This is a genomic window from Bacillus sp. JAS24-2 (genome assembly GCF_008274905.1).
GTDB classification, from domain to species: domain Bacteria; phylum Bacillota; class Bacilli; order Bacillales; family Bacillaceae_G; genus Bacillus_A; species Bacillus_A cereus.
The window spans coordinates 576,713-626,394 of record NZ_CP031069.1 but is presented as its reverse complement, the minus strand read 5'-3'; the positions used below and the strand labels follow the sequence as shown (position 1 = coordinate 626,394).

Here is a 49,682-nt window from a genome sequence, read left to right as displayed (position 1 = left end):
CTTTTTCACCTCCGTTCTACAAATTCAGAAATATATGCCAAAATACTATAAAATATACCAATTTTGATTATAGCAAATCGAAAAATGATGAAAGGTGCTCCTTTAAGAAGAAAAATAGCAACTTGCAACACCTTATAAAGCTAGTTGTATCAAGGGATAAGAGAATTTCATGAATTTTTTTTGTGTTAAGGATACCGCAAACGTGTTGCAAGTTGTGTGGTATGTATAAAAGTAAGTGAAAAGGCACCTAAACCCTTGGTATATAAAGGATTAGAGTGAAAATGGCAGGGAAGTTAGGGAAAGGATACCGCAAACATGTTGCAAGTTAGTGAATGCAATCATTAAAAATAAATTGTAATAATTAACATTGATATAAAAGGAATTGTTGGCATTTATAGAATGAACGTAGGGAAAGGATACCGCAAACAGTGTTGCATCTTGTGAGAAAAATAAGGGCATGCATACCGCAAACGTGTTGCAAGTTGGTTAATATGTATAAAAGTAAATAGAAAAGTACCTAAACCCTTGGTATATAAGGGATTACAGTGAAAATGGTAGAGAAGTTAGGGAAAGGATACCGCAAACATGTTGCATATTATGTATGTAACTTATTAAAAATATGAGATAAATAGCTTAAAAACTTTAAAATGATATGATTTTTTTTAAAATTACTTGGTTGAGAAATAAATTATACTGTTGCAAGTTGAAAGAAATAGGGAAAGGATACCGCAAACATGTTGCAAGTTGATTAAAAATAGGTAAGAGAAAGGGCAACTGTTGCAAGTTGAGAAATATAAGGAAAGCAAAGCGCAAAAAGTGTGCAAGTTGAAAGAAATAGGTAAGAGAAAGAGCAACTGTTGCAAGTAGAAGAGTTAAGGAAAGAAAGGCGCAAAAGAAATGCAAGTAAGTAGAAATAGGGAAAAGAAAGAGCAGCATGTTGCAAGTTAAAGAGTTAAGGCAAATAAAGCGCAAAGGAATGTAAGTAAGGGGAGATAGGTAAGAGAAAGAGCAACATGTTGCAAGTTGAAGAATTAAGGCAAGCAAGACGCAAAAGAAATGTAGGAAGTAGAAATAGGGAAAAGAAAGAGCAACATGTTGCAAGTTAAAGAGTTAAGGCAAATAAAGCGCAAAGGAATGTAAGTAAGGGGAGATAGGTAAGAGAAAGAGCAACCTGTTGCAAGTTGAAGAATTAAGGCAAGCAAGGCGCAAAAGAAATGTAGGAAGTAGAAATAGGGAAAAGAAAGAGCAGCATGTTGCAAGTTAAAGAGTTAAGGCAAATAAAGCGCAAAGGAATGTAAGTAAGGGGAGATAGGTAAGAGAAAGAGCAACATGTTGCAAGTTGAAGAATTAAGGCAAGCAAGGCGCAAAAGAAATGTAGGAAGTAGAAATAGGGAAAAGAAAGAGCAGCATGTTGCAAGTTGAGAAATATAAGGCAAGCAAGGCGCAAAAGAAATGTAGGAAGTAGAAATAGGGAAAAGAAAGAGCAGCATGTTGCAAGTTGAGAAATATAAGGCAAACAAAGCGCAAAAGGAATGTAAGCAAGGAGAAATAGGTAAGAGGAAGAGCAAACTGTTGCAAGTTGAGGAGTTAAGGAAAGAAAGGCGCAAAAGAAATGCAGTAAGTAGAAATAGGGAAAGAAAGAAACAAAAATTTGTAAATATCTGTTACAATAAATTAAATATAATAGTGGTTAAGATTTTTATACTGAGAATTATTTTATTGTGATCCATGGTTTAGGGAGGAAAAGAAAGTGGATAACCTATTACAAATGTTTCGAGATGCGTTGTTAATCTCTGAGCCAATTTATAAAACTAACGAGCAAGTATGGAATAAGTGGAATGCATACTTTAAAGATGTTGAAAACAATAATAATAAAGTACTCACATCACCCCATGCTTCTCCATCATTTACTGCATTAGTATCTTGGTTAGAGAAAAAGCAAGAGTCCGGAATTACATTAGTACAAATTTATGCCAAAATTGATTCCTATAAGGAAGAAATATATAAAGAAATTGAAGGATTTATAGACAAAGAATTTCAAAATGTAGCATCTTCAAGTTCCATAATAGTAGAAAATGATCAAAATATAGAAGAGACAAGCATAGTAAACCATGAGGATTATTATGAGGTAAATAACTCTGCTGTTTATTATAAGCTAAGAGATGGGATTGCAAAAAATCAATTTGAAGAGGACGAATTGAGTAAAGTTTTACAATATCCTATTGAAACAAAATCTTCTACTGGTGTAGCTCAGCTTTCTTCACACAAAGATGAAGATTTAAGACTTACTAATATAGAAGAAGCAGCCCGATGGAATACCCTTGTAGATGACGTAATGAGTAATATGGATGATTTAACGGCAGATTGCTTAGATGCAATCACAATACAGTGGATCAATGAAGCAAAATCTCCAGATGATTTTATTGACTTTTCTTATGAACAAGTTTTAGAAATGTGCAACATTCCAAAAACAGTTGTTAAAAATAAAGAATACTATAGAGCGGAAGATAAAATTAAGATAGCAAAGAGAATTGCAGCTTTAGCAAGCATTTTTATCTATTTAAATGATGAGAATGAAGTCGTTGTATTAAATGACCGTGATGATGATGGGGAACGTTTAGAATTAAAGCGTGAAGTTATCAAAAGATTATTTGTATTAGATTCAGTTGTTTTATGGAGACATAGTGTTACTAATGAATACATGGGTATTGAATCTTGTCGTATTAAGCCGGGTAGCTTTTTAACTAATTATTTGTATGGATCAAATAATACAACAGCCCTATTATCTAAAAAAGCACTTGAATACAATAGTTATAGACACAAATATCATAAAAGGTTAATTCGATACTTAACATGGCAATGGAGAATTAGACAAATGTATTCATCATTGAAAAAGCCATATTCTATAGGTGGGGACAAAGGACTGCTAGCAGTAATGGATATCCCAAAAGATTGGAAGCCTAATCGTATTAGAGAACAGTTAGAAAATGTTCTAATGGATTTAGAAAATGAAAAAGTAATCTCTCATTGGGAGTATAGTGATCCACTGGATGAACAACAAATTGGGAAACGTAATTGGTTTAAAAATTATTACACCAACTTAGGAATAACGATTTTACCACCTGAAGAAATGCTACAGTCAATGGATAGGGCAATAGGAAAGAAGAGTATAGAGGAACCACAAGAGCAATTACCGGAAGTAAAAGTTGTTAAAGAAATAAAGAAGACTGTAGAATCAGTCGAACAAATAGAGAAAAAGATCCGTGACCAAATACTGAAAGTACACAATGAAAAGAAGGTAAGCATTCGTGAAATAGCAGATGAAATTAGTATTTCTCCGTCTACATTATCTAGGTTTTGTAATTATAAAACAAAACGTTTATCTAAAAAAGCATTAGAAAAGCTAACAAAATGGTGTGAAAGACAAGAAATATTAGAAAAGATGTAACATAGACTAAATATTTCTTTTAATAATAGTCAAAGTAAAAATACACATACATTATGTATGTGTATTTTACTTATTATCACCAATAATAGTCTGAATTTTCTTTATTGATGGTGGTTTTGGCGGGCGAAGATCCTACTGGAAAGTCATTATAGTTATGCTATTTAATCCACTGCAATTAAATTTCTTGTCTTATCGATATGGCTCAGTAACATACGATACTCTTCTTCATACATAGTTATACGTTGTAGAAGAGATTGATTCTCTGTTTCTAAATCTTCAATTTGATTTTTTAACTTTGTCAATTCATTCACATCTTTATAATTTTGTAGAAAGAGAATAATATCATCTAATGTAATAGACAAAGAGTTTTTTTCTTTTTCTGATGGGGAGAAGGGAATGTTGTTTCCCATGTTTCGGTCTTGTTTTGCTTGTTGTATTTCTTCTTGGTATTGTTTTCTCACATATGAATTCCAACGAAATCCACAAGCTGCGGGTGTTCTAGCTAGTAGTTTTGCTACTTCTTTGAATGCAGCTAACTGTGTTCCACCGTTACGAATATTCTGAAGTACTGTTGATGCGAGAAGTAAATCGTTATCATCAGTCCAGGAATCTTGTCTTGAGATTACCACGTTTTAACCCCCCCTTATATGTTTTATATTATATATATGCAATTACTCAAAATGATAGAAGTTCAACTTCTCTTGAAATAATTGGGAGTAAGTTGATAGAAGTATGTATGATTTTACATGCAAAATTGCATTTATGGTTGACTATTTCGCAAAGATGTAACTATAATGGTTACAGTTATGCGACTGAATTAATAAAGTTGTTGGTATGAATTGGTTGTATTAATGATGTATAAACAAATATTAAAGAATGAATGGAGTTGAAAATATAGTCCTACATATAAAACGTTTGTATAAAAAGAAATTAGGTAATATAAATTTTTTTATAAGTATATATTAATAAAAAGAGGTGCATGTTTTGAAAATTTTTAAGAGAATTCTAGTTTCTTCAATTGCATTAACAGCATTTAATGGGGTAGGCGGACTACTTCCAAGTGAAAAATCAGAAGTTGCCTATGCAGCTACTTACAATTATTCAAATAAGCAATTGAATTCTACTGTACATAAGCAAGTTACGAAACAATTAATTTTGAAATTCAAAAATGAAGCGAATTTACCATATCAGGATGGAATAGAAAAATTCATTAAAGAAGAAAAACAAGATCCTGAGTTAATCGGAATTTTAGCTGAATATCCAAATGTAACTATAAATCGACTTTTTAATTCTTTAAATCCTAAAGAAATTAAAAATCTAGGTAAAGAAATAAAAGATTCCGATCATATTTCTTCTAATTTGCTAAACTATTATATTGTAGAAACTCAAGATGATATTGATGTACAAGCATTACTTACAAAAATTGAAAAATCATCTCTTGTTGAAACGGCGTATTTACAGGAAGAAGAGGCGCCACCAGCAGAGCGTTTGCCAAATTTATCTGTTAATCCATATGATGAGCCTAGACTTACAAGACAAGGTTACCTTGAACCAGCACCATTAGGAATTAATGCACCTTATGCCTGGAGCATAAAAGGTGGAGATGGAAAAGGAACTACTTTCGTAGATATGGAGTATGGGTGGTTATTTAGTCATGAGGATTTAGTGAATCAAAAGATTGAATTGATATCTGGACAGAATAAAAGTGAGCACCATGATCATGGTACCTCAGTCTTAGGAATTGTTTCGGCAGAGGATAATAACATAGGTGGAATTGGGATCGCACCGAAAGCTAAGGTAAAGGTTGTATCCCAGATTAGGGATAACGGAAATTATAATACAGCTGATGCTATTTTAAGTGCGGTTAACAATATGCAAGCTGGAGATATTCTTTTACTAGAGGCACAAGCAACTTACGATGGATATGGAGATAAGAACTATTTTCCTGTGGAAGTAAAACCAGACATATTTGATGCAATTCGTATGGGAACAAATAAGGGGATTATTGTTATTGAAGCAGGTGCAAACGGCGGAAATGACTTGGATCAATTTAGAGACCGTAATGGTAAACAAGTTTTGAATCGTAATAGTCCTGATTTTAAAGATTCAGGGGCAATTATGGTTGGGGCAGCTTCTGCAAGGGTTCCTCATAAGCGTTCATATTTCTCTAATTATGGTAGTAGAGTGGATGTGTATGGATGGGGGAATGCAGTAGATACTACAGATGCTAAACCAAGTGAATTTATAACAAATCTATATACATCTAGTTTTGCAGGAACATCTAGCGCATCACCTATTATTGCTGGTGCTGCAGCATCAATTCAAGGAATTGTAAAAAATAATCAGGGGAGAGTATATACACCAAGACAGCTTAGGGATATTTTAAGTGATTCTAGCACCGGAACGAAATCTAATGATCCAACTTCTGATAAAATTGGTGTTTTACCTGACTTAAAAGCTATTTTATCTAAACTTGGTTTTTCACCAAACTTAAGTAATGATTCTTCCATTGTATTTCCTGAGGAACAAGAAATAAATAAAGGGAATAAGGGAAATGAAGGATCTACTATTACGTTCCCAAAAGAAGATTCCGCTAATAGTGAAGGGGACTCTAGCTTTATTTTCCCAGAATAATTGTAGGGATATCTTCTATTTAATATAAAAGAATTTTATATAACTAGTTGAGTATAATAATGGTGAGATAGGCTCTTATGTGTAATAGCATAAGAGCTTATCTGTTGTACTTTTAACTATATAAGAGGGAAAGTACTTCTTTAGATATTTACCTTGCTTAACAAACCAGGCGTTACAATGGACATAGTGAATTCGTACTTGTGGGTATTTTTATTTGTTAAGTTAATGACGGATTGATGCGGTAGAATCCCTTATTGTGAACTACCCGCCACTTAACGTCCTAATGGACTGTTTGAAGTGGGGGCTTCTCGGTTAGTCGTTACTTTTGATAGCTAACGAATTCGTCCTAAGACAACCGAGCTAACTCCCTCATTCCAAGGGTTATTTTATTGCTATCTATGCTAACGCTAATAGGCGTATTGCTTCATTTTTGATATTGATAGCTGCGTTATAATCTCTATCGAGATTTACACCACATGTACAAGAATATACTCGCTCAGACAATGACATATTTTTCACATTTCCACAACTGCTACATGTTTTTGTGGAAAGAAACCATTTGTCTATTTTCACAAGTTGTTTGCCTTGTTTGTGTAGTTTATAAGCTAAAAAAGAAGTGAACATACCCCAACCATTGTCAGCGACACTTTTTCCAAAATGAAGTGCTTGCGACATTCCTCTCATATTTAGATTTCCAATAGCTACAACATCAAAATGAGTAGCTAACTCTTTAGATTTATGATGAAGGAAGTTCTTACGTTGGTTCGCTACTTTTTCATGTAACTTAGCTACACGGATACGTTGTTTATTCCAACGAATAATGCTTATTTTTAGTGTTTTTGTGATATTTACTGTGTTTTTATCGGGGTGTAACTTAAACCGACTTGGTACAGATAAATATTATGTTCAAATTACTAAGGATGGCGAACAATTAAAAGAGAAAAATGTTAATGGTGATACGACTTACCAATATAAATTATCTGGATTTGATAAGGACGGTAAGGAAAAGGAAATGGAGTTTACAGCATTAAAAAATCTTCGTAAAGAAGCATTTTTATTTATATATTACACTGAGGAAAAAGGTGTGAAATCTTGGGAAGAAGTTAAAAAAGACGAACTCCCTACAAAAGTAAAAGAAAAATTAAAGGTGAATTAACATATAAAAGACGCCGTTATTAGAGAAATATAGCCCCTATTTTTTTAGAGGGATAATCACGCAATTTTGAGGTGCTTTAAGTACTAAGAAGCTTTAATTTTGTTTATATGTATTTGTTGTAGCTTAATGGATTTCGAAATGGTTATGATATAATAAAATTCAAGTATAATAAGGGGGATTAATTAGATGATTTTTCAAAGCATGATAACAGCTATTATAGAAAAATTACAAGAGACGGTGAATCCCTATTGGATAATTGTGTTTGGATCAACGGCTGAGAACAGAGAACGAGAAGATAGTGATATTGATATAGCTTATGTAAGTGACACAACATTAGGGAACTATGAACGTTTTTTATTAGCACAGGAGTTAGCTAACATTGTTCATAGAGATGTTGATTTAGTTGATTTATCCGAAGCTTCTACAGTTTTTCAAGCTCAGATTATACATACAGGAAAGACAATATTTTGTTCGGATGAAAAACGTAAGGTTATTTTTGAAATGAAAACCTTAAAAATGTATTCAAAATTGAATGAAGAACGACAGATAGTATTTGATGATATAAAGAAAAGAGGTTCTATATATGAAGAATGAGGTTATTTTAAATAAAATTTCTACAATAGAGCGTTGTATAAAAAGAATCCAAGATGTGTATGGAAATGACCCTGAAAATTTAGAGGACTTTACAAAACAAGATTCAATAATATTGAATATACAAAGAGCTTGTGAAGCGAGTATTGATTTAGCAATGCATATTGTTGCAGGGAAAAAATTAGGACTACCTCAATCTAGTCGTGAAGCTTTTGATTTATTGGTTACAGCAGGATTACTTAGCGCTGATCTAGCAAATAAGTTAAAGGCAATGGTTGGATTTCGAAATATCGCTGTACATGATTATCAAAGTGTAAATTTAGATATTGTTCGGCAAATTATTGAAAAACATTTAACTGATTTTAAAATATTTACAAAAGAAGTAATGGAGATATTGGAATTTTAGGCAAAAGAACAGAATAATAAAGCTGAGAGAGAAAGTAATTCTATGACTAAAAAACCAGCTATTGAAACAATTACTTAATTTCGTAAGAAGAAACGCGGTCATAAGATGAGTTTGTTCATGTTGTAGTGAGGTTTTGCATGGGATGTGTGTAGATTATATTAGGAACAATACCCATATACAATGTTATCAACAAATAAATAAATGTTTTCAAAACTAATTTTTATACATATAATTTACTTCAAAAACAACATAAAATAATAGAGTTTCAAAAAAATAGCCCTCCACCAGACCTTTTTTGGTCAGATGGAGGGCTATTTTTTTCATGTTTTGACAAGTTGCGGTGAGATAAGCCTGCATTTGGACAGACTTCAGCCCCCGAAATCGAGCATATCGATAGCCATGTAGTTCTTTGGCGTCCGCAAAGCTTCGCTCTATAGTTGAACAGCGTACTTTGTAAAACTTTTTCCCTGTAACTGTTAGTTTGTTTTTTCTAGCGATATTCTTATATTTCTCCCATATATGATGAGTGAAAACTTTTTGTTTCTTTGAAAAACATACCTCACGTAGCGGACAAACAGCGTAGTCTTCTGGGTTGGATTTATATTGATGATATCCTTTACGATCCGTTGTCGCATACTCTAAAATACACCCCATCGGACAAGCAAATGCATTCATTTCTTCTACATATTTAAATTGGCTTTTTGACCCTTTACGCTCCTTGAGGAAGGAGTCTTCTTGGCTAAAATGATAAATTTGAAGCTATAAAAGCAACAGAATTATGTAATAAGTGAATCAAAAAAACAACCCCAAAAGCAGACATGGTAACCTGATATTTTTCATTCTTTTTTTTATATACCCAATAAGCATAGTTATATAAAAGACCAATTATCGTTGTACCAACTATATAAGTGATTCCATATTGATGATTTAATCCAAATATAATTGAAGCTATTAAAATGATAAGGTAATCGCGATTTTTAATGTAAGGAATCCAACTTAATAGCCAAATTGAACTACTCACCACTTAACGTCCTAACGGACTGTTTGAAGTGGGAGATTCCTGCGAACACCGATGTATCCACCAGTTATCTTAGCAGGCTCTACCCGCAGTCCCTACGGTGAGAACATAAGTATCTTGTACGCTGACTCACCACACTACCTACTTTAGCTTGGTTTTCGCAATTTTGAGAAGCGTGGGGCGATAGAACGTTGAAGATTTTACTGTTGCAACGTTTTTCTGCAACCAACCTCAAATCTTCAGTTTTCGAAGAGCAATCTGTACAAGTAAATGATAGCAAATATGTTGGCTTATGCCAACTGACATTCATCTCCTACCTAAAATTGGTGTTTCACACCTTCACATTTTTGAGGAAGGAGTCTTCTGTCGGAAAACGATAAAATAAGAAAAATAAAAGAAATTGTAGGCAAAGCAAACATAAATCTATTTATTTTTTTGAGCATATATATTTCTCCTATAATCTTTTATTACATCTATACGAAAAGTAATAAATAATTGATTCTCTTTTTGTTTGGCATGTTTTTGTCTACCATTGATGAAAACTGTTCTGTAATTGAATTCTTGGCTTATATGTAGGTGTAGCGATAAAGTAGGGATATATTAACACTATATTGTTAATATTAAAATATTAAAGAGCTAAGTGAGATATTAAGGTCACACCAATTTTATGATGAATATAATATCAAGCCCATTAAGGAAATATGCTGTATAGGACACGCTTGTACTGTTTATTTTACTATATGAATATTTAAGTGAATATAGTTTTGAAGGAGTATGTATTTTTGCATTTTTTAATACAAAAGTTTTTTATTAAAAATTTACTTTCTGCGCTACCTCATATGAATTTAAGACAATTGAAGGGTAAAGGCCAAAAGAGTCCAAGTTCAGATTGTACAGGTAAATATTATAATGTTATAGAAAAATAAGGAAAAAAGTTATAAAATAGGAGATTGAATTAAACTTTCAGATTTTATTGTTCTGCAAGATAAAAATAACTAAAGATGAGGCTCTTAAAAATTCTTATCTTTATTTAAAACTAACGATATTATAAAAAATCCTCGCTGAAGGTACTGCAACAAATCTAATTTGAAAATCTTTAGGAGATAAATATGGAATTTTAAATATTCTTAGTCGTCTATTAAACATTATAGCAATTATTATAGGAAAATCCTTTAATAGCATCGATTTAGAAGAAATCAGTACAAATAGAAAAGATGAAGTGGTAGAAGTATTACGTCTTCCTTTTAATAGATTTCCAGGAGCAGCTGAACATATAAAAGATGCAATTGTAAATGAAAAAAATTGGAACGTTTGGTTGAACGATTAGTATGCTATTTTAAAGTTTAAATTAATAACAGAAAGAGAACCTTTTAATATGTTACTACTTTATCTTTGTATTATTGAAAATAAGAAAGGTGAAATCAATGAAAAAATATTGGCATAAGCTATCGTTGCTTCAAAAAAATGTATTACTAACGGTATTAGTAATTCTGACCCTTGTTGGAAGTATGGGAGCGTTAAGTTTTAATATGTTTCAAAATAGTATGATGTCTATATTTGAGAGGCAGTCTTTTGAAACAGGTGATGCGGTATTAAATCAATTAGATCTAGAAATAGTAAGAGATGTAGCAAAAGACCCCACAGCTCAAAGAGTGAAGAAAGAAAAATTGACAGAGCAATTAGATAAATCAATAAAAGATATGAAAAGTGTTGGGCAAACATATGTTACAGGAGCTAAGCTAAATGATAAAGCTGAATTACAAATAGTAGCTTTGGATACACAATTAGCAAATACTGTTTCTGTAAAACCAGGTGAATACCATGAGCAGCCTACTTATTGGATGAAAACATATGATAAAGTAATGAAAACGAAACAGGCACAAATGACAGAAGTATATGAAGATGAATTAGGGTTCTGGGTAACAATTTTAGAGCCAGTTACAGATGAAAATAAAAATATAATTGCAATTGTTGCAGCGGATTTGGAAGCTTCTGTTATTCCTCTTACAAAGAAAGACTTTATGATACAAGGTTTACTATTTATTATAATTTCATTAACTATCGCAATTACAATTCAAATATTTATCTCACGAAACTCTCTATCGCCTTTAAAGGATTTACAAGAAGGGTTACGTAAAGTTGGTGAAGGGGATTTAAGTATTAAATTGAATGAAAGATCTGATGATATAGGGATAACTAATATCTATTTTAATAACACTATTAAAAAGTTTAATAGGATTATAGATAAAGTAAGGCAGACTGCTGAACAGGTTTTGACATCTTCACAGGAATTGTCGGTAAGTACAAAAGAGAATAGCATAGCCTTTAAAGAAATTGCAAGTGCTATTACAGGATTAAATTTAGGAGCACATTCTCATGAATATGTAGTGCAAAAATGTTTAGGGATTGTTCAAAAAACGGAAAGTAAGATGCAAGAAATTAAAGGAGCTGCAAAACAAGTTGGCAATGATTTGGAAGACATGGAACAGCATTCTGTAGAGGGAAAAGATTTGATTAAGCAAATCGTGAATCAAATGAAAAGAATCAAAGATACAGTTCAGGATGTATCTTCTAGTATTTATGCATTAGAAGCACGATCTAAGGAAATTCATGAAATTCTTACTGTAATTACAACCATTTCAAATCAAACAAATTCATTAGCTTTAAATGCTTCTACTGAACCCTCATGTGCTGGAGAGATGGGGGAAGAATTTTCATGTGTTGCGGAAGAGGTACGTATATTAGCGGAAAGAACCGAGGCATCTGCAAGGGATATAGCTAAATTAATTGGTGAAACCCAGGCTGAAGCAGAGAAAGCTGTAAGATCCATACAGAAGAGTTCAAAGGAAGTAGAATCAGGAATAACACTCGTTCAAAGTAGTGGTGCTTTCTTTGAAAAGATTTCAGAATCTGCACAATCTGTTACAAATCAAATTAAAGTGACTTCGAATCATTCAAGTGACATTCTAAAAGATAATCAAACTATTGTTCAGTTTGTAAATGAATTATCACACATTGCAAATACATATGTGAATAGCAGTAGTAATGTAGAGACAAGTATGAAAGAGCAAGAACTATATGTACGAGATATTGCAGAGTTAGCAAATTCTTTAAATTGGCTCTCGCAAGAGTTACAGGGGTTAATAGGGGAATTTAAAAGTAAGTAGGATAGAAGAAGGTAAAGGTAAAGGGTATGACCTATACCTTTATTTATTCCCACATAAGGGATGAAAGCTTAGGTATATATGTAAAATAGCTAAACGAATAATTTTTTTGCATATTTTGTTGGAAATAGAGCATGATATTACCAAATTCAACGGAGGTGTTTAAAAAATGCAAATTCGCGAAAATAATAATTCAAACGAAATCTTAATAGCAGCTGCAGCAAGTGCAATTGAACAAATGAAATATGAAATTGCTCAGGAGTTTGGTGTTACACTTGGACCGGATTCAACTGCACGAGCAAATGGTTCAGTAGGTGGAGAAATTACAAAACGTTTAGTTCGTATGGCGCAAGAGCAGTTATCTGGTCAATATAAAATTCACTAAAACTAAAGGTATATCCCATTGAAGGGATATACCTTTTTAATTTGTTTTTAAAGAGGATCGTTACATTTTTTATTATTGGTTAAGTTTAGAAACAGCAAATTTAGCTGTAAAATTCATCTTCTTCATGTACGTAGAATTTACACCTGCTTGAAATTGTACAGAAATATTACCGTCTTTTTGCGCTTTAAATACGCGACCATATGGGGAATTAGCATTGAATGTGCCAATTACTTGATTATCCGCATCAAAGACCGTATAAGAAATTGGGAACCCTGAATTTTGTACAAAGACTGTAAGTTCTTCCCCTTTTTTAAGATTAAATGATTCTTTTTGAGACACTTCATAGGAACTCATAGAGTAGTATTTTGTGATTTCTTGAATTTCTAAATTCGTAGTAGCTGCACTCGCTTTTGATGCCTCAGCCCCTGGTAAGTTTATACCTGACAATACTGCAATTCCTAGTGCCCCTGCTAAAATCAATTTTTTCATAATAGTATTTCCTCCTTTAATATATTGTGAGATTTGAAAGGGAAGTGAAAGTCTCAATCCCTGAAACCATTATAGTTACAATGAGAATTATTTTCAATAGGGATTAGTATGTAATTCTGCATACATAAAGTACTAATCTAAGGTAATCATTCAAGTTTTTAAGTATTCTTAACAGAAGGGAAGGAAAAATTTAAAAAATCATGAATGAGATTGTAAATGAACTTTATATCTTTTGTAGAAAGACTAGAAAGTGGGGACTTCATAATTTGAAAACAACAAGGTGGAGTTTTTCTGAATGGAAATGAACAATCCTCTATTAAAAAGATTTTTTAACACCAAATATATTAAATTAATCCTCATATAACATATTATTTTTCAGTAAATATTAAAAACTTTACGTGTATGTAAATTTTTAATATTATTATTTTTCTCAATTGTATAATTTTATTTTCGGATTATACTTAATCCGTAATACCAAATTTAGGAAAGGGTCTTTGAGACAGGACATTTATCTTAAATTCTTATTTAGAGGAGTGATTTAAAAAATCAATGAAGGAAATGTATCTCTAGATTAATTAGGAAAAGAATTTGAAGTGTTATTATACTCATCCAAAAATATAATCAGCATTGTTTAAAATACGTGTACATTTAATAAATTCACTTTTGAAATTAGTGAGAAAACTGATATTTCGTATGTAAGTAATAATGAATTTGAACGAAAGGACTGATTTATATGAACAAAAGAAAGAGTGATAGATTACAAAAAAAAATAAAGGTGTTTGCGACATCCGCTATTTTAGCAACTACTTTATTTGCACCTATTATGTCAAACAATTTAGAGGTACATGCTGAAACTGCACAAACTGTAACTCAATATGAACAAAGAGAGTTCGATCTTCCAGGTACAGGAAGTTTTTGGGATGAAGCAAAAAGAGAAAAAAGAAGTGAGCAAAAAAATTATATGCCAACAGGCATATATGTGAAACCTAATGAACAGGTTACAATTACAGTATCAGGAACGCAAAAAATTAGAGCCATTATTGGGACACATCAATATGATAAAGAATGGGGAAAAGAAATTGATCTTTCTCCGGGCTCTAATACTATCTCTTCACCAAACGGCGGCGTATTAGGGTTAGATAATTTTCAAAGCACAGGAACAGTTAAGGTGCAGGTAACACAAGGTGGTAGTCCTATTCCTTTCTTTGTATTAGGGAAACACACAAAAGCAGACTGGATTGCCATGATGAACAACTATCCAAATGCACATGCGGTACAATTAAAATCAGAGCGAGCAGTATTAACTGTAACTCGTGATAGTGCGAATAAATATATTGTAAATCAAGATCCTGTGCCTCTATTAAATAAATATGATGAAATGATTAAAGCGCAAGACAAGCTAGCAGGGCTATCTGAAACAGATCCAAATCCTTTACATCGTTCAACTCGTCGGATTTGGGCCTTTGTAGAAAATCCTAACGCACAAGATTGGGGCATGTATGCAAGTTGGGATGGAGCCGTCTTTACGACTGCTGGTGAAGCTATCAAAAGTACTTTAAATGTCAATGAGTTTGGATGGGGACAAATGCATGAAGCGGGACATGCACGACAACAATATCCATGGACGTGGAATGATTTAAGAGGTATGGGTGAAGTAACTAATAATCTATATTCTTTAGTTGCAGATAAGAAAATATACCCAAATAAACCAACACGTTTAGAATCAGAGGGCGATTATAATAGAGCCTTTGCGTATTTAAAACAAACGAATAAAGAATATAAAAATATTGATGACCTGTTTGTCAAACTTGTTATGCTTTGGCAGCTTCATTTAGCATATGGGGATGATTTTTATCCGAATCTTCACAAATTATATCGAGAGACACCAGAGGATCAACTTCCCAAAACAGATGAAGATAAAATACAAACATTTATTTACAATACATCGAAAATAGCAAAACAAAATGTACTACCATTTTTTGATCAATGGGGATTGAAAGCGACACAAGAAACGAGACAAAAAGTAGAAGCTTTAAATAACCCGACATTAATTGCACCTATATGGGAAGCAACGGATGCTAAACCTGTTAAACCACTTGCTGTATTATCTAAAAAAATAATGAAGGCAAGTGCAAATAGTGAGGAATCAACGGGTTCAGCTAGTAAGGCGATAGATGGAAAAACAGATACATTTTGGCATAGTAGTTGGACACCAAATCAATATCCATACAATTTAACACTAGAACTTGGCGATACACGTACCATTTCACAATTGGCATATCTTCCAAGGCAAGATGGGTCAGAAAATGGCCGTATTTTAACTTACAATATTTATACGAGTGTAGATGGTGTTAAGTATGACAAAATATCATCAGGAACGTGGGAAAATAATAGTAATAAGAAAAATGCAACATTTGATCCTGTTACTGCAAAATATGTAAAATTAGAAGTAACAAATGGACAGAATGGATTTGCTTCAGCAGCTGAAGTAGATATTCTAACTGATTCTCCATCTGTTAAACCATACGTATTGCCTAAAAATACAATGAAAGCAAGTGCAAATAGTGAGGAAGCAAGTGGTTCAGCTAGTAAAGCAATTGATGGGAAAACAGATACATTTTGGCATAGCAGTTGGACACCAAATCAATATCCATACAATTTAACATTGGAACTTGACAAAAATCAAACAATTTCAAAAGTGGATTATCTTCCAAGACAAGATGGATCGGAGAACGGCCGTATTTTAGGGTACAGTATTTATACAAGTGTAGATGGTATTAAATATGAAAAAGCATCATCAGGAACATGGGGAAATAATATTGATAAGAAAACGGCAACATTTAACCCAGTTACTGCAAAGTATGTAAAAATAGAAGTAACGAATGGACAGAATGGATTTGCTTCAGCAGCTGAAGTAGACATTTGGGGATATTAATCGTTTACACAAATGGTTGGGGATTATAGCACGTCGCTATTAACCTAAAAAGTTTATCCATAAAACAAAAAACGCTATTCTTTTTGTAGAAATATACAGAAAGGATGGCGTTTTGTATGAATTCATCAATTCAGGATGAGTTTCATTTGTTCACTAAAGAACTACAGCCATACCCATCTTCAAAAACTTGAATAAGAGATAGATTTGGTAAACCGTAAAAGTTAGTATGGCGCACGAGATTTGACGTTTTTATGTATCTGGACTCGTCGAGAAGGAACAAGCGATTCTGTTACTTGATTATTTAGTCAGCTTTATGCAAATACAGCTACACATATGAGTTCAGAAGAAGTTAATCAATGTTTGAACCGATATTCGAATTTATTTCTACAGTTTGTATTACATATAAATATTGTAATTAAAAAATTCAATTATGAAAAAGTAAAACATGTTCTTGTCTTTTTACATCTTTTGATCGTATTCCATGTGCATCAAGTGAATATATTGTTAATTTTATCTGTATTCATTTTTTATTATGAAACATTTTAAGGTTGATAAAGTTTCATTATATGGTATTATTAAACAAAAATGATAAATTATGTGTTATTATAAAAAGGCAATAAAGTACATCATCCTGACTTTATTGTGTATGTTTATCCTATGTATGTCGTTTGTATTAGAAATAAGAAGTCTCCTTAAAAAGAGACTTCTTATTTTTTGTATGGAGGGGTTATTACAGATGATGGATTATTATCAATTTTTTTTAATTATCATGGCAGGCATTGCCTTATTTTTTTATATACAACATGTTGGTAAACCAACGAAAAGAAACAAATGGAAGTTTTTAATTATAGTATTTTTATTTTATCTTTTGAATTATTTATTTCTTAAATTTTTATAAATAAATGTAGGAGGGGATACGTATTGAATTCTAAAATATAAGAAAAAGGAAGGTATAAGCCTTCCTTTCATCATCCAGTATGTCCATGTGAATATTTAATAACATTTATGGTACTTTGAGAGCCTGTTGAAGAATTTGATCCAAAAGTTACTGTTACAACAATTAAGATACCCAGTAAGCTAACCGCTAATTTTTTCATTTTAATGCTCCTTTTTTAAAGTTTTTTTCACTGGCTTTACTAGCTTCATAAAAGTAATAGCTGGCTTTTTTATGATTATTTTCTTTGTAAAATTGGGTTGCTAACTTTTCAGTATATTCATTTATATACTCATATAGTTCTTCGCGTTCAAAATAGGAAATTCCTTCTAAAACAGCTTTTTCTATATCAGTAGCATAACTATTTTGATTCATTTTTTCTAAAATCTTAAAGTGATGTATATAGCCTTCAATTCCCAATTGAGTAGAAAGTTGCAGGCCTTTTTTTATTAATTCTTGAGCAATTTGATGTTCTCCTAATTTATAATGTTCCCTAGCTTCAATAAAAACAGCTTTATAATCGCTAGGTAGCTTCTGATTAACTTCAGATAAATAACGTAATGCTACCTCGGATAAATTCTGTGTAGCATACATAAATCCTAGATTGTGACGAACAATCAAAATATTGTATTCTAAATTTTCTTTTTGGAATGTATCCATAGCCGAGATAAAGTGTTCCTCAGCTAATTCCCACTCCTTTAAATGAGTACATGCTAATCCATATAGGTTATTACAGAAGGCAACTTTCAATTCATACCCAGGATGTTTTGAAAATATATCTTTCGCCTTCATTACATGATTAATACATAAAATCGATTTATGTGTATGACAATAGAAAATGGCCAACTCATAATGGAATTCAGCATGTTCAATCTCATCAGGAATTGTTTCTAATAGGTATTCAGCTTTATCGTAATGTATTTTTGCAAGGCTATGATTGCCAGTAACATTAGAATGAATGGCTTTAAAGAAGTGATAATAGTATGAAAGGAAATCGTCTGTAGGAGTTTTATAAGCATCACTTTGTTTAAAGCTATCTTTAGAAATACTTAAGCTATCAATTAAATATTGATGTCTAAAATCTAGTAGTGAGTAGTATAATAATATAGTTTGATTTTCCTCTATGTTATGAATTTTGTTTTCAATTTCTTGTTTAAGTAATTGAGCGGCGTCTACATGCCTAGCTCTAATTTCTTGATACCATTCATTTAATAAATGAGTTATTTGCTCGTTCCCCTGTATATGAACATTCATTGTTCGATTTCATCCTCTCCAAAGATATTATTCAGCAATTAGTATCATATCAGAAATTTCCTCTATCAAAATCTATTTAATAGCATTTATCAATACAAGACGGAATTTTCTATCAATTTAAAGGTTGGATCAAAATATATTTTCTCAACAGCAGAAAGAGAATTATAACTAATTAGTTATATATATATATATATAATAGGGAAAAGAAATCTTGAAAGAAGATGTAGATGTTTTAAAGGCGATGGCATATCTAGTACGGTTACAAATTGTTAATGAGTTAATGTACCATAAGACATGTAATGTTACACAGTTAATAGAGATTTTAGAACTTCTACAATCTACGGTTTCATAAAATTTATTAAAATTGAGAGGAAGCGTACTTCGTGCAGAAAGAAAAGGGTTAGAAATGCATTATTATATTGAGAATTCTAAAGCTCGTCAGATAGTAGGAGTTTTGAATATATAGTTTAGGGATGAAAATTTAAAATCCCCGTAGTAAAGTAAGGATTATTCATACCTTTATTAAACAGTTGGGTGTATATTAAAGCAAAAAAACTTGTGAATTTATATAAAAAGTTTTTTTGTTGTTTCTATTCATCTTTCAACCAGTAGTCCACCATAATGAAAATGTTCACCAAAATCTTTGTAGATAGATAAAAATTTCTTTATTTCTAGACTAATGTCTTCTAGATTTCCATATATATTATCTGCAGCTAAGGTTATCTTCTCTTTAAAATTATACAGTTGTTCGTCTATCTGATCGAATCCTTTAAAGCAATTACTATGTACTATACTAAAAATAAATGGTTGAATTTTTAATGCATTTTCTTTATTTAAAATAAATTTCTCCCATAGAAGTCCCAATATAATTTTCACGGGTAATTTTTCATCATAGATTCCTTTTATGTTTTTTAATTTAGAAACAATATCAACCGATTTATCATTGCTGGATAAAGACACCTCTATGATTTCATTAGAAGGATTATCTAATAGTTCAATTGTTTGATCAGCCCAATTAATAACATCAGTTTTTGAAAATAAGCCAATTTGTAATCCTATTCTAAAAACCTCAGCTGTTTCTTTTATATTAATCATATATATACCCCCGGAATTTTTAGATAAGTATATAATACAATGAATCAAGGCTTGAAAAAATACATTATTGTTAAGTAGTCACAAGCAAATTAATATATATAATTAATCTTTTTTTATATCTTTCTTGGAGTATATTAGTCGTCTATTAAGCTAAAAGTTGAAAATGGAAAGGGGAATCATATCTCTATGCTTGAAATGAAAGTGGGGGTAGTTCAATAATACTCTTGATAATAAAAACCTTATTATGTAATATATAGTTATATTGTTAGTTTATTTGATTTCGTTTATTCCCACACCTTATGTGTTGTGGTAGAGTTGTAGAAACAAGTTTTGTTCTTGTTTTGATTATGAAAGGGCTTCTTTGAGCCGATTAGTGTATAAAGCTTATTTTGCTATGCACAATTAATCGACTTAAAGAAGCCTTTTTTTGTTTAAGTGGATATATGTAGTAGGTGCTGAGTTCCAGAGCAGGACGATTGTTTAGAAGGAATGAGTGATAAAGAAATAAAGGATAGAGAACTTAGATAAAAGAGTTATATGAAATCATAGTAAGGGAAATCTCGTATAGAAATTTCAAAAACCTGAAGTAATAAGTGCAGTTAAAGGATAAGGTCACTAATTTTTAAAGGGACATAATAATGTATCTATAGAAGAGGAGAATGAAAATTGAAAACAACTAGAGAAAAGTACGTAATTAATGGAGAGTACACAATAGAACGTAAGCTTTTACATAATGAGATTATTGAATCATTTCTAAAAGGGCAATTACAGCAAGAGCAGGAACCTGAAGCTATATTACTTGGTGGTGGTTCTGCTGCTGGAAAAAGTTCAATTGGAGAGTTGGTAAGTAAGGGGTATAAACTTCAGAAACAAAATATGATTTGGATAGACCCTGATAAGATTAAAGAAAAAATACCAGAGTATCAAGGTTCAATGGAATCTGAAGATATTGAGTCAATGAAACAAGCAGCTTTTTTAGTTCATGATGAAAGTAGTGATATTACCATGAAACTATTAAAGATCTGCATGAAAAGAAAACTAAATTTTATGTATGATGGTACAATGAAAAATGAAGTGAAATACAAAAAGTTAATTCAACAATTAAGACAAGCGGGTTTCAGTATTAAAGCAATCATCGTGGATGTCCCAATAAAAGTTGCCTTAGAACGATCTAATATGCGTTTTAAAGTAACCGGAAGATTGGTTCCTGAACATATTATTGAAGAAAGTCATATGAAAGTAGCTACTACATTTTCTAAAATTAAAGATTTAATAGATTGCTATACTTTATATGATAATACAGGAAAGGAACCAGAAGTTTTTGCTTTTAAAGAATCAAAACGAGTAGAAGAAATTATTGTGGATGAATCTCGAAATGATCAGTTTTACGAGAAGTCAGTCCTTGTTTTTTAGTTAATTTATATCGTATAAATTAACTAAAATAATTAATAGATTTAATCCTGACATTTTATTATATTATTGATATAATAAATACAGGAGGCGATATAAATGGAACTTAAAGACCTTATGAATTATATTGAAGAAAATAAAGAAGAACATTTTCATGATTTAATCGCTAAAAATGAACGGGAACTTGCAAAAAAAGAAGAAGAAGAGAAATAAAGAGTTTTAAATAGAAGAGTTGGCCTTTCGGGTCAACTCTTTTGTTTTTATAAATAGTCATAAAGTTGAATTGCTCTATTGTTAAGTAAAAGGGATACAAGTACTTTTCTTTAGAGAAGGTTGTCTTTTATTTAAAATAAAACAGACAATTTGCTAATCATATGAGGGTTATTTAGTATTGTATTAAACAGAAAACAGCGTAATGAGTTAACGCTTTAGGAGAGAGTATATGAATCATTTTATCGTTATGCAGGGGCATACATATCAAGAGGAAAAAAAACTAGGAATTATTTGGTCACCCAAAAAAGATAAAGGCGGTAATGTACCCCATTCATGGAAAAGAATGATGGAAGTAAAAAAGGGAGATCAAATCTTTCATTATGTAAAAGGAAACATTGTAGCAGTAAGTATTGCTGTAGAAGATTGTAAAGAATCAAGTAAACCATCGATTATGAAAAGCCATGATCAATGGAATAACGAAGGTTATTTGGTGTCTTTACAATATCATGAATTAGACAAATTAATAAATATTCGTGAGAATTTTGAAGTAATATCACAACTTTTGCCGATAAAATACTCACCTTTCCAATCAGATGCAAATGGAAATCAAGGTTATTTATACCCTTGTAATGAAGAATTAGCCCTTAAATTAATGGAACTAATTAGTGACTTAAATGTTTATAAAATAAATGATGAGCAATTAGAGTTAGCAGTGGATCCGGTAAGAAGGACAGAAAACAACACACTAATCCCGTTGATAGCAGAGACGGAATCCGAAACAAAGGCAAAAATCCGAATTGGACAACAAAAGTTTAGAGCAGAATTAATGGAGCTTTGGAACGGGAAATGTGCATTATGCGGAATAGATTTACCAGAATTGTTAAGAGCGAGTCATTCAAAGCCATGGAAAGATAGTACAAGTATGGAACGTTTAGATCCGTATAACGGTGTACTACTGTGCTGTAATCATGATGCTCTTTACGATAAAGGATTTATCACATTTGATGGACAGGGGCAAGTGCATATTTCTCCATTAATTGTAGAAGCTGATTATTTGATGTTTGGATTAATACCAAAAGTTAAGATAGCAATTTATCCAGAGAATAAAACATACTATAAGTGGCATAAGAGAAATATTTTTAAAGTAAAATAGTATAATTTACAATTTCAAGGACAGGAAGAACATAAGAGAGAAAAATTAGGTTAACCAGTAAAGGGGAATGCTACATGTATAACTGCAAACAATGTGGGACAGAGATGATTATGCAATTACAAAATAGATACAGAGAATATTGTCCCAAATGTGAAGAGCTTAAACCAAATAACTTGGTATACTATAATCTACACGAATTATTAGATTATATGGAAGCTAATTGCTACATGAGTAAGGAAAACATACTACATAATTTTATAAAATGGGAGTTTGATTTAACGAAAGGAAATATATTTAAGTTATATTTGGACGTAGATAGATATGATCAGGCCGATGATAAGGATTTTACAAAACAATTAGAGGGCTATATGAAAGGGATTCGATTAAAATTAAATGTTAAATATGAAGATGATTATATCTGGGTTAAGGTTAATTAGATGGAATTCTAGATGTCATGAGTTTTGTTTTAAAGAGATCGTAAGTAATTGAGAGAAGATCAATAGTGATGGAAGATTTGCAAAAGGCAGTAATAAAATTTCGAGATGAGAGAAATTGGAGTCAGTTTCATAATGCGAAGGATCTAGCAATTTCCTTAAATTTAGAAGCATCAGAGTTGCTTGAGACTTTTCAATGGAAGTCCAGTGAAGAAGCAATAGAAACGAAAATGCAGGAAATGAAAGAAGAAGTGGCCGATGTAATGATTTATTTACTTATGCTAAGTGATAAATTAACTATCCATTTACAAGAAGTAGTACATGCTAAGTTAGTAAAGAATGCAGAGAAATATCCTGTAGAAAAAGTATTTGGAAGTAATAAAAAATATAACGAACTGTAAAGCGACAATCGTTTTACAGTTTTTTGAAATGGTCTACGCAAAAGGATAAGAATCTATTTGATATAAAAGATCCTATTACAACAGAAATGGACTGCGAATGCTTAGTCATTCAAGAATCCCATCCGTTACACCGTAAGGTATAGGACTTGCGGTTTTAGGCGTGGGAGTGTCAAACAGGTGAAGAAAATGGAGACTATGATCTGAATAAAGCAAACATCATCGTCAATCCAAAAGAGTATAAAGATCGAAACGCCCTTCCGATTAAGGGAACGGATTTAAATAATGAAGAGTGAACATCCTATATTAAACAAATTTATTATATATTATTGTCACGAGGAATAAATGGATGTTATGTCTATGCAGTAAATCAAAATATGCAAAGGTATTTAAAGTGAATAGTAAAAGTAAGTCAATAATTATGAGAAGGGGTTACAGAATTTACGATACGGGAAAGTCCACGCAGGACTTTAGTCAGCAACAGGAAGCATAAATTTGCTGTACAAGGATTTAATTCTGTAAAGTTTTTGCAGGAAGTTTAAACTAGAATGAAAATTATCAAGACAAGATAATTTTATATTAATTTAAATTAAAAAACGCTATTCTTTTTGTAGAAATATACAGAAAGAATAGCGTTTTTTATGAATTTTTTAATTCAAGGTGAATTATAATTTTTACTTTGAAAATTCCTTAGATTGCTGTTCAAATCATAATCTGTTTAAAAGAAATTTTTTAATAGAAAGGTAAATAAATTATGTAATGCATGGATTAAAAAAACAACCCAATAGGCGGAGGGGGCTTTGGATGTTTTTTCTTTCTTTTTTTGATAAATCCAATATGAGTATCCTAAAATGACACCCATTAGGGCGCTATAAACTATATAGGAAAGCCCATATGAGTGAATAGTTCCAAAAATAATGGCTGAAAGAAAAATCGTTGGGATATTATCGTATTTACGCACAAATGGAATATCTTTTAAAATCCAAAACAAAAACATTTGATAAAGGGCTGTTTCTATTAGCGGGGCTACGACACAACCAGATATAACTTGCCGAATAAGAGTGGTATCCTCAATCGGATTTCGTTGCGCGTCTTCTATTGGTATAAGAAAGGATAACAATGGTAGTACAAATGTAGCTATAGTCATAAGTATGATGAAATAAGGGAATCTTAAGTTATAAATAAAATGATGTAAACGTTTCTGCATGATCTACTCCTTTGGCATGTTGTGAAATTATAAATCCTGGTTAGGAACTATGTAATTTACTTTACTATACTATTAATCATAATGATGGGCAAACTTGGAAAATGTGTGCTGAATATATTATTCTGCAAATATAATCTAAAATTAATATTTTGTAAAAAAACTATTGAAAACGTTTCCTTATAGTTGTACAATGAATATCGTAAGCTTACAATATATTTATATAATGATTTTAAAAAATGGAGGATGTTATGTATGAAAACTTTAAACAAAGAAAATAGTTTATTAAAAAATCTAGAAGAAATTGAATTAGAAGAAATTAATGGTGGAGGCTGGAGAGACCATCTAAGATGGGGCGCAGACTTTGGTAGAGGACTTGTATCTTTCCCTTATGGTTGCGGTATGGGCGACGCATATATCAAAGGTAGCACATACACTTCTAGTGGCGGTGGTTACTTAAAAGGATCATATGGTAGCCGTTAATAACTTTTATTAATAAATAATAGCTACAGGGTTAGTTTACAAAACTAACCCTGTAGCTATTACATTAAAGCAGGGATGATATATGACAAACTTTAATTATGTTTCAAAAGAATTAAGATATAATATAAATTTTTTTGAAATAGCATGTAATAAATTATTAACAATGGATATTGATGATAATAGCTTATTAAAAAAGGTTAAGAAACGATTAGCATTGTTAAACCACATTCATAAATATTCAGAAGAAGTTAACGAATTACTTTCTGAATTACATTCAGGCACAATTGATGAGATAAATCATTTAAGTGATATACAATTTATAGAAATGTTAAAAAGCTTTCTAGTCACTAAAAGAATTAAGGTTTCTGTGAATATCATGACTTTAAATGAAGAAAGATGTATTGAGAGATGTATTAGAAGTATTAAAAATTTTGCAGATGAGATTATTGTTTTAGACACTGGTTCTACTGATAAAACACTAGAAATCATACAAAAAAAATTCCCGGATGTAAAATTATATTGCACAGAGTGGAAAGATGATTTTTCGGAATGTAGAAATCAGTTAATAGATTATTCGACGGGCGATTGGATATTTCAGATTGATGCGGATGAGGATTTAGAAATCAACCAAGAGGATTTAAGGGATTTCTTAGAATTATTTTATGAATTTCCTAAATCTCCAATGGTTATCTGTCCGAAAATTAAAAATCATGATAACCAAGAGTTGGATTTTAATAAAAGGATTTTTAAAAAGAATGATAATCTCAGATACTTTGGAATGATCCATGAAGATTTACGTTATAATATCCAGAAAAAAGGGGACGACTTAATCTATTTTACTACTGATTTTGTACTTAACCATGATGGGTATAAGCCAGAAATAATTGAATTAAAAAACAAATATAAAAGAAATCTAGATTTAGAAAATGAAATGGTACGCATTGAACCAGACAACATCAGATGGTTTTATTTCTTAGCCAGAGAAAGAAAATTAGCTGGTTATTCTGATGAAGCAGTAATTCATACACTCGTACAAGGAATAAAGAATAGTAAAAATGAGCAAAAAAATAATCATTTTTATTTATTATCTCTTTTAATGTTAGCAGATCTCTATCATAATAATCATAATTTTGAAGCGCTACATGGAATTGCTAATGAATTATCTAATGGATTCCCGTATTGTATTGATGGATTATACTATAATTTAATCAGTAGCTGGGAATACCAGTCATCTCAAATTTCACTTCTTACCGAGAAAAGTTTTCAACATATGAGAAAGGTCGAATCTCCTTATTCCATAATAAATTCTAATGGGTATCATATCTTTTATCTATTAGGCATGTTGTATTTTAATGTGGGGAATTATGCAAAGGCTTTTCAAATGTTTTCTATAATAAAGGATGACATTATGCTAGATGAAATCAAATCAAACTTAAATGCTTTAAAAGATAATATTGAAAATTTTTTAAGTAAATAAATAGTATATCCTAACTACTGTAAATACTTTTATTTTGAGTTAGGATTTATGGCTAAGAGAGATAGATCCTAACTCAAAATAAAATTGTAAGGAGTTTTTGGAATGCAAAAGTCATTAGGAAAAATAAAGGAACAATTGGATTCTACTGAAAACATATTGTGTACATTACAATGTTCATTCGACCAATATGTCAACCGAAATTGTGCTCGTCCCGGCATATTAGTTGCCACTGAGCAAAGAATGATTTTTTACGGAACACCTTTTATGAATTTTAAAAACGAAATAGTTGAAGAATTCCTTTATGAAGGGATCTCTTCATTCACATTAAAAAAGAATATTTTCGGAATTCGAATCCGAATGCAGTACAATGATGAATTCTTGAAATTTAATAAAATTACGAATGCAGATGCTACTACATTTGTAGAAACAGTAAATACCCTACGTAAAAAGTAATAGCAAATTTCGTATCTGCCACTTTGATAATAAAATGTTTTGTAACTTAGCAGTTTTATCACTGAGAGAGAAGGTAGTATATTGGTTCGAAAGAAGTTTCGTTGTATCAAACAACACGATTTAAAAGACTGTGGTCCAGCTTGTTTAGCTATGATCTCACGCCACTACGGCCTTACAATATCCATATCAAAAATTCGAGAAATTGCTGGAACAGACCTACATGGCACAAACATTAAGGGTTTACTAACAGCGGCTAATAGATTGGATTTTGATACGAAGGGTGTAAAAGCAGAGAGCATAGATGCATTGTCAGAAATACCTTTGCCAGCTATTGCTCATGTCGTTATGGACGGTGGGCTACTTCATTATGTAGTCATACACAAAGTAAAGAACGGTAAAATTTATGTAGCAGATCCAGCACAAGGGCTTGTTACATATACATCGGTTGATTTCGGTCAGATTTGGCAAGGAATATTGATACTACTGGCTCCCCGTCAGAATTTCCAAAAAGGGAAGGAATCTCAAGGGACATTATCTCGATTTTTTTCACTATTAAGACCTCAAATGAGCTTGCTACTTCCACTATTTATAGCTTCTATTTTTTTTAATATATTTGGTTTTGCTGGCGCATTTTATTTTAAGTTTTTAATTGATGATATTGTGACGAAACAATTGCTACAAACACTGCATATAGTATCTATAGGAATTGTGATTTTATACATTTTTAAAGTATTACTCTCCTATTTTCGGACGCACCTTATACTATATTTAAGTAGACGGATGGATATTCAATTAATGCTTGGATATTATCATCATGTTGTAGGCTTACCTATGAATTTTTTTGAAACCCGCAAAGTCGGTGAAATTATTTCCCGCTTTATGGATGCAAGTAAAATACGTGAAGCTTTATCGACAATTACTATTACATTAATGATTGATACAGTTATGGTTTTGTTGGGTGGTATTTTATTATATGTGCAAAGCTCCACTTTATTTGTAGTTACATTACTTCTCATCCCATTTTATATAGGGGTTATTTTTTTATTTCATAAGCCCTATCAGACCATAAACCGTAATGAAATGGAAAGTAATGCTAAATTAACATCGTATTTAGTGGAATCATTAAATGGAATCGCGACAATAAAGTCCTATAATGCGGAAAAAGAAGTGTTTTTTCAAACAGAAAATCGCTTTGTAAACTTATTAAAACATACATTTAAAAGAGGAATGTTATCAAATTTACAAGGTTCTATTAAAATGGTTTTAGCACTTATTGGAGGTACTGTTATTCTTTGGGTGGGAGCAATACAAGTCCTAAAAGGAAATATGACAATTGGCGAATTAATTACATATAATGCACTTTTAGGATATTTCTTAAATCCAATTGAAAATTTAATCGGTATTCAACCTACGATGCAATCTGCATTAGTTGCTGGCGAACGATTAAATGAAATTTTAGACTTAGATGGAGAAAAAGATGAAACAGAATATCGTAAAGTTTCTCCTAAAGCATTATCTGGGAAGATAGAGTGGTCAGATGTTACATTCCGATATGGAACACGTAAAAACGTGTTGGAGAATATCAATTTTTCGATTCAATCAGGTCACCAAGTCGCATTTGTAGGAGAAAGTGGTTCAGGTAAAACGACTATTGCTAAGTTATTAATGAATTATTATGAACCACAAAAAGGTGACATATATTATGACGAATTTCATATAAAAGAGGTTAATCGTACAGCACTAAGAGATCGTATTGCTTATGTATCACAAGATTCATTCTTCTTTAGTGGATCTATTTATGATAATTTACGATTTGGATTAGAACAAATGCTTTCGTTAGAAGAAATTATTCAAGCTTGTAAGAGTGCATGTGCGCATGAATTTATTTGTGATTTACCTTTACGCTATGAAACTCATTTAGAGGAAAATGCTTCAAATCTATCTGGCGGTCAAAGACAGAGATTAGCTATTGCAAGGGCACTGTTAAAAAAACCAGATATTATTATTTTAGACGAAGCAACCAGTAACTTAGATTCAACAACAGAAAAGCATATTACAGATATGTTAAAAGACTTAGGATCCAAAGGCATAACGGTTATCATGATTGCACATCGACTTAGTACCATTCAACATGCCAATAGAATTTTTGTAATGGGAAAAGGAAATATCCTAGAAAAAGGGTCTCATGAGGAATTATTAATTCAAAAAGGTGAGTATTATCGTCTATGGAAAAATCAAACCGTTCATGCAGAGTATCTGGAGACTGAATTTGATGCAATGCGAGGTGGACAATATGGTTAAAATATACTCTTTTGATGAATTAACGGATAGTGTTGAGTTATTAGAAAGAAAACCGCCTCGTTTTATAGCTATATTGTTGAGTTTTCTTTTTTTATGTCTATTAGTTTTTGCTATTTGGGCATATGTTGGTAAAGTAGATATTGTTAGCAAAGGTACTGCTATAGTTGAAGGGAAATCAAATAGCAGTACAATTCGTACGCAAATTGTAGGTATTGTAGACACTATTTCTGTGCAATCTGGTGATGAAGTAAAAAAAGGAGAGACCTTACTCCAATTGAAGAACCAGGAGTTAACAGGTAAACAGAATCAACTAAATAACATTATAAAACATGTAGAAGAACAAAAAGCAATGTTAGAACAGCTAAAACAGAGTATTAAATCTGAAAAAGCAATTTTTTCTAAGGATTTAGATCAAAAAATACGTGATGAATACAAAGCATATGAGCAAGGGTATCAAGCTTTAGAAAAAGAACAGGATAATGAGATTAAATCCCTCATGAATAATAAGTTACCTAACGAGCAAGATGAGGTTTTACAAGGGTTACTTGCGGAAAAGGAAAACATACAAAGAGAGCTAAAATTGACTCAAAAACAGAAAGAAAAGACGACATCAGAACAAATCGATTCAATTAATGAAAGGATTCAATCATTAGAGGCGCAACAAACTAATGTAGAAAAAAGAGTCGAACAAAGAAAAGTAACATTAGAAAATGAAAGAAGTAAAATTGAATCAGTTAAGGAAGGAAAACAAGAGCAAAAGAAATTTACTTTACGAAAATATAAAGAGGATGCTATTGTTTCAATTAATCAGCGTATTCAGTCAGTAGATGAGGAACTATTTGTAAAAAAACAAGAAATGGAAAGCTTACATCACCAAGGTGAAACGACTGTTATAAAGGCACCAAATGATGGTGTTATACAATTCACCTCTATTTTACAAAAAGGTGATTTAGTCGAACCAGGTCAAGAGTTAATATCGATTATTCCAAAGGAAAATATCAAAAAGATAAAGATATTAATGCCTGCTCAAGAAGTAAAAGGGATAAAAAAAGGAGACAAAGCACAGTATTCCTTTAAATTAAAAAAGACCGATAAGCAGGTTGGGACTGTAACTTACATATCTGCCCATCCTATTTTTGATAAAGATTCCAAAACATATATGTATGAAATGGAAGCTTCAATTGATACAAATGAATTTGATGAATTACATATGGGAATGGTAGGCAGAGTTTCTGTCGTGACGGGTGAAGAATCCATTTGGAAATTTATTTTACGCGAGTTGGATTTTATTTCTAATTAGTCTAAAAGGAGAAACGGAAGAACTATTAGTAAGCACGTTGATAAAGATATCGTAGTAAGAGTTTGGCAACAAGCAGAAATCCAATGAGTATTAACAATTTGAGAAATTGTAAAAAGATATACTTAATATTTTTAATATGATTATAACGGTGTATTCGCCTTGTAAATGTAACTTATGGTTCTTGCTCATTAACTTGAATCTCTCTAACAGATGCAAAAACTGAATGTAGATCCTAATGTAACGATGCCAGTTGTTTTTTGAAAAAGCGTGTATACGCATCCGCAAGGTTGCGAACAGACGACTGAATCGCAATACTATCCACTTCTTTTAGCCAAACAAACTCTTTCTTCATGGCAGGAAGTTTGGCAGAGCATGTACCATATGTTAAACCTTTCCCAGTTTCTTTGTATGCCGTGATCCCATAGGGATAGGAAATAATTGAATACAAAGCGAGAACAACCTATCGTTTTGTTAATTAGAATTGCTTGTGCCTGATTTGGATAGATACGAAACTTATAGGCTTTATTAATTATCATTTCATTCACCTCCATTTCGGTATATGACTATTACATACCAAACATATATTCGTTTGAGAGTGAAGTAACACTTTATGTATGTCGAACAATTAAGATGGCTCCTTGCCATCCCTTGTTCGAAGCCAATTCATCCCCCATACTCACTTCGCGTTTCTTGAGGAAGGAGTCTTCTTGGCTAAAATGATAAAAATGTTATGATTAGAGAATTATAATTATTTAATTCTAAAAATGTATTAGATTTAAAAATTAATATTAGAATTTAGTAATAAAAAAGAGAATTTTGAAAACTACTTTAAATATTGGATTAGATAGGTTTGCATATGCAACTGTATTGAAAGTGGTGTATCAGGTGTAGTCTATGATGCAGTATAGAAAATGGAAGAGGGGATAGATTAAGAAACCTAAAAAGTAGTTTCTAGTTTACGTAGAACGATAACTAGAAAATGAAATAAGGTCAGCTTATATAATGGTAATATAAATGGATAAAGCATTGATATTGGGTACTTTTAGAATGCAACTTAATGCATGTCTAAAAGTACCCATATTATAACTTAATGATTTGAATGTAAATGATCACACTGCTTGGCTGGTTTAGTGGCGTGGCCATTTTCATCTGTACACCACGATTGAGATTGGAAAGCTAAGAATATTCCTACCCATCTATTTTCATCTTCAAAATGAATAAGAAGACCGCCATCTTGCCATATTCCATCATCAGATTTCCATCTAGCGATATTACCTTGATTCATATGAATATCATGTATACCGCTACCAGGTACAAAACCAAAATATTTATCTGGCTCATTTTCCTCGGGGCCCCATGCCTCGCCAAAAGCATATAGAGTTGCTTTCTTATCCATCGCTTCACTTATGTATCCCTCAATTTTGTCTTTCAAATCGTTATTTTCACCTGGTTTATTTGGAGGGAGCGCAATCATTTGCTTTGGATCGAATAAATTTCCACGAATATAGTCTAGAGCAATGTCTCTATTGTTTTCGGTTATCGAAGTGAATCCAGAATTTAATTGTGGTAATTTTGTAATTTGTTCCGAATTGAAATTTTCACTAGCAAAGTAAAGGACTTCAGATGGACGTGATCCCGACTCAATGTTAACAGCTATTCTGTAATCGTGGTTCTGCTCATCTTTAACATGGATTTCAAAATGTGGTTTTCCAGACTTAGCTACGTCTGTATTAACAGCTTTTCCCTTTAAAACGTTATAATTTCTTAATGTCATATATAAACCCTCCTAATTTAATCATGTTATTACATCGATTAGAATTTACAATTAGTGCATATATATTCAGTAAGAAAAAAATCTATATTTTCTTATAATTCTATTTTAATGAAATGAGAAATCATTAGGGCCATAAAGAAAAACTTAAAATACTTTATAAAGGTTTAATTTCGAAATGGATAGCAGCTATACCTAATTAATCAAAAACTGCTATCCATTTTGGATAGGGAATAGCATATTAAATTTATAGTCCCTCCAAAATGGGGGGATCAATTGAAAGTGGGGGTAGTTCAAGTATTGCTGCTATAATAAGCTTACTCGATGATTGTTATGTTTTTTTATCGTATTTAGGCAATGCATATCTTCTTAACATCAATTGTACAAGTAAAAGAAGGCATCTTAATTGATATCTTCTTTTCTCATGTAAAGATAATGCAATGTAATTAAGAGGTTTCAATTCGGAGGAAGGCACTTTAGGGTGTCTTTTCTTTATTTTCTTTAAAATATACTATCATGAGCATTGGGTTATTCAGTTAATCGCGTAAAGGATAATCATTTTGTGATGAATAAGACGGACTACAAGCCATATGAAGCTTGTAGTCCTTTTAAAAAGGTTTATAGAATTCTAATAGTTCAACTGGAATATTATTTTTGTATGCTATACATGCTTTTGTATCACCAGGTTGAATGGTCTTTTTGTCAATTAACAAAAGCGCAGCAAACGTATTTGCTTCTATCTCTAATTTATCAACGGAAAAGAATGTATTCTTACGCAAAAAAGGTGTATTTGCATGAGTGTGTAGAACTGCGTGTCCTAATTCATGAGCACAAACAGTCCTCTGCATAGATGGAGATAAATTAGTATTAATAACAATGAAACGATTTCTTTTTTCATATTTATAAAAACCATTTATTTCTTCATGTAAATCCCATGTCAGTACATGTATTTTCAAGTAATCCGCAAGCTCATAGGGGTTTGTCGTGTTGTATTTGGTGCTAAGTTGTTGGACTAGATCTCTAATGACGAATTTCAATGTTTTCCCTCCTAAGCTTGCATCAGTTATCGTCTGGATTACGATATTTCTTAGGCACGTATTTTTTATTGATTACTTTTGTTTGTTTTACAATGTACTCCATCGCATCTAATAATGACTCTACTGCTTCTTGACTCATAGGTTCACCAGAGAACATTAAACCATCTTCGCCTTGTAGATCTTTCTTTATTTCTTCCATTCTTTTTGCTATATCTTTCTCATCTTTTGGCGTTACTTGTTCGTTTGGTTTGTCTGTAACAGATCGACCAAGTAAATAGTCAGCTGAAACTGAAAAGCAATCAGCTAATTTACTGAGAACATCATGTGGAGGGAATCTCTCTTCTGATTCGTAGTAACCTATCATTCTTTGGGATACGCCGATTTTTTCTGCCAGTTGTTTTTGGGTTAAATTCTCTTTTTTTCGTAAGGATTTTATTCTAAGTCCTATCACATTGTTCACCTCTCTAATTGAACTAATTGTTCTCTTTGAATCCATTTTAGCACAAAAAGTTCTTTTGTGCATTGACAAAGAACAATTAGTTCTTTAATCTATATTTAGAACTAATTGTTCTTATGGAGGTGGGATAATGGGAAATAAAATGTACGATCCGAAAAAAAACTTATATAAAGAAATTGCTAGCTATTGCGAAGTAACTGAACGCTATATTCGAATGATTGATCAAAAAGAAAGAACTCCATCAATGGAGACAGCTAGAAAGATTGCACAGTTTTTTGATAAGAGTGTAGATGATATTTTTTTTAGCAATAAATCGAACTTTAAGTTCTTTTTAACCTCGCTCTGGTTTGAGAATAGTGAAAAATAGATTTTGTCAGGAGGAAGTTGAAGGTAGTGAGTACGGACCTTCGAAATTTTAATAATGGAGGAATTGGATTAGAGATTGTAACAAGTGCAGAAGGTTTGTTGATGAGATATAGGTATCGCAAAAGAATTTATTGATTTTGACAGAATGAGAGAACTGTGAATGGACAGTTAAAGAATGCAATAAGTAGGTAAACAAAGGTTTGAAAATATGAGAGGTAGATACTATGGGGATTTTCCGAGTAAAAAAAGATAATAATTATTCCGTTATTAATAATACCGGTTTAAAGGATAAAAGACTTTCTTGGAAGGCGAAAGGGATATTAGCCTACATACTCACACTTCCAGATGATTGGGTGTTTTATAGAGAGGAATTATCGCAACATGCAAAAGACGGTATTAATAGCTTAAGAGCTGGAATGCAGGAATTAAAAGAATACGGATATATTAAAAGATTTCCTGTTAGAGATGAAAAAAACAAAATTGTTAGGTGGGAGACGATTATTTACGAAATCCCAATGGATGATTTTCCACCAGTGGAAAACCCACCTGCTGGAAAACCTGTTGATGGAAACCTACCGGTGGATAATCACAAGCTACTAAATACTAATATACAAAGTACGAAAGAACTAAATACTGATATACAAAATATAAATCATCGTTATGATAAGAAACAAAAATTAATCTCACAAAGGTTAATAAATGATGATTTTAAAATAAGTCATCAATTTTTAATGAAGAATAGAATTTCATTAAGTGAAGTAGCGATTATAGAGCTTGGTGCATTTTGTGAATCATTAGGTAGTGAAATAATTGGGGAAGCAGTAAATAGATCAATTGATGAAAATGTACCAAAGTGGAGATATATACGTCGGATTCTTAAAAATTGGGAAGCCAAAAAGGTAAAAACACTCAAGGATGTAGCTAAGCTAGATGCACAGTTTGATCTTGGTAAGAATAAAAAACAATTTAGGTTAGGGAATACCAATCGAAATGAAATGGTACCAGAATGGTTACATGAAAAAGAAGAAGTTCCAGAAGAGCAGCCTATACAAAATAATGAGTTAACTATTGAAGAAGAGCGTGAGAGATTAAAAACTTTATTAAAAAGATATAAATTATAATAAACATTTATAAATTTTATTAAATTGATAATAAAGGTTAGCTTATCTTTGGTAATAAAAATAAAAGCAGAATTTAAATAAAGAAAGGTAGGGGGATTGTTATATGTTTGACTGGCTCAAAGATTATCAGAAACTAGAAGAAGGAATTGCATATTTAGAATATAACTTAGACAAATCAAAAGCAGAGTTAAAGCGCTGGACTAGTGGGGACTTGCAAAATGTACGATTAACTGCTGAATCGGAAGGGGCTAAAGTAGAAGATCGGATTGAAGCTATTGAATATGAATTAGGACATAAGATGAATGAAGTATTTGATTTAAAGATTTTAATTAATAAGTTTACAGGGTTAGATCATCAAATACTCAAAATGAAGTATGTTGATGGAATGACCTTAGAACAAATAGCGTTTGAATTACATTATAGTACAGGCTATATTCGCCGAAAACATGCTGAAATAAAAAAGATTGTCAAGTTTGTAGATGGGTTTTAATGTTACCTTTTTGTAGGGTACATGCAGTGTACAGAAAGTATTGAAAAAGTGATTTATAGTAGTAATATAAGATTTCGACGAAAGGGCAACTATTTTTATGGTTGCTCTTTTTATTGTGAAAGAAGGTGAGCAACATGAAGTAATTTTAAAAAATAATTTGTATTTAAGTGTTAGATGTACTTAGTAAAGTAAAAGTTTTGTAGAAAAAAATAATAGGAAAATAAGGAGAGATTTAGTAATGAGTATATTAGCTGCTTCCGTTAAAACAAAGAATCTGCCACAACAAGTGTTACGTTGGCAATCAATGGTAGAAAGTGAATGTTCAGCACAAGGTGTGTCTGAATTAGTTCCTTACGTACTTGGAATTATTATGGTAGAAAGTGACGGAAATTCTGAAACAACACCTGATATTATGCAGTCAAGTGAATCCCAAGGATGGCCTATGAATACAATCAAAAATCCTAAAGATTCAATTTATTACGGAGTGAAGCACTTAAAAGGAGCTTTTGATGATGCAAAGAACAATGGCATTACAGATTTAAGTGCCATTGTTCAATCATATAATTTTGGACGAGCTTACCTTCGTTGGTTAGCTTCTAATAATAAACAGCATTCATTACCGGTGGCAGATCTGTATTCTAAAACGGTTGTTGCGCCATCACTTGGAAATACGACTGGTGCTATGGTGAAATATAGTCACCCTATTGCTGTTGCCTACAATGGTGGTTATCGATATAAAAACGGGGGGAATTTCTTCTACTCTGAAATTGTTAAACAATATGTAGATTTTGGTGAAGGAAATGGTGGTGGTGATAATAAGCCATTACAACCAAAAGGACTAGGAATTGCAACGTCTAAATACCCAGAAGGATCGGGTATCAATTTATATAGTGGCCCTGGAAAAGATGCTTGGTTCACAGGTAATGTCATTAATACAAAAATGCCATATTTAATTATAGAAGCTGCTTGGTATGGTGGAAATGAAAACATGTTGTGCCTAGGTTGGGAAGCATGGGCGAAAGAAGAGCACTTTGAAGTAGAGTGGTTCCATGCTTACTCCAAATATCCCGCAGGTTATGGCATTAACACATATGATGGTCCAAATGGAAATTATAAAGGAAATGTAGATGGATCTTATCCATATGGCGTTTTTGCGAGAAAAGATGGTTATATCGATATTGGACAAAATACATGGGTAAAAGAAGAACATTTTAATGTAAGGTAATAATAAAGGGTCTCTGTTTCTTTGATTATAAATAATAAATTAAAATATTAAGAAAAAATGTTATAAAAGGTGCTTTTTTAAGTGCCTTTTTATATTACGTATAAATAGAAAGGAAGATTATTATGGCAAAATTTATTTATCCAACAGATACAACGAGAGTAACAAGTGGTTTTAGGGGGAGTAGACCAGATCATCATGGGATAGATCTTGCTGAATCGGGCTATCATCCAATTTATGCAGCGGCTAGCGGACGAGTTAGTCGTTCTTATGTTTCATCCAGTTATGGTGAATGTATTATGATTGTGCACACTATTGATGGGGTTACATGGGAAACAGTATATGCCCATATGCGTAGTGGTTCTCGAACAGTCAAAGAAGGTGATTATGTTACACAAGGACAAACTATTGGGATTATGGGGAACACAGGGGATTCTAGTGGTCAACACTTGCATTTTGAATTGCATAAAGGGTCTTGGAACGTTAATAAGAGTAATGCTGTGAATCCATTAGATTACTTAGGAAAAGGAGACGGTGGTGGTACAACTGATCCTTCTAATAAACCACTACAACCAAAAGGACTGGGAATTGCAACGTCTAAATACCCAGAAGGATCGGGTATCAATTTATATAGTGGCCCTGGAAAAGATGCTTGGTTCACAGGTAATGTCATTAATACAAAAATGCCATATTTAATTATAGAAGCTGCTTGGTATGGTGGAAATGAAAACATGTTGTGCCTAGGTTGGGAAGCATGGGCGAAAGAAGAGCACTTTGAAGTAGAGTGGTTCCATGCTTATTCAAAATATCCAGCAGGTTATGGCATTAACACATATGATGGTCCAAATGGAAATTATAAAGGAAATGTAGATGGATCTTATCCATATGGCGTTTTTGCGAGAAAAGATGGTTATATCGATATTGGACAAAATACATGGGTACAAGAAGAGCACTTTAATGTAAGATAATATCTTTAAATCTGCACGTATTAAGTAGAATGAGAAAACTTGTTATCATACCTCTTGAGATGAGAGTAATATCTGTAAAATGCTGGGCGGAATATAGAGTGGGATTTTTGAAAGAGCAACTGATGTAACAGGTTGCTCTTTTTCTTTTTTTAATGTGAGGACCATAACCCATTATATAGAATACGGCCTGTATGAGCATTTAGTTTCTAGATGTACTTAATAATTCAGTGGAATTTTAAATGATAAAAAATAAAAGAAAAAGGAGATGTTCAGTAATGGAAATTAGAAAAAAATTAGTAGATCCAAGTAAATATGATATAAAGTGTCCCAATACAATGACACCAGAATTCATCACAGTACATAATACGTACAATGATGCATCAGCAGAAAATGAGATATCGTATATGATTGGAAATAATAATTCAGTGTCGTTTCATGTTGCAGTAGATGACAAAGAAGCAGTGCAAGGTATTCCGTTTGATCGTAATGCTTGGCATGCCGGTGATGGTAACGGGAATGGTAATCGTAAATCTATCGGGGTTGAAATTTGTTACTCTTTAAGCGGTGGAGATAGATATTATAAAGCAGAAGATAATGCAGCAATTGTTATTGCTCAGCTAATGAAACAATTCAATATACCCATTAGTAACGTACGTACACATAAATCGTGGAGTGGAAAACACTGCCCACACCGAATGCTCGATGAAGGAAGATTGGATCAATTCATTGAGAAGATAAACAAAGCATTTAACAAAGATAATAATAAACCACTACAACCAAAAGGACTAGGAATTGCAACGTCTAAATACCCAGAAGGATCGGGTATTAATTTATATAGTGGCCCTGGAAAAGATGCTTGGTTCACAGGTAATGTCATTAATACAAAAATGCCATATTTAATTATAGAAGCTGCTTGGTATGGTGGAAATGAAAACATGTTATGCCTAGGTTGGGAAGCATGGGCGAAAGAAGAGCACTTTGAAGTAGAGTGGTTCCATGCTTATTCAAAATATCCAGCAGGTTATGGCATTAACACATATGATGGTCCAAATGGAAATTATAAAGGAAATGTAGATGGATCTTATCCATATGGCGTTTTTGCGAGAAAAGATGGTTATATCGATATTGGACAAAATACATGGGTACAAGAAGAACATTTTAATATACGATGAGAATAAAGAGCTACTCTATGAGTGGCTTTTTATTTTTAATCAAGTACGAAGTGGGAAAGAGGTGGTAAAATGGATAGTTTACAAGAGGTGAAGGGTGATGTTCAGGAAATAAGGCAAGATATTAAGGATATACGATTAGAGATTAGAAGTTTAGAAATGCGGACGACAGGTAATGAAAAGGATATTATTAATATCAATAAGCAATTAGACAAAATCAGTGCTAATACAACTTGGATCCTACGCCTTATTATTGGTGGACTAATTGGAGCTGCTCTTACCTTCTTTTTGAAAGGGGGAGGTATGTAATGATTGAAATTACGGCAATGATTGGGGTTGTTGTAGGAATTTCACAAATTGCAAAAACAACTGGACTGCAAACAAGATATATTCCGTTATTTAATTTAACACTTGGCATTACGCTAGGTGTTTTATTTTTGTCTCAAGATATTAAAATGAATTTATTTCAAGGAATGATTATCGGATTGTCAGCTAGTGGATTATTTGACCATACAAAAATTATAAAAAGGGATGCCGATAGAAAATGAAAAAGAAGTACAAGCATATTTTATCCATAGTTGTTGCAATGATTCTAGTAGTACCAATTGGAACAAACGTACTTGCTGATAGAACGCTACTTATTCCTGATTTACCAAAACAACCATACCGTTATGGTGTTGGAGCTTATGAAGGTGTTGTGGCACATTCTACAGCTACCCCAGAGGCACCAGCAATTAATATTCAAAAATATGAGTCTCGTACATGGCGTTCAGCGTTTGTTCACTACGCAGTGGATTGGGATGAAAAGATTCAAATTGCATCTACAAAACATCAGGCATGGGGGGCAGGTCCAGCAGCAAATGCAAGATTTGTTCATATTGAATTGTGTGAGACAAGTGATCCATTGAAATTTAAACGTTCATATGAAAAATATATAGAATTAATTGGGGAAATCTTGCGAGAACGAAATATTCATCCCTCTAAAGGATTATGGACACATAGGGATATTACTTATAAATTAGGTGGGACAGACCATGAAGATCCACTGGATTATCTTCGTAGTCATGGCGTATCTGAGGCTAAGTTCCGAGCAGACGTGTTAAAGGTTTATAACGGGAGCACGGTTACAGTGGATACCAAACCACAAAAAACAAATGAAATATCTGGTACAGTAGAATCGAATGGGATTGCATATATTGAAGGATACAATGTAAATCTCCGCTCTGGACCATCAACAGAAAATAGTGTTATTCGTAAGCTACAAAAAGGTGAGGCTTATAAAGTATGGGGTAAATTAGGAAACTGGTTACATCTTGGTGGTAACCAATGGATTTATTATGATTCTTCATATATTCGTTACCAAGGTAATGAATCTGCTACAGTAATTGGTAAAAGAGTTATTTCAAAAGTAAATAATTTACGTTTCTATGATTCTCCATCTTGGCAAGATAAAGATGTTGCTGGTACTGTAGATATGGGTTTAGGATTTATTATTGATACAAAGGTAAGTGTAAATAACTTATCACAATATAGAGTGCACAATAGTAAAGGTAAAACATATTATGTAACAGCAAACGAAGCCTATGTGTATGTGAAGTGAAAGAGGGGATCTGCTCTACTATGGGGCGATCCTCTTTTTTTATTATGTATAAATTAGGTTTAATGGTGAAAAGAGGAGACTATGAATGGTTTTTGGTTTGGAAAAATATTCTTGATACAACAACATTGAAGTGTTATGTTAAGATTTAATAATGTTATATTTAAAAATGGATTTTTAACATGATATAGATTTACTTAAAGATGCCAATTTTGGGAAAATAGTAGGTAAGGTATTAGGTAAAGAGACATAGTTTTTATATGGTTGTTAATCCTATATTATAAATTAGGAGAAATATATTAAGTAAGGAGTTTTTTTATGCTGAAATGGGCTAAGTGGATTGCCATGTTTGTGATTTTTATCTGTAGTATTTTAACTATCGACGCTCTTATTGGTAGCAAAAAAGGTATAAAGGCCATTACAGCAGCAGTTGAGGAATTAACCGCAGATGAAAAAAATATAGGAAATCAAAAAGAAGTAAAGCAAAGAGCCGAAACAAGTGATTATAAACATTTAGACAAGCAGCATTATGCATGGGTTATGAATGATTATTTAAAGGACCTATCTGATGTGGCTAACCGATTTAGCATTTTAGAGGCTGATGCAGAAATTAAGGGTACTATAAACAAATCATGGGTTTCAGATGTAGGCGATGTTTTCTATAAAATGTCTTATCTCATCTCAAGTGTACGATATGTAGAACCCCCAACAGAATTAAAGGGTCTACATTCATCTATTTTAAAGGCGATGGATAACTTGCAATTTGTTATAGACAATTATGGAGATGCTGCGAGCCAAACAGATTTAGCGAAATTAGGCAAATGTTTAAAATCGTTAAGAAGTGCTAGGGATACAATAGACGAGGCCCGTAGTGAATTATCCACTTATGAATAATTATCATAAAAACCAATTAGTATTACAGAACATCCTCAAAAGTATATATGAAGTTTAGCGTTTTCTTTGCGGTTAAGGAAACAGTAATCTCAAAGGTTTCAATTCTAATGCTTGGTACATGAAAGAGGATAACAAGCAAGGAATGGAAGGCAGGGAAGATCAAAGCTGTTGAGTTCATGGACAAGGCTGGCATGAAGAAAGCGATATTTTAAAAGAAAATGAGGGAATTCGAGGAAATAAAATCATTAAAATGATATAAATAGATGTTATACTTTTAGTATTTGACAATGCAATCACAGTCATTAGAGAGGATATAGTAGTCTGTGTAGTAACGAAACCAAAACTTAAGTTAAGTATTAGTGGACATAAAAGACCGATTTTGAATGTTATGATGTCCGCTAATGCTTATAGCGTGATTTAGTTCTATTGCTATACCAAGGCCATCATCGCCATACTGAATAAAGTGAACAAAATATAAATTTGATTCATAAGTCGGAAGAAGGCATCTTAGGGTGTCTTTTTATTTTAGATTTTTTTAGAAAATATTTGAAATATAATACAACAAATTATATTATTATTTGTATATGATTTCTAATAATTCTGAAAAATATAGGAGGAAACAACAATGAAATTAGGAAAAATAGCATTAATTGGAGCGTTAACATTTAGTGGGTTTACTGCAGTAGAAATGAGTAAGCCTACCTCACAAGCAGCTGCAGCTTACTCAGATCCACTTAATGATGATTGGGGATTCAAAACCATTATGGATTTACAAAATTCAGAGGAAAGTACATACCAACCTGATTGGAAGATTGGGAATTTAATAACTGGTGATACATTTTACTTAACACAGCACTTTGGTAGGGAACATTTTGGTGCGCAAATGAAAATTTATAAAATCCACACAAATGGTACCCTAGAACGATTCCAAACAATAGAACCAGAATTTATTCCTGGAACAGAAATTTGGCAAACACCTATCACAGATAGCTATACAAGTGGTAATTATGTCGCTGTAATTAAATATCGTGGTGAATTCACGTATTCAAATCAATTTACAATCAATTAAGGATGTAAACACATTAGAAAAAGGCACTTGAAAGAGGGCTTTTATAATTTCTCAATAACTGCAACTAATTAACGTGTTAAAATAATATTTGAATTAGAGTCCAACACATATTATTAAAATTAAATTGGTTCAAGTCGGAGTAAGGCACCTTAGGTGTCTTTTTTATGCATAAAAAATCCTCATCTTCCTATAGAAAAGATAAGGCCTTTATATATTATTTATTATCCAATTCATCAGTTTTATTATAAACGCATTTAGCTTCTCCAAAAAGACCACCGGTGTCCCATTCTCCACCATAATGAGCACATTTTAAAGGTGTACGATCGTTTCGCATACTTGGATTTTTAGGTGATTCATAGCCATCATTTACAATACTACCAACAATACATATCCCTCCAATTACAAATACCACAGCAACAATTAATAGTGTCTTCCCATTAGGACCAGTAACAATGTCGTTTACAACTTCTTTTGCTTCTTGCTGAGTTTCACCTTTTGAAAATAATGAAAGAATAATAGATATGATAAATATGAAAAATAGCACAATTATAAATACCATTACTTATGACTCCCTACTATATGTATACTATTAATTTCCTTATACGTTTTAAGCTAAGGTATCTGAAATCATAATGATAATAAATATATCCCCCCCGATTAAAAGTGCAGCAGCAACAATTAATATTATTACTCCATCCGGACTATTAAGAATTTCTTTTATATGTTTTTTTGCTATTTGCTTAGTTTCTCCGCTTGAAAAGAGATAAACAATAGAATGGAGAATTAGTAAGAAAAATGCCGTAATTACCTCTAACATGGCTTATGTACCTCCTAATATATATGTACCTTTAATTATCCAGTAATTTTCTTGCACCTTGTATCAGCCTGAGTAACTGGAATGCTTAGTTCAATAAAAGCCAAAGGACAAAAATTACTCCTGTAACTGCTGCAGATCCAAAAAAACCTACCAACATTTTCCCCTCAGGACCATTAATAAGCTCTTTTAAAACTTCTTTTGCTATTCGCTGACCTTTACCACTTAAAGATATCGAAAGAATAAAGAATACTACCACTAATACAAATGAAGAAACTATTAACTCCATGACTTATGTACCTCCCCAATATATGTACGCTATTCATTAACCAATAATTGCCTTATATATTATATCAGCTAGGGTACATAAAGATATAGCGAATTATTTATATAAATCATTTTATTAATAGGAATCACATTACTATAGAGGGCTCAAGTCGGAAGAAGGCATCTTAGGGTGTTTTTTCTTTGGTCCATTACATTCATTGTTAACTCATTGATTTTTTATGTTCATTTGTTATAATTATTACTACAGTAGTATTACAGTAATACCTTGGGTATATAATAAAAGAAGAGATGCTCGATACATCTCTTCTGGTAACTGTTGCCGTAAGGCGGGTAGTTACTAAATAAAGTTATTTTCTTTTTCTAGAACTTCCCTTTTGCTTCCGACGGCGTAGGGAGGTTCTTTTACGTTTTTTGCTAATATTACTCACCAGTTTGTTTCCATAACCGGTAACAAGAATTGTCAAAAATACTTTCAACAAATCTTGTAGCAAAGACAGTAAATATTCCATCATAGGAGTCACCTCCTTTCCCTCTACATAAAAAAGAGAAAGGACAGCAACCAACCACCCTACGTCATACAGTTAAATCTATTCTATCATACTAGTACAATCTCACCAATATAAACAAGACCACCATTATTGATAGTCGTTTTAGGTATATTTAGAACAATTAATTACAACATTTTTATAGCGTGATTAATATATAATAATTTCGCCTTATGACCTGTATCATAAACTATTACATGGTATATATTTTTTGTACCACGCTTTGTTAATGCATTTAACCTTCGTAGGTGTTGAAGGTTTAGAACTATCCTTTAGTATAGTCATATCATTAGAACATCCTGCGGTATTTAGACAGAATGTAACTAATAAACATGATAGCAATAATTTGTTCACATAATCACTTCTAATTCTTTATTAGTTAACATTTTTTCATGAAATATGTTCTTTACTAATTTTACATTACATTAAAGTTCAGAAAATATTCCTCTACTCATAAATTGTTACATTTGATCTAGGAGGGGGAACTCTGTTAATAATAAAAGTCATTCTAGTCGAAGAAAGGCATCCTATTACTGACAAAGGTAAAACTGTTAGTTCTCTAATTCTCCCAGTTATTATGTATTTGATGTATGTAACACAGGAACTAATAGCAAAAAATGAACTGAAAGGCACATAAATAGGGATAATCTAGAAATAGATCTTCTGGTTATTTATTATACTATAGTTTTTCTACAAAAAAAGGTATGTGCAGAGACTAGATTAGTGAACTACCCGCCACTTAACGTCCTAACGGACTGTTTGAAGTGGGGGCTTCTCGGTTAGTCGTTACTTTTGGTAGCTAACGAATTCGTCCTAAGACAGCCGAGCTAACTCCCTTGTTCCAAGGGTTATTTTATTGCTATCTATGCTAACGCTAATAGGCGTATTGCTTCATTTTTGATATTGATAGCTGCGTTATAATCTCTATCGAGATTTACACCACATATACAAGAATATACTCGCTCAGACAATGACATATTTTTCACATTTCCACAACTGCTACATGTTTTTGTGGAAGGAAACCATTTGTCTATTTTCACAAGTTGTTTGCCTTGTTCGTGTAGTTTATAAGCTAAGAAAGAAGTGAACATACCCCAAGCATTATCAGCGACACTTTTTCCAAAATGAAGTACTTGCGACATTCCTCTCATATTTAGATCTTCAATAGCTACAACATCAAAATGAGTAGCTAACTCTTTAGACTTATGATGAAGGAAGTTCTTACGTTGGTTCGCTACTTTTTCATGTAACTTAGCTACACGGGTACGTTGTTTATTCCAACGAATAGAACCTTTTGTTCTTCTTGATAATACTCGTTGTGCCTTTGCTAATCGGTCTAACATTTCACGATAGAACTTAGGATAATTGGCTCTCTCACCCTCAGAACTAACGTATAATCGATCCATCGCAAAGTCTAATCCAACAACTGTTTCTACTTCTTTTTGTACAATCTCTTTTTCGTATTCAGTCAAGATAGACACGTAGTATTTACCAGTAGGTGTCATAGAAATCGTACATGACTTGATTACATGGTCTTGTGGTATTTCTCTATGCTGCTTGATACGTACCATTTTCAGTTTTGGCAATTTGATATGGCCGTTAAGCAATATAATATTTCCGTTCACTACATTCGTTGTATAAGACTTTCTGTCTTTTTTGCTTTTGAATGTTGGGAAGTCATTTTGACCACGAAAGAAATTCTTATAGGCAGTTTGCAAGTTTAGTTGAGCATTTGCCAATGCTAATGAATCAACTTCTTTTAACCACTCAAATTCTGCTTTGTATTTCGCAGGAGTGGGAAGCTTTTGTTTCTTGAGTTGTTCCTTATCATCTTTGTATTTTTCGTACACTTCTTTTCGTTCAGCTAACATTCTATTATACACGAAACGTACACAACCGAAGGTTTTACGCATAAGATGTGCTTGTTCTTCTGTTGGATACAAACGGAATTTATACGCTTTATTATGCTTTGTCATATCATTTCACCTCACTTTTCACCTTGATTTTCAATATATGTTTTTACTACGTCTATTGGCGAACTACCAGTAGTTAGCAAGCAAAAACTTCTTGACCAAAACATCTCTTTCCAAAGTTTCTTTTTCACTTGTGGAAAATCTCTTTTAATAAGTCGAGAACTTGCACTTTTATAAGCATTGATGAATTTTGTCATTTCTGTATTAGGGTGTGCCTTGAACAAAATATGAACATGATCTACATCATGATTCCATTCAACTAATGTGATGTTATAGTTTTCAGATAGTCGAACAAACATATTTTTTGCATAGTCTGACATATCATCATCAAACACGTTTCTTCTGTATTTCACGACCAATACAAGGTGATAATACAACAAGAATACTGAATGGTTATTACTATCTAATTTCATTTATATACCAGCCTTTATCATTTATAAGACTGATTATATCAGAGGCAAAATAAAAAGGAAAACCTTTTGGCTACGCCAAAACGAAATTCATCTCCCACCTACCGTTGGGCTACGCCCTTCACACGCTCGAGGAAGGAGAATTCTTTCGAAAAATTCGTTAAAATTACAATGTAGGGGGCTGGGGAGGGAGTTAAAACAGGGTGATAAAAAAGAGTTTTAGAAAATATACATGTGACTATTTAGAGTATCATAGGTGTACTAATATTGTTTTGTATTTTAAGTTAAAATACTATAATAAATCTTCCTTCTTTAATTTATAAAGAAATTTCACCTTCATTAGCTAATAATGTAGGGCCAATCCATATGGAAAACATGTTCAAACCTTTACCTGAACATGGCCATGTTTATACTTTCAAATTCATGAAGTCTAAACTTAGTGTGATCAAACTGAAAACATCCTCATAAAATCTAGTTTTAGTCATTGGTTTAATATGAATTATATTTCTTTACAGAAAAACTGCCTGCAAAATCTTAGAGATATGTCTAAGATTTTGCAGGCAGTTTTTTATATACTCACTACGGTAGAGTTACACCAATTTTTTCGCGCTCACTACGGTAGAGCTACACCAAATTTAATCGCCATTCTTTTAATTTATATGATTACGAAGATGAATGGGAAAAGAACTTCGCTGAATATGTCCCTGTTCTTTTAATTTGTATAATTACGGAGGTGAAACAGAAAAGAACTCCGCTGAATTTGATCTTTATCTGCTATTAATATAGCTGATTGTATTGGAAAAAGAACTCCCGTCTATCATTGGTTTTCTATGAATCGAGAGGTGGTGTTTTGCTCACTTACGGTGAGCTACACCAAATTTAATCACCATTCTTTTAATTTGTATGATTACGAAGGTGAATGGGTAAGAACTTCGCTGAATATGTGCCTGTTCTTTTAATTTATATAATTACGGAGGTGAAACAGAAAAGAACTCCGCTGAATTTGATCTTTATCGGTTTTTTATTTAGGTGAGCGTCTCCCGAAAAACAGCTCCTGTCTTTACTTCGTTTAATCGTTGTTTTCATTATAAAGTATTAAGAAGGGAAAATGCAATAACTTTACTTAATTTAACAACTGTTATATCATAACATAATGTATAATGAATATGCAAATAAAATAATTTATTATGATTTTAGGGCAGCAAAGTCTGTGCTCTATATGGTTATTGAAAATTGGAGGTCATTTTTTCGGTATGAGGATTTTTGCCATAATAGCTGTAATTATTATAGGACTAATCTTTTTTAAAACAATAATGTTGCAGATACTTGCACTTTTAGCGCTGATCTTCGTGATTATAATTGGAGCATACTATCTATTTCAATTTCTTTTGGGATGTATAGGACTAATTGTGATAGTTGTTGGAGCTATTATGGCCCTTTCTTTAATCATATATGCAGTTACAACATGGTTTTAAACAATGTAAATATAACATTTCTTAAAACTATTTAGTTTTTTGGTATTATACCTTATAGAAAGGAATGATTCAGTATGCATGAATCATGTGGGCATAGAGATGGAAAATTTAAAAGATAAACTTTGGGGAATTTTAAAAAGCTCGATAGGACCTGTTCTTTTATTTGCGATGGTTTTTGTATTTGTTATTGATTGGAACGACTTAAAAACGATAGATTATGTTTTTATTATAACAACTATCTGTTTTGCAGTAGCCACACTACTTAATATAGTTACGACAATTATAAATGAACGATTATAAAAGCGAGGGATTAAGAATGTATGAATTAAAAAGCGAAGAGGATATTAAAAAAATTGTAATTGATCATGTTTTGACAACATCAGAGGTATTGGAATTATTGAACGTATCTCGTCCTAGATTGAATGAGTTAGTTAAGAAGGAGCGGATTATCCCATTAAAACAAACCAAAAATATGAGTTTGTTTTGGAGATCAGATGTGGAAAAGCTAAATGAAGAACTGACTGTATTAAGAAAGAAATACGGTCCGAAGGCATAAGGGGAAATATAAATCCAGCTGTTACAACATGGTTTTGAGGCATGGAGATATTAATTGTTCCAAGTTATATAGATGGTTCAACTATACGCAATAGAAAGGAATGATTTAGTATGCTGAATCATGAGGGAAAAGAGATAAGAAAGTTAAAAGATAATTTTATTAGCCTTTTAAACTTTTTAAACAGTAGGTTTGTAATTATTCTCATGTTAACAATAGTTTTAGTATTCTTTGTTAACTGGAATGATTTGGGGATATTAGATTATGTTGTAATCACAACAACTACTATTTATGTACTACTTCTAGTAATAAGATTAATTTTAGCATTTATAAAAAAACGATTATGAAAATAGGTGATTAATCATGTATGAATTGAAAAGTAAAGAGGATATTGAAAAATTTGTAAATAGTCATATTTTGACAACATCAGAAGCAATGGAAATACTGAATGTAAATCGTGCTAGGCTAAATGTATTGGTTAAAAAGGAACGGATTATCCCATTAAAACAAATGAAAAATATGAGTTTGTTTTGGAGATCAGATGTGGAAAAACTAAGTGAAGAACTGGCAGTATTAAGAAAGAAATACGGTCCGAAGGCATAAGAACAAATATAAATCTATTGGTTACTACATGGTTCTGAACAATATATATATTAATTGTCTAAATTATATAGATTATTCAATTATACCTCTGGAACTATAAAGAAGGCCTATCCGGTTAGCGTCATATTTGACCAACTGCTCAGAATTTTCAAGCTGCTCTCGGACTAAATGAAGGTGATGAAAAGTACATCTCAAGTATAGATTTGTAAGGGGTAGCCTTAGCTACTATTCAAGGTTTTAATGAGAAAAATGAATAACTCTAGGCTGAAAGTGCTGAGCTGCATACGATATTAGCTAACCTTGAGGAACGTATATCGGCTTTAGAATCTAAGAGATAAATCAAAGGAATATTTTTTTGAAATGTATATGTGAAATAAAAAGGGGACTGCTCAAGTTTGAGTGGCCCTTTTTTTAATAAAACTAAAATATTAAGGATGCTTTTTATTAGCAATGCACGAGAGACTACTAGGAAGGTTTATAAAAGTGTAAAAATAAATGTTTGTTATGTTATATTAAGTTTTATTG

The 49,682-nt window shown here is 32.1% G+C and carries 46 protein-coding genes and 8 pseudogenes; 35 read left to right on the top strand and 19 right to left on the bottom strand.

The window, feature by feature from the left end:
- Positions 1 to 1,488: 1,488 nt before the first annotated feature.
- Both DN407_RS30135 and DN407_RS30130 read left to right on the top strand, forming a co-directional pair.
- Positions 1,489 to 1,725, top strand: coding sequence for a hypothetical protein (locus DN407_RS30135; RefSeq protein ID WP_149217094.1), 237 nt, complete (start codon positions 1,489 to 1,491; stop codon positions 1,723 to 1,725).
- A gap of 25 nt (positions 1,726 to 1,750) precedes the next feature.
- Positions 1,751 to 3,448, top strand: coding sequence for a helix-turn-helix domain-containing protein (locus DN407_RS30130; protein ID WP_149217093.1), 1,698 nt, complete (start codon positions 1,751 to 1,753; stop codon positions 3,446 to 3,448).
- Between the two features lie 161 nt (positions 3,449 to 3,609).
- On the opposite strand, the gene DN407_RS30125 is transcribed toward DN407_RS30130, so the two are convergent.
- Positions 3,610 to 4,077: an RsfA family transcriptional regulator gene (locus DN407_RS30125; RefSeq protein WP_098887324.1), complete on the bottom strand. Its 468-nt coding sequence runs from the start codon at positions 4,075 to 4,077 to the stop codon at positions 3,610 to 3,612.
- Positions 4,078 to 4,432: 355 nt separating this feature from the next.
- Between DN407_RS30125 and DN407_RS30120 the strand changes: the two genes are divergently transcribed.
- A complete protein-coding gene (locus tag DN407_RS30120) occupies positions 4,433 to 6,082 on the top strand; it encodes a S8 family peptidase (protein WP_149217092.1) in 1,650 nt (549 codons plus the stop codon).
- 396 nt (positions 6,083 to 6,478) lie between these two features.
- On the opposite strand, the pseudogene DN407_RS30115 reads toward DN407_RS30120, so the two are convergent.
- Positions 6,479 to 6,898 (bottom strand): annotated as a pseudogene (locus DN407_RS30115) (RNA-guided endonuclease InsQ/TnpB family protein); the annotation flags it as partial.
- 4 nt (positions 6,899 to 6,902) lie between these two features.
- Between DN407_RS30115 and DN407_RS30110 the strand changes: the two are divergent.
- From DN407_RS30110 to hepT, 3 genes are all read left to right on the top strand, one after another.
- Positions 6,903 to 7,238, top strand: a complete 336-nt coding sequence (locus DN407_RS30110) for a YxeA family protein (protein ID WP_149217091.1) — start codon at positions 6,903 to 6,905, stop codon at positions 7,236 to 7,238.
- Between the two features lie 186 nt (positions 7,239 to 7,424).
- Positions 7,425 to 7,832: a type VII toxin-antitoxin system MntA family adenylyltransferase antitoxin gene (gene mntA, locus DN407_RS30105; RefSeq protein ID WP_065705218.1), complete on the top strand. Its 408-nt coding sequence runs from the start codon at positions 7,425 to 7,427 to the stop codon at positions 7,830 to 7,832.
- On the top strand, positions 7,822 to 8,235 hold the full coding sequence (hepT, locus tag DN407_RS30100; RefSeq protein WP_149217090.1) for a type VII toxin-antitoxin system HepT family RNase toxin: 414 nt from the start codon (positions 7,822 to 7,824) through the stop codon (positions 8,233 to 8,235). The genes mntA and hepT overlap by 11 nt, the downstream gene beginning before the upstream one ends.
- 213 nt (positions 8,236 to 8,448) lie before the next feature.
- Here hepT and DN407_RS30095 read toward each other — a convergent pair.
- Both DN407_RS30095 and DN407_RS30090 read right to left on the bottom strand, forming a co-directional pair.
- Positions 8,449 to 8,940 (bottom strand): annotated as a pseudogene (locus DN407_RS30095) (transposase); the annotation flags it as partial.
- 34 nt (positions 8,941 to 8,974) lie between these two features.
- Positions 8,975 to 9,241, bottom strand: a pseudogene (locus DN407_RS30090) (CPBP family glutamic-type intramembrane protease); the annotation flags it as partial.
- A gap of 1,436 nt (positions 9,242 to 10,677) precedes the next feature.
- Between DN407_RS30090 and DN407_RS30075 the strand changes: the two are divergent.
- A complete protein-coding gene (locus tag DN407_RS30075; protein WP_149217088.1) occupies positions 10,678 to 12,420 on the top strand; it encodes a methyl-accepting chemotaxis protein in 1,743 nt (580 codons plus the stop codon).
- Positions 12,421 to 12,586: 166 nt separating this feature from the next.
- Positions 12,587 to 12,802, top strand: coding sequence for an alpha/beta-type small acid-soluble spore protein (locus DN407_RS30070; RefSeq protein ID WP_001167047.1), 216 nt, complete (start codon positions 12,587 to 12,589; stop codon positions 12,800 to 12,802).
- Positions 12,803 to 12,874: 72 nt separating this feature from the next.
- Here DN407_RS30070 and DN407_RS30065 read toward each other — a convergent pair whose 3' ends face one another.
- Positions 12,875 to 13,291, bottom strand: coding sequence for a hypothetical protein (locus tag DN407_RS30065; RefSeq protein WP_149217087.1), 417 nt, complete (start codon positions 13,289 to 13,291; stop codon positions 12,875 to 12,877).
- 733 nt (positions 13,292 to 14,024) lie between these two features.
- On the opposite strand from DN407_RS30065, the gene DN407_RS30060 reads away from it, so the two are divergent.
- The gene (locus DN407_RS30060) at positions 14,025 to 16,226 is read left to right on the top strand and encodes a discoidin domain-containing protein (RefSeq protein ID WP_149217086.1); all 2,202 of its coding nucleotides are present in this window, start codon (positions 14,025 to 14,027) and stop codon (positions 16,224 to 16,226) included.
- A gap of 116 nt (positions 16,227 to 16,342) precedes the next feature.
- Positions 16,343 to 16,655, top strand: a pseudogene (locus DN407_RS32505) (IS4 family transposase); the annotation flags it as partial.
- Between the two features lie 539 nt (positions 16,656 to 17,194).
- On the opposite strand, the gene DN407_RS32500 reads toward DN407_RS32505, so the two are convergent.
- Both DN407_RS32500 and DN407_RS30050 read right to left on the bottom strand, forming a co-directional pair.
- Positions 17,195 to 17,323: a hypothetical protein gene (locus DN407_RS32500; RefSeq protein ID WP_000732002.1), complete on the bottom strand. Its 129-nt coding sequence runs from the start codon at positions 17,321 to 17,323 to the stop codon at positions 17,195 to 17,197.
- Positions 17,320 to 18,414: a Rap family tetratricopeptide repeat protein gene (locus tag DN407_RS30050; protein ID WP_149217085.1), complete on the bottom strand. Its 1,095-nt coding sequence runs from the start codon at positions 18,412 to 18,414 to the stop codon at positions 17,320 to 17,322. The genes DN407_RS32500 and DN407_RS30050 overlap by 4 nt, the downstream gene beginning before the upstream one ends.
- A gap of 241 nt (positions 18,415 to 18,655) precedes the next feature.
- On the opposite strand from DN407_RS30050, the pseudogene DN407_RS30045 reads away from it, so the two are divergent.
- Positions 18,656 to 18,880 (top strand): annotated as a pseudogene (locus tag DN407_RS30045) (ArsR family transcriptional regulator).
- 128 nt (positions 18,881 to 19,008) lie between these two features.
- On the opposite strand, the gene DN407_RS30040 reads toward DN407_RS30045, so the two are convergent.
- Positions 19,009 to 19,509 carry a hypothetical protein gene (locus DN407_RS30040; protein WP_149217084.1) on the bottom strand — a complete coding sequence of 167 codons (501 nt, stop codon included), beginning with the start codon at positions 19,507 to 19,509 and terminating at the stop codon, positions 19,009 to 19,011.
- Positions 19,510 to 20,175: 666 nt separating this feature from the next.
- Here DN407_RS30040 and DN407_RS30035 point away from each other — a divergent pair.
- The 5 genes and pseudogenes from DN407_RS30035 to DN407_RS33035 form a co-directional block, all read left to right on the top strand.
- Positions 20,176 to 20,922, top strand: coding sequence for a zeta toxin family protein (locus tag DN407_RS30035; RefSeq protein ID WP_098451148.1), 747 nt, complete (start codon positions 20,176 to 20,178; stop codon positions 20,920 to 20,922).
- 439 nt (positions 20,923 to 21,361) lie between these two features.
- On the top strand, positions 21,362 to 22,285 hold the full coding sequence (locus DN407_RS30030) for an HNH endonuclease (protein WP_098887217.1): 924 nt from the start codon (positions 21,362 to 21,364) through the stop codon (positions 22,283 to 22,285).
- A gap of 74 nt (positions 22,286 to 22,359) precedes the next feature.
- Entirely contained in the window at positions 22,360 to 22,722 is a 363-nt protein-coding gene (locus DN407_RS30025; RefSeq protein WP_098685371.1) for a hypothetical protein, read from the top strand.
- Between the two features lie 68 nt (positions 22,723 to 22,790).
- A complete protein-coding gene (locus tag DN407_RS30020) occupies positions 22,791 to 23,120 on the top strand; it encodes a nucleotide pyrophosphohydrolase (protein ID WP_098685370.1) in 330 nt (109 codons plus the stop codon).
- Between the two features lie 173 nt (positions 23,121 to 23,293).
- Positions 23,294 to 23,515 (top strand): annotated as a pseudogene (locus DN407_RS33035) (DNA/RNA helicase domain-containing protein); the annotation flags it as partial.
- Positions 23,516 to 23,835: 320 nt separating this feature from the next.
- Here the strand turns inward: DN407_RS33035 and DN407_RS30010 are convergent.
- Positions 23,836 to 24,324 carry a CPBP family intramembrane glutamic endopeptidase gene (locus DN407_RS30010; RefSeq protein WP_098348312.1) on the bottom strand — a complete coding sequence of 163 codons (489 nt, stop codon included), beginning with the start codon at positions 24,322 to 24,324 and terminating at the stop codon, positions 23,836 to 23,838.
- A gap of 252 nt (positions 24,325 to 24,576) precedes the next feature.
- Here DN407_RS30010 and DN407_RS30005 point away from each other — a divergent pair, with 252 nt between their 5' ends.
- The 5 genes from DN407_RS30005 (at position 24,577) to DN407_RS29985 (ending at position 30,335) form a co-directional block, all read left to right on the top strand.
- The gene (locus DN407_RS30005; RefSeq protein ID WP_000854592.1) at positions 24,577 to 24,804 is read left to right on the top strand and encodes a hypothetical protein; all 228 of its coding nucleotides are present in this window, start codon (positions 24,577 to 24,579) and stop codon (positions 24,802 to 24,804) included.
- 82 nt (positions 24,805 to 24,886) lie between these two features.
- On the top strand, positions 24,887 to 26,281 hold the full coding sequence (locus tag DN407_RS30000) for a glycosyltransferase family 2 protein (RefSeq protein WP_098887218.1): 1,395 nt from the start codon (positions 24,887 to 24,889) through the stop codon (positions 26,279 to 26,281).
- A gap of 102 nt (positions 26,282 to 26,383) precedes the next feature.
- The gene (locus DN407_RS29995) at positions 26,384 to 26,734 is read left to right on the top strand and encodes a PH domain-containing protein (RefSeq protein WP_001172489.1); all 351 of its coding nucleotides are present in this window, start codon (positions 26,384 to 26,386) and stop codon (positions 26,732 to 26,734) included.
- 81 nt (positions 26,735 to 26,815) lie between these two features.
- Positions 26,816 to 29,035 carry a peptidase domain-containing ABC transporter gene (locus DN407_RS29990; RefSeq protein WP_098348310.1) on the top strand — a complete coding sequence of 740 codons (2,220 nt, stop codon included), beginning with the start codon at positions 26,816 to 26,818 and terminating at the stop codon, positions 29,033 to 29,035.
- Positions 29,028 to 30,335, top strand: a complete 1,308-nt coding sequence (locus DN407_RS29985; protein WP_149217083.1) for a putative HlyD family type I secretion protein — start codon at positions 29,028 to 29,030, stop codon at positions 30,333 to 30,335. The genes DN407_RS29990 and DN407_RS29985 overlap by 8 nt, the downstream gene beginning before the upstream one ends.
- A gap of 250 nt (positions 30,336 to 30,585) precedes the next feature.
- Here the strand turns inward: DN407_RS29985 and DN407_RS29980 are convergent.
- The 4 genes and pseudogenes from DN407_RS29980 to DN407_RS29965 form a co-directional block, all read right to left on the bottom strand.
- Positions 30,586 to 30,871 (bottom strand): annotated as a pseudogene (locus DN407_RS29980) (helix-turn-helix domain-containing protein); the annotation flags it as partial.
- Between the two features lie 551 nt (positions 30,872 to 31,422).
- The gene (locus DN407_RS29975) at positions 31,423 to 32,109 is read right to left on the bottom strand and encodes a YukJ family protein (RefSeq protein ID WP_086388378.1); all 687 of its coding nucleotides are present in this window, start codon (positions 32,107 to 32,109) and stop codon (positions 31,423 to 31,425) included.
- Between the two features lie 605 nt (positions 32,110 to 32,714).
- Complete coding sequence (locus DN407_RS29970; protein ID WP_065705253.1) at positions 32,715 to 33,143, bottom strand: ImmA/IrrE family metallo-endopeptidase; 429 nt, start codon at positions 33,141 to 33,143, stop codon at positions 32,715 to 32,717.
- Between the two features lie 22 nt (positions 33,144 to 33,165).
- Positions 33,166 to 33,594 carry a helix-turn-helix domain-containing protein gene (locus DN407_RS29965; protein ID WP_086388377.1) on the bottom strand — a complete coding sequence of 143 codons (429 nt, stop codon included), beginning with the start codon at positions 33,592 to 33,594 and terminating at the stop codon, positions 33,166 to 33,168.
- A gap of 136 nt (positions 33,595 to 33,730) precedes the next feature.
- On the opposite strand from DN407_RS29965, the gene DN407_RS29960 reads away from it, so the two are divergent.
- The 11 genes from DN407_RS29960 (at position 33,731) to DN407_RS29910 (ending at position 42,496) form a co-directional block, all read left to right on the top strand.
- Complete coding sequence (locus tag DN407_RS29960; RefSeq protein ID WP_086388376.1) at positions 33,731 to 33,967, top strand: helix-turn-helix transcriptional regulator; 237 nt, start codon at positions 33,731 to 33,733, stop codon at positions 33,965 to 33,967.
- A 223-nt stretch (positions 33,968 to 34,190) separates the two neighbouring features.
- Entirely contained in the window at positions 34,191 to 35,087 is an 897-nt protein-coding gene (locus DN407_RS29955) for a DnaD domain protein (RefSeq protein ID WP_149217082.1), read from the top strand.
- A 103-nt stretch (positions 35,088 to 35,190) separates the two neighbouring features.
- Positions 35,191 to 35,577: a hypothetical protein gene (locus tag DN407_RS29950; protein ID WP_098685367.1), complete on the top strand. Its 387-nt coding sequence runs from the start codon at positions 35,191 to 35,193 to the stop codon at positions 35,575 to 35,577.
- Positions 35,578 to 35,815: 238 nt separating this feature from the next.
- A complete protein-coding gene (locus DN407_RS29945; RefSeq protein WP_149217081.1) occupies positions 35,816 to 36,802 on the top strand; it encodes a lysozyme family protein in 987 nt (328 codons plus the stop codon).
- Positions 36,803 to 36,924: 122 nt separating this feature from the next.
- The gene (locus DN407_RS29940) at positions 36,925 to 37,767 is read left to right on the top strand and encodes a M23 family metallopeptidase (RefSeq protein ID WP_149217080.1); all 843 of its coding nucleotides are present in this window, start codon (positions 36,925 to 36,927) and stop codon (positions 37,765 to 37,767) included.
- Between the two features lie 275 nt (positions 37,768 to 38,042).
- Entirely contained in the window at positions 38,043 to 38,939 is an 897-nt protein-coding gene (locus DN407_RS29935; RefSeq protein WP_149217079.1) for a peptidoglycan recognition protein family protein, read from the top strand.
- Positions 38,940 to 39,008: 69 nt separating this feature from the next.
- Positions 39,009 to 39,245 (top strand): hemolysin XhlA family protein, encoded by a 237-nt coding sequence (locus DN407_RS29930; protein ID WP_000377825.1) that lies wholly within the window; start codon positions 39,009 to 39,011, stop codon positions 39,243 to 39,245.
- The gene (locus DN407_RS29925) at positions 39,245 to 39,484 is read left to right on the top strand and encodes a holin (protein WP_149217078.1); all 240 of its coding nucleotides are present in this window, start codon (positions 39,245 to 39,247) and stop codon (positions 39,482 to 39,484) included. Before DN407_RS29930 ends, DN407_RS29925 begins: the two co-directional genes overlap by 1 nt.
- On the top strand, positions 39,481 to 40,536 hold the full coding sequence (locus tag DN407_RS29920) for an N-acetylmuramoyl-L-alanine amidase (protein ID WP_149217077.1): 1,056 nt from the start codon (positions 39,481 to 39,483) through the stop codon (positions 40,534 to 40,536). Before DN407_RS29925 ends, DN407_RS29920 begins: the two co-directional genes overlap by 4 nt.
- A 315-nt stretch (positions 40,537 to 40,851) precedes the next feature.
- The gene (locus DN407_RS29915; protein WP_086388391.1) at positions 40,852 to 41,427 is read left to right on the top strand and encodes a hypothetical protein; all 576 of its coding nucleotides are present in this window, start codon (positions 40,852 to 40,854) and stop codon (positions 41,425 to 41,427) included.
- A 625-nt stretch (positions 41,428 to 42,052) separates the two neighbouring features.
- Positions 42,053 to 42,496, top strand: coding sequence for a DUF5065 family protein (locus DN407_RS29910; protein WP_000765884.1), 444 nt, complete (start codon positions 42,053 to 42,055; stop codon positions 42,494 to 42,496).
- Positions 42,497 to 42,710: 214 nt separating this feature from the next.
- On the opposite strand, the gene DN407_RS29905 is transcribed toward DN407_RS29910, so the two are convergent.
- The 6 genes and pseudogenes from DN407_RS29905 to tnpA form a co-directional block, all read right to left on the bottom strand.
- Positions 42,711 to 43,055 (bottom strand): hypothetical protein, encoded by a 345-nt coding sequence (locus DN407_RS29905; protein ID WP_000231285.1) that lies wholly within the window; start codon positions 43,053 to 43,055, stop codon positions 42,711 to 42,713.
- A 68-nt stretch (positions 43,056 to 43,123) separates the two neighbouring features.
- Positions 43,124 to 43,313, bottom strand: a pseudogene (locus DN407_RS29900) (hypothetical protein).
- Positions 43,314 to 43,398: 85 nt separating this feature from the next.
- The gene (locus DN407_RS29895; protein ID WP_086388392.1) at positions 43,399 to 43,599 is read right to left on the bottom strand and encodes a hypothetical protein; all 201 of its coding nucleotides are present in this window, start codon (positions 43,597 to 43,599) and stop codon (positions 43,399 to 43,401) included.
- A gap of 346 nt (positions 43,600 to 43,945) precedes the next feature.
- Positions 43,946 to 44,110, bottom strand: coding sequence for a hypothetical protein (locus DN407_RS31880; RefSeq protein ID WP_165375055.1), 165 nt, complete (start codon positions 44,108 to 44,110; stop codon positions 43,946 to 43,948).
- 896 nt (positions 44,111 to 45,006) lie between these two features.
- Positions 45,007 to 46,119, bottom strand: coding sequence for an RNA-guided endonuclease TnpB family protein (locus DN407_RS29890; protein WP_149217075.1), 1,113 nt, complete (start codon positions 46,117 to 46,119; stop codon positions 45,007 to 45,009).
- 11 nt (positions 46,120 to 46,130) lie between these two features.
- Positions 46,131 to 46,529: an IS200/IS605 family transposase gene (gene tnpA, locus DN407_RS29885; protein ID WP_149217074.1), complete on the bottom strand. Its 399-nt coding sequence runs from the start codon at positions 46,527 to 46,529 to the stop codon at positions 46,131 to 46,133.
- Between the two features lie 1,550 nt (positions 46,530 to 48,079).
- Here tnpA and DN407_RS29880 point away from each other — a divergent pair.
- The 3 genes from DN407_RS29880 to DN407_RS29870 all read left to right on the top strand — a co-directional run bounded on the left by DN407_RS29880 (position 48,080) and on the right by DN407_RS29870 (position 49,157).
- Positions 48,080 to 48,301 (top strand): hypothetical protein, encoded by a 222-nt coding sequence (locus tag DN407_RS29880; protein ID WP_142341290.1) that lies wholly within the window; start codon positions 48,080 to 48,082, stop codon positions 48,299 to 48,301.
- Positions 48,288 to 48,557, top strand: coding sequence for a helix-turn-helix domain-containing protein (locus tag DN407_RS29875; RefSeq protein ID WP_242292777.1), 270 nt, complete (start codon positions 48,288 to 48,290; stop codon positions 48,555 to 48,557). The genes DN407_RS29880 and DN407_RS29875 overlap by 14 nt, the downstream gene beginning before the upstream one ends.
- A 360-nt stretch (positions 48,558 to 48,917) precedes the next feature.
- Entirely contained in the window at positions 48,918 to 49,157 is a 240-nt protein-coding gene (locus DN407_RS29870) for a helix-turn-helix domain-containing protein (RefSeq protein WP_149217073.1), read from the top strand.
- Positions 49,158 to 49,682 lie beyond the last annotated feature (525 nt).

Coding starts and splice junctions, on each gene's coding strand:
- DN407_RS30135 (WP_149217094.1), top strand. CDS start 1,489: ATGTTGCAAGTTGAGAAATATAAGGCAAACAAAGCGCAAAAGGAATGT.
- DN407_RS30110 (WP_149217091.1), top strand. CDS start 6,903: ATGCTTATTTTTAGTGTTTTTGTGATATTTACTGTGTTTTTATCGGGG.
- mntA (WP_065705218.1), top strand. CDS start 7,425: ATGATTTTTCAAAGCATGATAACAGCTATTATAGAAAAATTACAAGAG.
- hepT (WP_149217090.1), top strand. CDS start 7,822: ATGAAGAATGAGGTTATTTTAAATAAAATTTCTACAATAGAGCGTTGT.
- DN407_RS30075 (WP_149217088.1), top strand. CDS start 10,678: ATGAAAAAATATTGGCATAAGCTATCGTTGCTTCAAAAAAATGTATTA.
- DN407_RS30070 (WP_001167047.1), top strand. CDS start 12,587: ATGCAAATTCGCGAAAATAATAATTCAAACGAAATCTTAATAGCAGCT.
- DN407_RS30065 (WP_149217087.1), bottom strand. CDS start 13,291: ATGAAAAAATTGATTTTAGCAGGGGCACTAGGAATTGCAGTATTGTCA.
- DN407_RS30060 (WP_149217086.1), top strand. CDS start 14,025: ATGAACAAAAGAAAGAGTGATAGATTACAAAAAAAAATAAAGGTGTTT.
- DN407_RS32500 (WP_000732002.1), bottom strand. CDS start 17,323: ATGAAAAAATTAGCGGTTAGCTTACTGGGTATCTTAATTGTTGTAACA.
- DN407_RS30050 (WP_149217085.1), bottom strand. CDS start 18,414: ATGAATGTTCATATACAGGGGAACGAGCAAATAACTCATTTATTAAAT.
- DN407_RS30040 (WP_149217084.1), bottom strand. CDS start 19,509: ATGATTAATATAAAAGAAACAGCTGAGGTTTTTAGAATAGGATTACAA.
- DN407_RS30030 (WP_098887217.1), top strand. CDS start 21,362: ATGAATCATTTTATCGTTATGCAGGGGCATACATATCAAGAGGAAAAA.
- DN407_RS30025 (WP_098685371.1), top strand. CDS start 22,360: ATGTATAACTGCAAACAATGTGGGACAGAGATGATTATGCAATTACAA.
- DN407_RS30020 (WP_098685370.1), top strand. CDS start 22,791: ATGGAAGATTTGCAAAAGGCAGTAATAAAATTTCGAGATGAGAGAAAT.
- DN407_RS30010 (WP_098348312.1), bottom strand. CDS start 24,324: ATGCAGAAACGTTTACATCATTTTATTTATAACTTAAGATTCCCTTAT.
- DN407_RS30005 (WP_000854592.1), top strand. CDS start 24,577: ATGAAAACTTTAAACAAAGAAAATAGTTTATTAAAAAATCTAGAAGAA.
- DN407_RS30000 (WP_098887218.1), top strand. CDS start 24,887: ATGACAAACTTTAATTATGTTTCAAAAGAATTAAGATATAATATAAAT.
- DN407_RS29995 (WP_001172489.1), top strand. CDS start 26,384: ATGCAAAAGTCATTAGGAAAAATAAAGGAACAATTGGATTCTACTGAA.
- DN407_RS29985 (WP_149217083.1), top strand. CDS start 29,028: ATGGTTAAAATATACTCTTTTGATGAATTAACGGATAGTGTTGAGTTA.
- DN407_RS29975 (WP_086388378.1), bottom strand. CDS start 32,109: ATGACATTAAGAAATTATAACGTTTTAAAGGGAAAAGCTGTTAATACA.
- DN407_RS29960 (WP_086388376.1), top strand. CDS start 33,731: ATGGGAAATAAAATGTACGATCCGAAAAAAAACTTATATAAAGAAATT.
- DN407_RS29955 (WP_149217082.1), top strand. CDS start 34,191: ATGGGGATTTTCCGAGTAAAAAAAGATAATAATTATTCCGTTATTAAT.
- DN407_RS29950 (WP_098685367.1), top strand. CDS start 35,191: ATGTTTGACTGGCTCAAAGATTATCAGAAACTAGAAGAAGGAATTGCA.
- DN407_RS29945 (WP_149217081.1), top strand. CDS start 35,816: ATGAGTATATTAGCTGCTTCCGTTAAAACAAAGAATCTGCCACAACAA.
- DN407_RS29940 (WP_149217080.1), top strand. CDS start 36,925: ATGGCAAAATTTATTTATCCAACAGATACAACGAGAGTAACAAGTGGT.
- DN407_RS29935 (WP_149217079.1), top strand. CDS start 38,043: ATGGAAATTAGAAAAAAATTAGTAGATCCAAGTAAATATGATATAAAG.
- DN407_RS29930 (WP_000377825.1), top strand. CDS start 39,009: ATGGATAGTTTACAAGAGGTGAAGGGTGATGTTCAGGAAATAAGGCAA.
- DN407_RS29925 (WP_149217078.1), top strand. CDS start 39,245: ATGATTGAAATTACGGCAATGATTGGGGTTGTTGTAGGAATTTCACAA.
- DN407_RS29920 (WP_149217077.1), top strand. CDS start 39,481: ATGAAAAAGAAGTACAAGCATATTTTATCCATAGTTGTTGCAATGATT.
- DN407_RS29915 (WP_086388391.1), top strand. CDS start 40,852: ATGCTGAAATGGGCTAAGTGGATTGCCATGTTTGTGATTTTTATCTGT.
- DN407_RS29910 (WP_000765884.1), top strand. CDS start 42,053: ATGAAATTAGGAAAAATAGCATTAATTGGAGCGTTAACATTTAGTGGG.
- DN407_RS29905 (WP_000231285.1), bottom strand. CDS start 43,055: ATGGTATTTATAATTGTGCTATTTTTCATATTTATCATATCTATTATT.
- DN407_RS29895 (WP_086388392.1), bottom strand. CDS start 43,599: ATGGAGTTAATAGTTTCTTCATTTGTATTAGTGGTAGTATTCTTTATT.
- DN407_RS31880 (WP_165375055.1), bottom strand. CDS start 44,110: ATGATGGAATATTTACTGTCTTTGCTACAAGATTTGTTGAAAGTATTT.
- DN407_RS29890 (WP_149217075.1), bottom strand. CDS start 46,119: ATGACAAAGCATAATAAAGCGTATAAATTCCGTTTGTATCCAACAGAA.
- tnpA (WP_149217074.1), bottom strand. CDS start 46,529: ATGAAATTAGATAGTAATAACCATTCAGTATTCTTGTTGTATTATCAC.
- DN407_RS29880 (WP_142341290.1), top strand. CDS start 48,080: ATGAATCATGTGGGCATAGAGATGGAAAATTTAAAAGATAAACTTTGG.
- DN407_RS29875 (WP_242292777.1), top strand. CDS start 48,288: ATGAACGATTATAAAAGCGAGGGATTAAGAATGTATGAATTAAAAAGC.
- DN407_RS29870 (WP_149217073.1), top strand. CDS start 48,918: ATGTATGAATTGAAAAGTAAAGAGGATATTGAAAAATTTGTAAATAGT.